Origin of the sequence: Neorhizobium galegae bv. orientalis str. HAMBI 540 (assembly GCF_000731315.1) — a bacterium.
GTDB classification, from domain to species: Bacteria; Pseudomonadota; Alphaproteobacteria; order Rhizobiales; family Rhizobiaceae; genus Neorhizobium; species Neorhizobium galegae.
This window is the reverse complement of sequence record NZ_HG938353.1, coordinates 4,123,786-4,181,456: the sequence shown is the minus strand read 5'-3', so window position 1 is coordinate 4,181,456 and position 57,671 is coordinate 4,123,786. Positions and strand designations below refer to the sequence as shown.

50 protein-coding genes (2 of these 50 only partly in view) are annotated in these 57,671 nt (G+C 61.1%); 23 read left to right on the top strand and 27 right to left on the bottom strand.

All coding sequences use genetic code 11. From position 1 onward, the window contains the following. From tsaE to trxA, 5 genes are all read left to right on the top strand, one after another. On the top strand, positions 1 to 2 hold a 2-nt sliver of the coding sequence (tsaE, locus tag RG540_RS20140; RefSeq protein WP_038594336.1) for a tRNA (adenosine(37)-N6)-threonylcarbamoyltransferase complex ATPase subunit type 1 TsaE. The gene continues 1,510 nt to the left of window position 1, outside the view; just 2 of its 1,512 coding nucleotides fall inside the window; its start codon lies beyond the left edge, outside the window; its stop codon straddles the left edge of the window (only 2 of its three bases are visible, at positions 1 to 2). Positions 3 to 14: 12 nt separating this feature from the next. Further along, positions 15 to 761: a nucleotidyltransferase family protein gene (locus RG540_RS20135; protein WP_038591647.1), complete on the top strand. Its 747-nt coding sequence runs from the start codon at positions 15 to 17 to the stop codon at positions 759 to 761. After that, on the top strand, positions 758 to 3,961 hold the full coding sequence (addB, locus tag RG540_RS20130) for a double-strand break repair protein AddB (protein ID WP_038591644.1): 3,204 nt from the start codon (positions 758 to 760) through the stop codon (positions 3,959 to 3,961). The genes RG540_RS20135 and addB overlap by 4 nt, the downstream gene beginning before the upstream one ends. Beyond that, positions 3,954 to 7,499, top strand: coding sequence for a double-strand break repair helicase AddA (gene addA, locus RG540_RS20125; RefSeq protein WP_038591641.1), 3,546 nt, complete (start codon positions 3,954 to 3,956; stop codon positions 7,497 to 7,499). The genes addB and addA overlap by 8 nt, the downstream gene beginning before the upstream one ends. Positions 7,500 to 7,571: 72 nt before the next feature. Then, on the top strand, positions 7,572 to 7,892 hold the full coding sequence (gene trxA, locus RG540_RS20120) for a thioredoxin (protein WP_038591637.1): 321 nt from the start codon (positions 7,572 to 7,574) through the stop codon (positions 7,890 to 7,892). Between the two features lie 79 nt (positions 7,893 to 7,971). Here the strand turns inward: trxA and RG540_RS20115 are convergent, their stop codons facing one another. From RG540_RS20115 to RG540_RS20075, 9 genes are all read right to left on the bottom strand, one after another. Further along, positions 7,972 to 9,324: a bifunctional folylpolyglutamate synthase/dihydrofolate synthase gene (locus RG540_RS20115; protein ID WP_038591634.1), complete on the bottom strand. Its 1,353-nt coding sequence runs from the start codon at positions 9,322 to 9,324 to the stop codon at positions 7,972 to 7,974. Positions 9,325 to 9,357: 33 nt separating this feature from the next. Beyond that, on the bottom strand, positions 9,358 to 10,254 hold the full coding sequence (gene accD / locus RG540_RS20110) for an acetyl-CoA carboxylase, carboxyltransferase subunit beta (protein WP_038591631.1): 897 nt from the start codon (positions 10,252 to 10,254) through the stop codon (positions 9,358 to 9,360). 39 nt (positions 10,255 to 10,293) lie between these two features. Then, complete coding sequence (gene trpA, locus RG540_RS20105) at positions 10,294 to 11,133, bottom strand: tryptophan synthase subunit alpha (protein ID WP_038591629.1); 840 nt, start codon at positions 11,131 to 11,133, stop codon at positions 10,294 to 10,296. 1 nt (position 11,134) lies between these two features. After that, positions 11,135 to 12,355: a tryptophan synthase subunit beta gene (trpB, locus tag RG540_RS20100; protein ID WP_038591627.1), complete on the bottom strand. Its 1,221-nt coding sequence runs from the start codon at positions 12,353 to 12,355 to the stop codon at positions 11,135 to 11,137. Positions 12,356 to 12,366: 11 nt separating this feature from the next. Then, complete coding sequence (locus tag RG540_RS20095; protein WP_038591625.1) at positions 12,367 to 13,023, bottom strand: phosphoribosylanthranilate isomerase; 657 nt, start codon at positions 13,021 to 13,023, stop codon at positions 12,367 to 12,369. A 798-nt stretch (positions 13,024 to 13,821) separates the two neighbouring features. After that, positions 13,822 to 14,583 carry a M48 family metallopeptidase gene (locus tag RG540_RS20090; RefSeq protein ID WP_038591622.1) on the bottom strand — a complete coding sequence of 254 codons (762 nt, stop codon included), beginning with the start codon at positions 14,581 to 14,583 and terminating at the stop codon, positions 13,822 to 13,824. Positions 14,584 to 14,674: 91 nt separating this feature from the next. Beyond that, on the bottom strand, positions 14,675 to 15,097 hold the full coding sequence (locus RG540_RS20085) for a DUF2852 domain-containing protein (RefSeq protein WP_038547389.1): 423 nt from the start codon (positions 15,095 to 15,097) through the stop codon (positions 14,675 to 14,677). Between the two features lie 148 nt (positions 15,098 to 15,245). Further along, a complete protein-coding gene (locus RG540_RS20080; protein ID WP_038594333.1) occupies positions 15,246 to 16,529 on the bottom strand; it encodes a polyhydroxyalkanoate depolymerase in 1,284 nt (427 codons plus the stop codon). A gap of 260 nt (positions 16,530 to 16,789) precedes the next feature. Beyond that, positions 16,790 to 17,632, bottom strand: a complete 843-nt coding sequence (locus RG540_RS20075) for a fumarylacetoacetate hydrolase family protein (RefSeq protein ID WP_038591620.1) — start codon at positions 17,630 to 17,632, stop codon at positions 16,790 to 16,792. A gap of 155 nt (positions 17,633 to 17,787) precedes the next feature. On the opposite strand from RG540_RS20075, the gene RG540_RS20070 reads away from it, so the two are divergent. Continuing rightward, positions 17,788 to 18,387 (top strand): nitroreductase family protein, encoded by a 600-nt coding sequence (locus tag RG540_RS20070; RefSeq protein WP_038591617.1) that lies wholly within the window; start codon positions 17,788 to 17,790, stop codon positions 18,385 to 18,387. A gap of 135 nt (positions 18,388 to 18,522) precedes the next feature. Here RG540_RS20070 and gyrB read toward each other — a convergent pair whose 3' ends face one another. The 5 genes from gyrB to RG540_RS20045 all read right to left on the bottom strand — a co-directional run bounded on the left by gyrB (position 18,523) and on the right by RG540_RS20045 (position 23,850). Further along, the gene (gene gyrB, locus RG540_RS20065) at positions 18,523 to 20,958 is read right to left on the bottom strand and encodes a DNA topoisomerase (ATP-hydrolyzing) subunit B (RefSeq protein WP_038591614.1); all 2,436 of its coding nucleotides are present in this window, start codon (positions 20,956 to 20,958) and stop codon (positions 18,523 to 18,525) included. 138 nt (positions 20,959 to 21,096) lie between these two features. After that, the gene (locus RG540_RS20060; protein ID WP_038591611.1) at positions 21,097 to 21,462 is read right to left on the bottom strand and encodes a helix-turn-helix domain-containing protein; all 366 of its coding nucleotides are present in this window, start codon (positions 21,460 to 21,462) and stop codon (positions 21,097 to 21,099) included. Beyond that, entirely contained in the window at positions 21,459 to 22,040 is a 582-nt protein-coding gene (locus RG540_RS20055; RefSeq protein ID WP_038591608.1) for a Smr/MutS family protein, read from the bottom strand. The genes RG540_RS20060 and RG540_RS20055 overlap by 4 nt, the downstream gene beginning before the upstream one ends. Then, positions 22,037 to 23,155, bottom strand: a complete 1,119-nt coding sequence (gene mltA / locus RG540_RS20050; RefSeq protein WP_038591605.1) for a murein transglycosylase A — start codon at positions 23,153 to 23,155, stop codon at positions 22,037 to 22,039. Before mltA ends, RG540_RS20055 begins: the two co-directional genes overlap by 4 nt. After that, entirely contained in the window at positions 23,152 to 23,850 is a 699-nt protein-coding gene (locus tag RG540_RS20045) for a Tim44/TimA family putative adaptor protein (protein ID WP_038594330.1), read from the bottom strand. The genes mltA and RG540_RS20045 overlap by 4 nt, the downstream gene beginning before the upstream one ends. A gap of 126 nt (positions 23,851 to 23,976) precedes the next feature. Here RG540_RS20045 and RG540_RS20040 point away from each other — a divergent pair, with 126 nt between their 5' ends. Both RG540_RS20040 and secB read left to right on the top strand, forming a co-directional pair. Then, the gene (locus RG540_RS20040; RefSeq protein ID WP_038591602.1) at positions 23,977 to 24,492 is read left to right on the top strand and encodes an FxsA family protein; all 516 of its coding nucleotides are present in this window, start codon (positions 23,977 to 23,979) and stop codon (positions 24,490 to 24,492) included. Positions 24,493 to 24,577: 85 nt separating this feature from the next. Next, positions 24,578 to 25,054, top strand: a complete 477-nt coding sequence (gene secB / locus RG540_RS20035; RefSeq protein WP_038591599.1) for a protein-export chaperone SecB — start codon at positions 24,578 to 24,580, stop codon at positions 25,052 to 25,054. A gap of 51 nt (positions 25,055 to 25,105) precedes the next feature. Here the strand turns inward: secB and dnaQ are convergent, their stop codons facing one another. Genes dnaQ through RG540_RS20010 form a run of 5 tightly spaced genes read right to left on the bottom strand, consistent with a single transcriptional unit; the run spans position 25,106 to position 28,711 of the window. Continuing rightward, entirely contained in the window at positions 25,106 to 25,810 is a 705-nt protein-coding gene (gene dnaQ, locus RG540_RS20030) for a DNA polymerase III subunit epsilon (RefSeq protein ID WP_038591596.1), read from the bottom strand. After that, entirely contained in the window at positions 25,803 to 26,414 is a 612-nt protein-coding gene (gene coaE, locus RG540_RS20025) for a dephospho-CoA kinase (RefSeq protein ID WP_038591593.1), read from the bottom strand. The genes dnaQ and coaE overlap by 8 nt, the downstream gene beginning before the upstream one ends. Then, positions 26,411 to 27,271 carry a shikimate dehydrogenase gene (locus tag RG540_RS20020; protein WP_038591590.1) on the bottom strand — a complete coding sequence of 287 codons (861 nt, stop codon included), beginning with the start codon at positions 27,269 to 27,271 and terminating at the stop codon, positions 26,411 to 26,413. The genes coaE and RG540_RS20020 overlap by 4 nt, the downstream gene beginning before the upstream one ends. Further along, the gene (locus RG540_RS20015; protein ID WP_038591587.1) at positions 27,264 to 27,857 is read right to left on the bottom strand and encodes a Maf-like protein; all 594 of its coding nucleotides are present in this window, start codon (positions 27,855 to 27,857) and stop codon (positions 27,264 to 27,266) included. Before RG540_RS20015 ends, RG540_RS20020 begins: the two co-directional genes overlap by 8 nt. A gap of 32 nt (positions 27,858 to 27,889) precedes the next feature. Then, complete coding sequence (locus RG540_RS20010; RefSeq protein WP_038591584.1) at positions 27,890 to 28,711, bottom strand: pyruvate, water dikinase regulatory protein; 822 nt, start codon at positions 28,709 to 28,711, stop codon at positions 27,890 to 27,892. Between the two features lie 476 nt (positions 28,712 to 29,187). Between RG540_RS20010 and hemE the strand changes: the two genes are divergently transcribed. The 8 genes from hemE (at position 29,188) to RG540_RS19970 (ending at position 37,798) form a co-directional block, all read left to right on the top strand. Then, a complete protein-coding gene (gene hemE / locus RG540_RS20005) occupies positions 29,188 to 30,150 on the top strand; it encodes a uroporphyrinogen decarboxylase (protein ID WP_407668916.1) in 963 nt (320 codons plus the stop codon). Then, positions 30,147 to 30,692 carry a protoporphyrinogen oxidase HemJ gene (gene hemJ / locus RG540_RS20000; RefSeq protein WP_038591578.1) on the top strand — a complete coding sequence of 182 codons (546 nt, stop codon included), beginning with the start codon at positions 30,147 to 30,149 and terminating at the stop codon, positions 30,690 to 30,692. The genes hemE and hemJ overlap by 4 nt, the downstream gene beginning before the upstream one ends. A gap of 194 nt (positions 30,693 to 30,886) precedes the next feature. Next, positions 30,887 to 32,152: a transcription termination factor Rho gene (gene rho / locus RG540_RS19995; protein ID WP_151045343.1), complete on the top strand. Its 1,266-nt coding sequence runs from the start codon at positions 30,887 to 30,889 to the stop codon at positions 32,150 to 32,152. 86 nt (positions 32,153 to 32,238) lie between these two features. Next, positions 32,239 to 33,543, top strand: coding sequence for a tRNA uridine-5-carboxymethylaminomethyl(34) synthesis GTPase MnmE (gene mnmE, locus RG540_RS19990; protein ID WP_038591575.1), 1,305 nt, complete (start codon positions 32,239 to 32,241; stop codon positions 33,541 to 33,543). A 45-nt stretch (positions 33,544 to 33,588) separates the two neighbouring features. Continuing rightward, positions 33,589 to 35,469: a tRNA uridine-5-carboxymethylaminomethyl(34) synthesis enzyme MnmG gene (gene mnmG / locus RG540_RS19985; RefSeq protein WP_038591572.1), complete on the top strand. Its 1,881-nt coding sequence runs from the start codon at positions 33,589 to 33,591 to the stop codon at positions 35,467 to 35,469. Further along, positions 35,469 to 36,086 carry a 16S rRNA (guanine(527)-N(7))-methyltransferase RsmG gene (rsmG, locus tag RG540_RS19980; RefSeq protein ID WP_038591570.1) on the top strand — a complete coding sequence of 206 codons (618 nt, stop codon included), beginning with the start codon at positions 35,469 to 35,471 and terminating at the stop codon, positions 36,084 to 36,086. The genes mnmG and rsmG overlap by 1 nt, the downstream gene beginning before the upstream one ends. 15 nt (positions 36,087 to 36,101) lie before the next feature. Beyond that, a complete protein-coding gene (locus tag RG540_RS19975; protein WP_038591567.1) occupies positions 36,102 to 36,893 on the top strand; it encodes a ParA family protein in 792 nt (263 codons plus the stop codon). 23 nt (positions 36,894 to 36,916) lie between these two features. Further along, positions 36,917 to 37,798 carry a ParB/RepB/Spo0J family partition protein gene (locus tag RG540_RS19970; RefSeq protein WP_038591563.1) on the top strand — a complete coding sequence of 294 codons (882 nt, stop codon included), beginning with the start codon at positions 36,917 to 36,919 and terminating at the stop codon, positions 37,796 to 37,798. Between the two features lie 10 nt (positions 37,799 to 37,808). On the opposite strand, the gene holA is transcribed toward RG540_RS19970, so the two are convergent. From holA to leuS, 3 genes are read right to left on the bottom strand one after another with little or no spacing between them, the layout of a single operon-like run. Then, on the bottom strand, positions 37,809 to 38,840 hold the full coding sequence (gene holA / locus RG540_RS19965) for a DNA polymerase III subunit delta (RefSeq protein WP_038591561.1): 1,032 nt from the start codon (positions 38,838 to 38,840) through the stop codon (positions 37,809 to 37,811). After that, the gene (locus tag RG540_RS19960; protein WP_038591558.1) at positions 38,828 to 39,388 is read right to left on the bottom strand and encodes a lipoprotein; all 561 of its coding nucleotides are present in this window, start codon (positions 39,386 to 39,388) and stop codon (positions 38,828 to 38,830) included. Before RG540_RS19960 ends, holA begins: the two co-directional genes overlap by 13 nt. Next, positions 39,378 to 42,008 (bottom strand): leucine--tRNA ligase, encoded by a 2,631-nt coding sequence (gene leuS, locus RG540_RS19955; protein ID WP_038591555.1) that lies wholly within the window; start codon positions 42,006 to 42,008, stop codon positions 39,378 to 39,380. Before leuS ends, RG540_RS19960 begins: the two co-directional genes overlap by 11 nt. A 177-nt stretch (positions 42,009 to 42,185) precedes the next feature. On the opposite strand from leuS, the gene RG540_RS19950 reads away from it, so the two are divergent. Together RG540_RS19950 and RG540_RS19945 are read left to right on the top strand one after the other, a co-directional pair. Continuing rightward, entirely contained in the window at positions 42,186 to 42,845 is a 660-nt protein-coding gene (locus tag RG540_RS19950) for a YggS family pyridoxal phosphate-dependent enzyme (RefSeq protein WP_038591552.1), read from the top strand. A 106-nt stretch (positions 42,846 to 42,951) separates the two neighbouring features. Then, a complete protein-coding gene (locus tag RG540_RS19945; RefSeq protein ID WP_051909537.1) occupies positions 42,952 to 44,883 on the top strand; it encodes a propionyl-CoA synthetase in 1,932 nt (643 codons plus the stop codon). 56 nt (positions 44,884 to 44,939) lie between these two features. Here RG540_RS19945 and RG540_RS19940 read toward each other — a convergent pair whose 3' ends face one another. Beyond that, positions 44,940 to 45,656, bottom strand: a complete 717-nt coding sequence (locus RG540_RS19940) for a DUF1013 domain-containing protein (RefSeq protein ID WP_038591549.1) — start codon at positions 45,654 to 45,656, stop codon at positions 44,940 to 44,942. A gap of 239 nt (positions 45,657 to 45,895) precedes the next feature. Here RG540_RS19940 and acs point away from each other — a divergent pair, with 239 nt between their 5' ends. Beyond that, positions 45,896 to 47,848, top strand: coding sequence for an acetate--CoA ligase (gene acs / locus RG540_RS19935; protein WP_038591546.1), 1,953 nt, complete (start codon positions 45,896 to 45,898; stop codon positions 47,846 to 47,848). Positions 47,849 to 47,886: 38 nt separating this feature from the next. On the opposite strand, the gene RG540_RS19930 is transcribed toward acs, so the two are convergent. Both RG540_RS19930 and RG540_RS19925 read right to left on the bottom strand, forming a co-directional pair. Next, a complete protein-coding gene (locus RG540_RS19930) occupies positions 47,887 to 48,333 on the bottom strand; it encodes a thermonuclease family protein (protein WP_038591543.1) in 447 nt (148 codons plus the stop codon). A 49-nt stretch (positions 48,334 to 48,382) separates the two neighbouring features. Beyond that, a complete protein-coding gene (locus RG540_RS19925) occupies positions 48,383 to 48,601 on the bottom strand; it encodes a DUF1674 domain-containing protein (protein ID WP_038591540.1) in 219 nt (72 codons plus the stop codon). Between the two features lie 123 nt (positions 48,602 to 48,724). Here RG540_RS19925 and htpX point away from each other — a divergent pair, with 123 nt between their 5' ends. The 4 genes from htpX to purH all read left to right on the top strand — a co-directional run bounded on the left by htpX (position 48,725) and on the right by purH (position 54,581). Further along, the gene (htpX, locus tag RG540_RS19920) at positions 48,725 to 49,687 is read left to right on the top strand and encodes a zinc metalloprotease HtpX (RefSeq protein WP_038591537.1); all 963 of its coding nucleotides are present in this window, start codon (positions 48,725 to 48,727) and stop codon (positions 49,685 to 49,687) included. Further along, positions 49,678 to 51,096 carry an RsmB/NOP family class I SAM-dependent RNA methyltransferase gene (locus RG540_RS19915; protein ID WP_080724989.1) on the top strand — a complete coding sequence of 473 codons (1,419 nt, stop codon included), beginning with the start codon at positions 49,678 to 49,680 and terminating at the stop codon, positions 51,094 to 51,096. The genes htpX and RG540_RS19915 overlap by 10 nt, the downstream gene beginning before the upstream one ends. Positions 51,097 to 51,195: 99 nt before the next feature. Next, on the top strand, positions 51,196 to 52,878 hold the full coding sequence (locus RG540_RS19910; protein WP_038591531.1) for a heparinase II/III family protein: 1,683 nt from the start codon (positions 51,196 to 51,198) through the stop codon (positions 52,876 to 52,878). Between the two features lie 86 nt (positions 52,879 to 52,964). Further along, the gene (purH, locus tag RG540_RS19905; protein ID WP_038591528.1) at positions 52,965 to 54,581 is read left to right on the top strand and encodes a bifunctional phosphoribosylaminoimidazolecarboxamide formyltransferase/IMP cyclohydrolase; all 1,617 of its coding nucleotides are present in this window, start codon (positions 52,965 to 52,967) and stop codon (positions 54,579 to 54,581) included. 88 nt (positions 54,582 to 54,669) lie between these two features. On the opposite strand, the gene RG540_RS19900 is transcribed toward purH, so the two are convergent. Both RG540_RS19900 and RG540_RS19895 read right to left on the bottom strand, forming a co-directional pair. Next, entirely contained in the window at positions 54,670 to 56,052 is a 1,383-nt protein-coding gene (locus RG540_RS19900) for an MFS transporter (RefSeq protein ID WP_038591525.1), read from the bottom strand. Between the two features lie 34 nt (positions 56,053 to 56,086). Next, a protein-coding gene (locus RG540_RS19895; protein WP_038591522.1) for an NAD-glutamate dehydrogenase crosses the window boundary here: on the bottom strand, positions 56,087 to 57,671 show its 3' portion. 3,182 nt of this gene lie beyond the right edge of the window; only the last 1,585 of its 4,767 coding nucleotides appear in the window; the start codon falls outside the window, past its right edge; the stop codon is at positions 56,087 to 56,089.

Below are 57,671 nucleotides of genomic sequence, written 5' to 3'. Positions count from 1 at the left end.
AATTACGGTTGCCGATGACCATTCAACGAGCCCCCATCAAACAGGCGATGGTGCTTGCCGCAGGGCTCGGCACCCGGATGCGGCCGATCACCAACACGATGCCGAAGCCGCTGGTGCCGGTCGCCGGCAAGCCGATGATCGACTACGTGCTGGATTCGCTGAGAGAAGCCGGCGTCGAGCGGGCCGTCGTCAACGTCCACCACTTCGCCGACCAAATGGCGACGCATCTTGCGGCCTATAAGGGCCTCGAAATCCTCATCTCCGACGAGCGCGACGCGCTGATGAATAATGGCGGCGGTATCGTGAAGGGGCTGAAGCTTCTCGATCGCAGCACGATTTTCGTCATGAATGCCGACCTCTTCTGGATCGGCGAGACCCCGGGCAAGCCCACCAACCTGCAGCACCTGGCGGAATTCTTCGATCCAGAGCGCATGGACATGGCGATGCTCTGCGTCGACATCGACAACACGACCGGGCATAACGGCATCAACGATTTTGGCATGGATGCGGATGGCCGGTTGAGGCGCTACCGGGACGATCCGGCCAACCCGGTCGTTTATGCCGGCGCTTTCGCGATGAGCCCGTCCTTTCTGGATGACGCGCCATCCGATGCCTTCAACATCAATATCTATTTCGACAAGGCGATCGCCCGCGGCCGGCTCTACGGAACCATGCTCGACGGCCACTGGATCACCGTCGGCACGCCGGAAGCGCTGCCCGAAGCCGAAGCGGTGATCGCGCGTTATCCGGTGGAGGCATGACCACGCTATCCGGCAAGAAGCGGGTGTTTTCGATCCCCGCCGGAGCGCCGTTCCTGAAGACTCTGGCAGCCGCACTTTGTGACGGCCGACTCAACGAGACCTTCCGCTACGATCCGGCCGATCCGCTTTCGCTCGCCGACGTGACCATCTACGTGCCGACGCGACGGTCTGCCCGCGTGCTGCGCTCGGAATTCGTCGACCTGCTCGGCGGCCGATCGGCGATCCTGCCGGTCATCCGGCCGCTTGGCGAAACCGATGACGACAGCGGCTATTTCGATCTCGTAGCGCCTGATGAAATGGATCTGGCGCTGCCGATCGGCGGCACCGCGCGCCTGCTCGAACTCGGCCGCCTGATTCTTGCCTGGCGTAACCAGCTCCCAAAGATCGTGCTCGACGTGCATTCGGAATCGCCGCTCGTCGCACCCGCCAGCCCCGCCGATGCCATCTGGCTCGCTCGCGCCTTGGCCGAGCTCATCGACGCGGTCGAGACCGAAGAGCGCGACTGGGCCGATCTCAAAAAACTCGATACCGGCGAACATGCGCTCTGGTGGCAGCTGACCGCCGAGTTTCTGTCGATCGCCAGTGCCTTCTGGCCCATCCGCCTCGAAGAACTGCGCCGTTCTTCACCGGCAAAACACCAGGCAGCTATCCTGCGGGGCGAAGCGCGGCGGATTGCCTCCCGGGATCACAAGGGACCAGTGATCGTTGCGGGTTCGACCGGGTCGGTGCCGGCTGCTGCCGACCTGATCGCGGCGATCTCCAGCCTTCCGAACGGCACTGTCGTGCTGCCGGGGCTCGATCTCTCGATGCCGGCGGATCAATGGGCGATGATTGGCGAAGAGGCCTTTGACGGCAAACCCGAACCCGCCAGCCGCAGCCATTCGCAATTCGGCCTGTCGCGGCTGCTTAAAAAACTCGGCGCGACGCGAGAAGACGTGGCCGTGCTTGGCGAAGTTCCGGGCGATCTCGCCTTCCGCGCCGAAGCCCTCTCCCAGGCGCTGGTGCCCGCCAAGGCGACCGACCGCTGGAGCGCGTGGCGGGACAACGCCGACCCCTCCCTCCTGGCCCAAGCCTTTGCCGACGTCTCGCTGATCGAAGCCTCGAACGAACGCGAAGAGGCCGTCGCGATCGCCATCGCGCTCCGGCTTGCGCTCGAACAGCCCGGCAAAAACGGTGGCGAGAGCCAGGCCGCACTGATCACGCCTGATCGGGCGCTTGCCCGCCGGGTGACCGCCGAGCTTTCCCGTTTCGGCCTGCTCGCCGACGATTCCGCCGGCTCGGCCCTCTCCGGCACGCCGCAGGGCACGCTGACCCAGCTTCTACTCGAAGCGACGCTCCGGCCGGGCGACCCGGTGGCGATCGCCGCGCTGATCAAGCATCCGCTGATGCGCCTCGGCCTGCCGGCCGCGGACCTGCGATCGGCCGTCGAAGCGCTCGAAATCCTGGCGCTACGCGGTGGTCTCGGCGACATGGACATTTCCGCGCTGGAACCCCTGCTCGAAACCCAGCTTGCCGCCCAGCTCGAAGACAGGCATGCGCCGCACTGGCGGCTATCGCTGCCGACCGATGCCGCCGGCAAGGCGCGCGATCTTGCGCAGCGGCTGGCGAAAGCGGTCGAGCCGCTCGCTTCCGCCCTCGTCCGCCGCCGGCCGGATGGGCGCGGCCTTACGGCAAAACTCACGCTATCCGAATGGGCCGATCGCACCGGTCGCGCACTTGAGGCGATCTGCATCGATGAACGGCGAGACCTCGCAGCGCTCTGGTCTGGAGAAGCCGGCGAAAAACTATCGGGGCTGCTCTCCGAAGTCATCGAGACTGACGGACAGATGGAGGCGGATGGTCCGCAATGGATCGACATCGTCATGGCCCTGACGACCGGCGAGGCGGTAAAACCGCGTTCGCTCAGCCATCCGCGCATCTTCATCTTCGGTACTCTCGAAGCCCGGTTGCAGAGCGTCGACACGATGATCCTCGGCGGGCTCAACGAGGGGTCCTGGCCGGGGCAGACGGTCAACAACCCGTTCCTGTCCCGCACCATGAAGACTGACATGGGGCTGGAACCGCCGGAACGGCGGATCGGCCAGCTTGCCCACGATTTCGAGATGGCCTGCGGCACGCGGCATCTGATCCTTTCGCGCTCGATGCGCCAAGGATCCACGCCAACTGTCGCTTCACGCTGGCTGCAGAGGCTGCTTGCGCTGGGTGGACGGCAGTTCGCGGACGAGCTCAAGGCGCGCGGCCACCAATATCGCGATTGGGCTTCCATGATCGACACCGGCGAAAACCAACCGGTCTCCAAGCGCCCGGCCCCCAAGCCGCCGGCGGATCTGCAGCCAGTAAAATATTCCTTCAGCGAGGTCGGGCGCCTGCGCCGCGACCCTTATTCGATCTATGCCCGCCGCATCCTCAAACTCGATCCGCTCGCCCCGTTCAACCGCGATCCAGGCGCCTCCGAGCGCGGCACGCTCTATCACGCGATCATCGACCGTTATACCCGCGAGGGCCACAAGCCGGGCATGCCTGCGGCCAAAGAGGCTATGCGCCGGATCACTCAGGAACTGTTCGACGCCGAACAGCTGCCAACCCATATCGACCGCGTCTGGCGGCCCCGTTTTGTCGAAGTCGCCCGCGCCTTCCTGGATTGGGAAGTCGAGCGCGCGCCGGATATTCGCAGGACGATGACGGAAGTCGGGGCCGGCTGGGAGCTAGAGCCAGCCGGTATCCGCGTCACTGGTATTGCGGACCGGATCGATATCAAGGGATCGGGTCTCGCCGATCTCATCGACTACAAGACCGGTCTCAACCCCTCGGTATCCCAGGCTCGGGCGCTGCTCGATCCGCAGCTCGGCCTTGAGGCGGCGGCGCTCAGAGCCGGAGCGTTCAAGGATGCGGGTCCGTTGACGCCCGACCAGCTGCTCTATGTCCGGCTGCGTCCCGGCGATCGGTTCCGGGAAGACAAAGTCAACAACGAGGGTTCGAGCGCGACGGCCAAGCGGCAACCGAAATCGGCGATCGATCTGGCCGACGAATCGATCGAACAGCTCACCCGCTTCGTGATCACGCTGCGCAATGGCGAAGCCGGCTTCGCATCGCGGCTCGTGCCGATGGCCCAAAATGATTTCGGCGGCGAATACGACCATCTCGCCCGCGTCGCCGAATGGTCGACGGCCGACGACGAGGAGGCGGAAGCCGATGAGTGATCTGGCTCCGGAGGGCGACGACCCGATCAAGTGGATCGATTGGACGACGGTGCAGCAATCGCTCGCCTCCGATCCCATAAGTTCCGCCTGGGTTTCGGCCAATGCCGGTTCCGGCAAGACGCATGTGCTGACCCAGCGGGTCATCCGGCTGCTACTCGCCGGCTGCCGGCCATCGTCGATCCTCTGCCTCACCTACACGAAGGCTGCGGCATCGGAGATGTCGAACCGCGTCTTCCAGCGGCTTTCGGAATGGACGGTGCTTTCGGACGACGAACTGCGCAAAAGGATCGCAAGCATCGAAGGTGCTGAGCCGGATTTCCTCAAGCTCGCCGAAGCGCGAAGACTGTTCGCCAAGGCGCTGGAAACGCCGGGCGGGCTGAAGATCCAGACCATCCACGCCTTCTGCGAAGCGCTGCTGCACCAGTTTCCGCTCGAAGCCAATGTCGCCGGGCATTTTTCGGTGCTCGACGACCGCGCCGCCTCTGCCCTGCTCGCCGATGCGCGCCGCTCGCTGCTGACGGCGACCTCTGCGGAAGAAGACCCGGGGCTCGCGGAAGCCTTTGCGCATGTGCTGGATCTCGGAGACGAATTCGGGCTCGAAACGCTGCTCGGCGACATCATCGCCAACCGCACCGCGATCCGCCGCTTCATTGCCCATGCCGAACGGCACGGCGGCATCGGCGTAGAACTCAAGCACGCCTTGGGGCTCGGCCCGGCCGATACGGAAGACAGTATCGCAGCCGGCTACTGGCCTCTGCCCGGGCTTTCCGGCCTGACGCTCGATCTCTATCTCGCGCTTGCCGACCAGAAGGGCGGCCAGAAGGTCACTGAGGTCGCCTATGGTCTTCGGCTGGTCGCCAAGGAGCCGGATGTCCTGAAGCGGGCCCAGCATCTCGACCAGATCTTTCTCACCCGCGAGGGCAAGCCGAAGGCCGATAGCTCGTTGATCGCCAAGGCGATGACGACAACCGCTCCGGAACTCGCCGAAGCGGTGGCAATCGCCCGCGCCCATGTCGTCGCTTGTCGCGACCGGCTGCGGCTGATCCGGATGTTCCTCGCGACCAAGGCGGCGCTGACGCTGGCGCAACGCCTCAACGACGATTACGAGGACCTGAAGAAACAACGCAGCCTGCTCGATTTCGAGGACCTGATCGCCCGCACCGCCGATCTTCTCACCCGCGATGGCGTCGGCGCCTGGGTGCATTACAAGCTCGACCAGGGCATCGACCACATTCTCGTCGACGAGGCGCAGGATACCAGCCCGATCCAGTGGACGGTGATCAAGTCGCTCGCCGAGGATTTCTATTCCGGTGCCAGCGCCCGCGAGACCCGCCGGACCATCTTTGCCGTCGGCGACGAAAAGCAGTCGATCTATTCCTTCCAGGGCGCCCGGCCAGAGCGGTTTGCGGAAGAACGCAGCGAGACGGAAAAACGGGTGCGGGCCAGCGACCAGGCCTTCCACTCGGTGCGGCTGCCCCTCTCCTTCCGCTCCACGGCCGATGTGCTCGCAGCCGTCGACCAGGTGTTTTCTCTGGAGGAGAACTTTCGGGGCCTCAGCGCGCTGGGCGAACCGGTGCAGCACCGCTCCAACCGGATCGGCCACCCGGGCGCCGTCGATCTCTGGGACGTGGTGGTGCCGGAAGTCGCCGAACAGGAGGAAGACTGGACGGCGCCATTCGATTCGACGCCCGACAAGGCGCCCTCCGCCATTCTCGCCGGCCGGATCGCCAACCGGATCGAGGAGATGATCGGAAAGGAGACGATCATCGAAAAGGGCGTCGAGCGGCCGATCGAGGCCGGCGATATCCTCGTTCTGGTCCGGAAACGCGATGCCTTCGTCAATGCGCTGACGCGGGCGCTGAAACGTCGCGACAATATCCCCGTCGCCGGTGCCGACCGGCTGCGGCTGACCAGCCATATCGCGGTGCAGGATCTCCTGGCGCTCGGTCGCTTCCTGCTTTTGCCGCAGGACGACCTTTCGCTGGCGGCGCTGCTCAAAAGCCCGCTCTTCAATCTCTCGGAAGAGGACGTCTTCGAAGTCGCGGCTTTACGGGCGGAGAATACGAGCGCCTGGACACAGCTCATCCGCCTGGGCGACGAACAGCCGCTCCGGTTCCGCGATGCGGCCGACAGGCTCCAGCATCTTCTCAGCCTCTCGCGGCAGCTCAGCCCGCATGATCTGTTTGCCCGGATTCTCGGGGCGCAGGGCGGGCGGCGGAAATTCCTTGGCCGGCTCGGGACCGAGGCCGGTGACATTCTCGACGAGTTCCTGACCTTTGCGCTCGACCACGAGACCAATGGACTGCCGGGCCTGCAGGCGTTCATTTCGACCCTGGAGATCGAGTCGCCGGAGGTGAAGCGCGAGCAGGACGGCGGCCGCAACGAGGTGCGGATCATGACCGTGCACGCTTCCAAGGGGCTGGAAGCGCCGGTGGTGTTCCTGGTCGACAGCGGCTCGAAGGCGTTCATCTCCTCGCATGTGCCGAAATTCCGGCTGCTCCGGATCGGTGGCGACAGCGTGCCGGCCTGGGTTCCGGGCAAGATGCTGACCAATGCGATGACATCAGCCGATGACGATCGGATCAGGACCTCGACCGAGGAGGAATATCGCCGGCTGCTTTATGTCGGCATGACGCGGGCCGCTGACCGGCTGATCGTCTGCGGTTATCGCGGCAAGATCGACAATCCAGACACCTGGCAGTCGATGATCTCCAAGGCGCTTGCCGCAGACGAACACCATTGCAGCGCGGCGGAGTTTCAGGGTTCCGACGACCAATGGGGCGGTTTCAGGTGGCGCCTCCCGGCCGCTCCCGGCCAGGCACCGAAGATTGCGCACAAGGAGGCCGCGGCAGCTGACAAGCGACCGCTTCCGGCAAGCCTCTCCCGCGCCCTGCCGGCGCAAAAGATCCTGCCGCGACCTCTCAGCCCTTCCGGCGCCGGCACGATGATCGATGACGACGCGGATGATCTGATCGTCACTTCGCCGCTGTTTGCCGACCAAAAGGACCGCGCGGGATTGGCGCTGCAGAAGGGCAAGCTGGTCCATCGCATGCTGCAGATGCTGACGGATTCTCCCAAGGCCGAACGCGCCTCTGCCGCCCGTCGTTATGCGGACCGTGCGGCCCGTTTCTGGCCGGCGGCGGAGCGCGAAAAGCTCGTCGCCAGCGTCATGTCGGTGCTTTCGCATGCCGAACTCGGGCCGGTTTTTTCCGAGCGTAGCCAGTCGGAGGTCTCGATCATGGGCACGCTGACGCTGGAAGGCCGCGACTACGCGATCTCCGGCCGCATCGACCGGCTGGTGGTCACCGAAGACCGGGTGATCGTCCTCGACTACAAGACCAATCGCGTACCCCCGAAAACGTTGGAGGACGTGCCGCTGTCGCATCGGGCGCAGCTCGCCATCTATTGCGAAATCCTGCGGCCGCTTTATCCGGCAAAGAGCTTCGAATGCGTGCTGGTCTATACCGAGTCGGCGCAAGTGGTTACGCTGCCCGCGGAACTGCTGTCACGCTCGCTTGCGGAACTCAAAACAAAGTGAGATAGCGGCCATTGAAAACTTTGAGCGGGAAGCTCACATTTACACCAACAGAGAATCGTGAAGGAGAGCCCTATGGCTACCGTTAAAGTCGATAACAGCAACTTTCAGGCTGAAGTCCTCGACTCCACCCAGCCGGTGATCGTGGATTTCTGGGCTGAATGGTGCGGCCCCTGCAAAATGATCGGTCCGAGCCTCGAAGAAATTTCGAACGAGCTCGCCGGCAAGGTGAAGGTCGTCAAGCTGAATATCGACGAAAATCCTGAACTGGCTGCCCAGTTCGGCGTACGCTCGATCCCGACGCTTGCCATGTTCAAGGGTGGCGAAGTGGCCGACATCAAGGTTGGCGCCGCTCCAAAGACCGCCCTTTCGGCCTGGATTTCCAGCGCCGCCTAACTTCCAGTCGCATGCCCGCATAAAAAGCCCGGCTGATCCCTGCAGCCGGGCTTTTTCTTTGTTATCGCAGTCTTTGGGGTCAGGTCGGCGGGGTGCCGTTGTCGGCAAGGACATTGCCGGCAAAATAAAGCGAGCCGCCGATCAGGATGCGCGGCGGCGGAGCGCCCGGCACCTGGCGGCGAGCTATTTCCTGCAGCGCCTCGGCCGTGGAGCCGGCGGGCTCGGCCACCAGACCGGCATCGAAGGCTGCATGGGCGAGAACGACCGGGTCGAGGCCCGATTCGCTGCCGCGGATGCGCACGGTGAAGACGTGTTCGGCGATATCGGCAAAGGCACGGAAATAGCCGATCGGGTCCTTGGTGTTGATCATGCCGGCAATGATGTAAAGCGGCCGGGCCTGGCGTTCCTCGAAGGATGCCATTGCCTCGGCAATCACCTCGCCGGCGCCGGGATTGTGCCCGCCATCCAGCCAGATTTCAGAACCTTCGGGCGCATATTGCAGCAGTTTGCCTTCGGTCAGCTTCTGGAGGCGGGCCGGCCATTCGACGGTCGCCATCGCCTTTTCCATCATCGCTTCGGTGACGGTGAAGCCGGCAGCCTTGACGGCGCGGATGGCGGCGGCGGCATTGGCGTATTGATGGCGCCCCGGCAGACGCGGCAGGGCTAAATCGGCAAGGCCGAATTCGTCCTGGTAGATCAGCCGGCCGAATTCCTCATGGGCCGAAAATTCCTGGCCGTAGACGGCGGTCGGACAGCCGAGCCGCTCGGCGGTCGAGATCAGCACGTCGCGGGCCGCTTCAAATTCCTGATGGCCGATGACGACGGGACGGCCGCGCTTCATGATCCCCGCCTTCTCGGCGGCAATCAGTTCGACTCGGTCGCCGAGATAGGCCTGGTGGTCGAGCGAGATCGGCATGATGACCGAAACCGCAGGATCTGAAATGACGTTGGTGGCATCGAAGCGACCCCCGAGGCCGACTTCGAGGATCACCGCATCACCGGGCTGTTCGGAGAACAGTAGGAAAGTCGCCGCTGTGAGGATCTCGAAGACGGTGATCATCTGGCCGTTATTGGCCGCCGCGATGCGCCGCAGCGCGTCCGCCAGCATCTCGTCGCCGACGATCCGGCTGCGGCCGCCCTTGACGCCGATCCGATAGCGTTCGTGCCAGTGGACGAGATGCGGGGACGTATGGACATGCGTCGCATAACCGCCTGCCTCGAGCAGGGCACGGCAGAAGGCCGTCACGGAGCCCTTGCCGTTGGTGCCGGCCACATGAATGACACGCGGCAGCTTCCTGTGCGGATTGCCGAGTATTTCGAGCAGGCGGGTGATCCTGTCGAGCGAAAGATCGAAACCCTTCGGATGAAGGGTCATCAGTCGTTCAATTTCCCGCTCGGCCTCGCTCACAACGGGCTCGTTCATGGTGGTCATCCCGCCGCTCCGGCTCTCGATGCTCTCTCTCGGTCAGGCGCTGAGCGCGATGGGCGCCGGAAGCACTTCCTGAACAGGCTGTTTCGTCAGCATCTTCAGGATCTTGGCCAGTGTCGATGGAATCTCGTGGCGCTTCACCACCATATCGACCATGCCATGCTCCAGCAGGTATTCCGACGTCTGGAAGCCTTCAGGCAGCTTTTCGCGCAACGTCTGTTCGATGACGCGTTTGCCGGCAAAGCCGATTTCGGCACCGGGCTCGGCAATATGGACATCACCCAGCATGGCGTAGGAGGCGGTGACACCCCCGGTCGTCGGGTTGGTGAGCACGACGATATAGGGCAGGCCCGCTTCCTTCAGCATGTCGACCGCAACCGTGGTGCGCGGAAGCTGCATTAGCGACAGGATGCCTTCCTGCATGCGGGCGCCGCCGGAGGCCGGGAAGATGACCAGCGGGCATTTTTCGGTGAGAGCCCGTTCGCAGGCCCGAACGATCGCCTCGCCGGCCGCCATGCCGAGCGAACCACCGATGAAGTTGAATTCATGCACGATAGCGACCAGCTTCAGGCCCTGAACCTCGCCCAAGCCGGAAAGAATCGTGTCTTCCTGCTCGGTCTTGACGCGACTATCCTTCAGGCGATCGGCATAACGCTTGGAATCGCGGAATTTCAGCGGATCCTGGGCGACCTTCGGCTGCGGCAGCGCCTCGAAGACACCGCCGTCGAAAAGATCGATGAGGCGGGCCTTGGCCGGCATCTTCATGTGGAAGCCGGAAGCGGGAATGACCCACTTGTTCTCTTCCAGGTCCTTATGAAAGACCATCTCGCCGGTTTCCGGGCACTTGATCCAGAGATTTTCCGGAACGTCCCGGTTGGGACGACCCAGCATGGAGTTGATGCGCGGCCGGACGTAATTGGTGATCCAGTTCACTTGGCGTACTCCCGATTAACTCAAGCCTAATGTGGGAAACTATTCGGCGGCAACAAGGCGGGCAGCGCGCACGCCGGTTGCAAGGCCGCGAACCAGGGTTGCGACCGCCGCAACGGTATCCGGACCGGCCTTGCCATCCTTGGTAAGGCTGCCGGCGATCTGGCTGACAATTGCCGAACCGACAACGACGCCATCCGCCGCAGCACCGATTGCCTTGGCGTGATCCGCTGTCTTGACGCCGAAACCGACGCAGACCGGCAGAGCCGTGTGACCCTTGATGCGCTTGACGGCTCCGCCAATCAGCGACGGATCCGGAAGCGCCGATCCGGTAATGCCGTTCATCGAAACGTAATAAACGAAACCTGACGTGTTCTTGAGAACGGCCGGTAGACGCTTGTCGTCGGTGGTCGGGGTCGCCAGGCGGATGAAGTTGACGCCCTTGGCCAGCGCCGGAATGCAGAGTTCGTCATCCATTTCCGGCGGCAGGTCAACGACGATCAGGCCGTCGATGCCCGACGCAATCACGTCATCGAGGAATCTCTCGACGCCGTAGACGTAGATCGGGTTGTAGTAACCCATCATCACGATCGGCGTTTCGGTATCGGTTTCGCGGAAAGTGGCCGCAAGCTTGAGCGTCTTTGCGAGCGTCTGACCTCCCTTCAGGGCGCGCTGACCGGCCATCTGGACCGCCGGGCCATCGGCCATGGGGTCGGAAAACGGCATGCCGAGCTCGATGAGATCGGCACCGGCGTCGGGCAATGCCTTCATGATGCCGAGCGAGGTCTCGAAATCCGGATCGCCGCCCATGATATAGGTGATCAGCGCGGGGCGACCCTCGGCCTTCAGGGCCGCGAAACGTTTGTCCATACGAGCGGTCATATCAAAGCTCCATGCCGAGAATCTTGCCGACGGTGAAGATGTCCTTGTCTCCACGGCCCGACAGATTCATCAGGATGATTTCGTCCTTGCCCATCTTCGGGGCGCGCTTGATCACTTCGGCGAGCGCATGGCTCGGCTCCAGCGCCGGGATGATACCTTCGAGGCGGGTCAACATCTGGAAAGCGTCGAGCGCTTCGTCGTCCATGATCGGCACGTACTCGGCGCGGCCGATGGAATGCAGCCAGCTATGCTCCGGGCCGATGCCCGGGTAATCGAGGCCGGCCGAAATCGAATGGCCTTCGAGGATCTGGCCGTCGCCATCCTGCAGCAGATAGGTGCGGTTGCCATGCAGGACGCCCGGCGATCCGGCCGTGATCGAGGCGCAATGATCGACGCCCTGGAGGCCACGGCCGCCGGCTTCGACGCCAACGATCTGAACGCTTTTGTCGTCCAGGAACGGATGGAAGATGCCGATCGCGTTCGAACCGCCGCCAACGGCGGCGATGACGACATCCGGCAGCCTGCCTTCAGCTTCCAGCAACTGGGCGCGGGCTTCGGTGCCGATCACCGACTGGAAGTCGCGGACCATTTCCGGATAGGGATGCGGGCCGGCGGCGGTGCCGATCAGGTAATAGGTATCGTCGACATTGGTGACCCAGTCGCGCAGCGCCTCGTTCATGGCGTCCTTCAGTGTGCCGTGACCGGCGGTCACCGGACGGACTTCTGCACCGAGGAGCTTCATGCGGAAAACGTTCGGCGCCTGGCGCTGAACGTCGGTGGCGCCCATGTAGACGACGCAAGGGAAACCGAAGCGGGCGGCAACGGTTGCGGACGCGACGCCATGCTGGCCGGCGCCGGTCTCGGCGATGATGCGGGTCTTGCCCATGCGCTTGGCGAGCAGGATCTGGCCGATGCAGTTGTTGATCTTGTGCGAACCGGTGTGGTTCAGCTCTTCGCGCTTGAAATAGATCTTGGCGCCGCCGAGATGTTCGGTCAGGCGCTCGGCGAAATAAAGCGGGCTCGGGCGACCGATATAATGGGCGCCGAGATCAGCCAGCTCCTTCTGGAAGGAGGGATCGTTCTTCGCCTTTTCCCATTCGCCCTGGAGATCCAGGATCAGCGGCATCAGCGTTTCGGCGACAAAGCGCCCGCCGAAAATACCGAAACGGCCATCCTCATCGGGGCCGGCACGGAACGAATTGGGTTGTGGCGTCTCGTTCACTCTCTACTCCCTCACGCGCCCTTTCGACCCGCCTCTGCGACGGCATCGAAAAAGGCATCGATCATTCCAAGGTCCTTGATGCCCGGCGCGCTTTCCACGCCGGACGATAAGTCGATACCGCTTGCCCGCGTCGATTTGAGGGCAATGACGGCATTATCCTTGTTCAATCCTCCCGAAAGCATGTAATCCACGCCCTCGTCAAGGGAAGCCATCAGGCTCCAGTCGAAGGAAATGCCGTTGCCGCCCGGCAATTCGGATCCGGCGGGCGCTTTGGCATCGAAAAGAAAGCGATCGGCAATGCCGATATAAGGATCGATCCGGTCGAGATCGCCGGCTTCCTTCACCGAGAAAACCTTCATGACCGGCAGACCGAAAAGCGCCTTCACCTGCAGAACCCGTTCCGGGCTCTCATTGCCATGCAGTTGCAGGATGTCCGGCCGCACCATCGAGACGATGTCGTCGAGTTCCTCGTCGTCGGCATTGACGGTCACCGCCACGATCTTCACCCGTCCGCGGGCGCGATCGGCGAGGTCTCCGGCAAGGTCGGGTTCGACGTTGCGCGGGCTCTTGGCGAAAAAGATGAAGCCGATATGCGAAGCGCCCCGCGCCACGGCGCGATCGACAGCCTCGGGGGTCTTCAACCCGCAAATCTTGATATCAGGTTTCATGACGTGCGGAGTGGCATGAAATTCCGCCGGAGTCGAGGCAAATCATAGCAGACGGAGTGCGGCCTTGTCCTCGGGTCAAGCCCGAGGATAACGAAGGACACATTACGCCCTTGGCGATCATGATTATTTTCATTCCCGGGCTAAGCCCGATGATCGGCCGGGACACGTCAGGTGCCTCGTATAGATTTAGTTTAGGTGACACGCGACGTGCCCCGTTCGGTGTGTTTTTCCGCGCAACTCCGGTCCCTCTGCGGCGGTATGGTCTTACGTCCTTGCGGAATGCCATACCGGGTTGTGTGCGACACACGCACGCCCCGCCTTGAGGCGAGAGGGAGACCATTTTCTGCGCAGCCCCTGACGATCCGCTTGCATAACGGCGGTTCGTCAGATCACCGGTCCCATCTCGCCGGTTATGCCGACCGGTGTAGCCGAAACGGGACGGGGGGATTGTAGGCATAGGTTTGATGGGCGGGGATGAAAAGAGACCGATTTGAGAGTAACTTTGCCTCAAGTGACTGATTTGCCTAAGCAAGCCCCCCTCTGCCCTGCCGGGCATCTCCCCCACAGGTGGGGAGATCACAAGCGGCATGATCCCCGCTTCCAAGCTACCGCCGCGAAACGTGGTACTCTCAATCGAGGGCTGTGAGCAGGCTCCAGCCAATCTCCCCCCTTGTGGGGGAGATGCCCGACAGGGCAGAGGGTGGTACCACGCCCGCCGCTGCTGACCGTTCCCTGCACTTACTATGGCTTCTTCTCCGTCATCCTCGGGCTCGACCCGAGGATCCACGCCCCACCTCGTCACTCGAAATCAATCGCATGTAGCTGGGACCCATGCTGTTTCAGCCATTTTCGGGCCTCTTCCATGCGCGGGCAGAGCTCTCGGCACAGCGCCCAGAATTTCGGGCCGTGGTTCATCTCCTTCAGGTGCGCCACTTCATGGGCGGCGAGATAATCGATGACGAGAGGCGGAGCCATGACGATGCGCCAGGAAAAACTGAGGTTTCCATCCCAGGAGCAGGAACCCCAGCGGCTGCGGGTGTCCTTCATGGAGACCGACTTGATCGGTTTGCGGATGGCGGCGGCGTGGCGGGCAACCAGCACTTCGAGATCCTTGCGCGCTTCCTTCTTGAAGAAGGCGGAGAGCCGGCGACCCATGTGATCCTCGAGGCCGCTGACCCTCAGCACCGGTTCGCCATCGACCAGGACGGCTTCGGTGAGGCCGCGCAGCGTGCCGGTATGTTCGATCCGATGGGGCACGCCGCGAAAGGCGATGCGGCCGCCCGATCGGATCGGGTTATCGGCCGAAAACTTGGCGAGCTTGGTGAGGAGCCAGCCCTGGTGCCGATCGAGGAAATCGTCGATCTCGCGCTTCAGCAGACCTGCCGGCACGGTGAGATTGAGCGCGCGGCCGCCGGGTTCGATCCTGAGCGTGATGCGGGTGGCGCGGCGGTTTTCCCTGATTGTCAGCGGCATCGCCCGATCACCGACATCAAGCGTCCGCTTCACCGTTTCGAGCGGTTTCGGCTTGGAGCGGACTGGCTTTTTCAGAAGCGCGAACATGGACCCTTTCTAGCCGATTCCTTTCCATAAGAAAGCCGGCGTCTAAACGACGCCGGCTCCCCATCACGTTTCACGTGAATCCTTGGGAGGATCAGAGATCGACAACCGGGTTCTGACCGGAGGAACGGTTCTGCCGCTCACGCATGAAGCGGTCGAATTCTTCCTGGTCTTTGGCGCGGCGAAGCTCGCGGACATAGTTGTCGAATTCTTCGCGCATCTCATCCAGCTTGCGGCGCTCTTCCTCGATCCGGTCGATCTCGGTCTTGCGCCAATCGTCAAAGGCGACGTTGCCCGTGGTGAAATGCGTGTTGTAGCGGGACTTCGCCCGACGGCAGCCGGCGAACATCCGGTCGGCGCGGTGGTTGGCATCACGCTTGAAGCCGCGGAGCCTCTCCCCGAACAGAATATAGGCGAGCATGGCAAGGCCGAGCGGCCAGAAAACGACGAAACCGAGCACCATGAGCGCGATGGTAGCCGGCGTCCACTCCGGACGAATCAATGCTGACTGGTTCATTGGTCACACCCTGATGTTTCAGCGGGTGGCCACATGCCAGCCCGACTGAATTCGATTTGGTGAGCCCATGATCCGCCTTCAAGAAGAGAGATCATTAAATTCAAGAAGATGCTGAAATATAAACCAGAATTCGAAGACGCGACCGGACCTAGCCGGCCTTGCCGCCCTTGATGACCCGCTTGACCGGAGCCTTCTTGGCCACAGACCTGGCATGTTTCTGGGTGAAGGCAACAATGCGAGGCGCGATCTCGCGGCGGAAACGCGAGCCGTTGAACACGCCGTAATGGCCGACATCCGGCTGCATGTAATGCAGGCGCATGTCATCGGGGATATTGGGGCAGATGGTCTGCGCCGCATTGGTCTGGCCGAGACCGGAAATATCGTCGTTCTCGCCCTCGACGGTCAGAAGCGCCACCTGACGGATGAGCTTGGTATCGACCGGTACATTCCGGTGCATCATCTCGCCCTTCGGCAGCGAATGCTTGATGAAGACCGTGTCGACCGTCTGGAGGTAGAATTCCTCGGTCAGGTCCATAACCGCCAGATATTCATCGTAGAACTCGCGATGCTTCTCGGCAGACTCGCCGTCGTTCTTGACGAGGTGCTGGAAAAATTCCTTGTGGGCGCTGACATGTCGGTCAAGGTTCATCGACATGAAGCCGGACAATTGCAGGAAGCCCGGATAGACGCGGCGCATGAAACCTGTATGCGGCCACGGCACGTTCATGATGACGTTATCGCGGAACCATTCGATCGGATGTTCTTCCGCAAGCTTGTTGACGGCGGTCGGGTTGATGCGGGTGTCGATCGGACCGCCCATCAGGATCATCGAGGCGGGAATCATCGAATCTCGCTGCGATTCCATCACCGCCACGGCAGCCAGCACCGGGACGGAAGGCTGACAGACCCCGATGACATGGGCGCCGGGGCCGATCGCATGCAGCATCTCGATAATGTAGTCGATATAGTCGTCGAGATCGAAGCGGCCGTCGGTGATCGGCACCATGCGGGCATCGATCCAATCCGTGATGTAGACGTCCGCGCTCGGCAGCAGCGCTTCCACGGTGCCGCGCAGCAGCGTCGCATAGTGGCCGGACATCGGCGCGACGATCAGGATCTTCTGGTCCGGGGCCCGGCCGGCGGGCAGATCGCGGCGGAAATGCAGGAGATTGCAGAAAGGCTTGGTCCAGACGATCTCTTCCGTTACCGCTACGGTCTCACCATCGACAGTCGTGAAGGGGAGATCGAAGGCCGGCTTGCCGTAACGGCGCGTGATGCGCTCGAAGACTTCGAGGCTGGCGGACAGCGTGCGGCCCATCGTGGTGTGGGAAAACGGATTGAGCGGATTGGAATAGAAGAAGTGCATGGCATCCGCGGCGGCGCGGACGGGGGCCATTGCGGCGTGGTTCATCTCGTAGAACTGATAGAACATCGACGTGCTACCTTTCGTGATTTCCGACAGCGCATTCGACAGGGACATCGAACCGATCGGTTCAGGAGCAGTGTGAGGATAGGCAAGCACTTTTCTATTGCGATGCAACATTATGGGGAATACCGGCTGATTTGGCCAAGAGGAAGGCGGGGCCGCAGATCATTCTGCTGTCTTGAGAATGACATGTAAGCTTTAAAGTTCCACCTTCCAAGCCTGGTTAAGGACTCATGCCCGCCGGCGGGCATGAGTCCTCCTATTATTTAGACGTCAGCGACGAAGGTCTGGCGCTGGGTGCCGAGGCCGTCGATGCCGAGTTCGACGACTTCGCCGGGTTTCAGGAAACGCTGCGGCTTCATACCGAGGCCGACGCCCGGAGGCGTGCCGGTCGAGATGATGTCGCCCGGATGCAGCGACATGAACTGGCTGAGGTAGGAGACGAGATAACGAACGCCGTAGACCATCGTCTTCGTGGATCCGTTCTGCATCTTCTCGCCATTGACCGTGAGCCACATGCCGAGGTTCTGCGGGTCGGCGATTTCGTCCTTGGTGACCAGCCATGGGCCGATCGGTCCGAAGGTGTCGCAGGACTTGCCCTTGGTCCACTGGCCCGAACGCTCGCTCTGGAAGGCGCGTTCGGAGACGTCGTTGGTCAGGCAGTAGCCGGCGACATAATCCATCGCGTCGGCTTCGGAGACGTATTTCGCCGTCTTGCCAATAACGACGCCGAGTTCGACTTCCCAGTCGGTCTTTTCAGAACCGCGCGGGATGACCACGTCGTCATTCGGGCCGACGATGGCGGAGGTCGCCTTCATGAAGATGATCGGCTCAGGCGGTACGGTCGCCCCAGTTTCGGCGGCGTGGTCGGAATAGTTGAGGCCGATGCAGATGAACTTTCCGGTGCCGGCGACGCAGGCACCGATGCGGGTCGGCTGCAATTCGGGCAGGCTTTCCGGATCGAGAGCGGCGATCTTGGCAAGGCCTTCCGGGGAAATAGCAGGCCCGGCAATGTCGGCTACATGGCCGGACAGATCGCGGATCTTGCCCTTGTTGTCAAAAAGTGCCGGCTTTTCATGGCCCGACTCACCAATGCGCATCAGTTTCAAAACATGGTCCTCCATTTATCGAGGAGGTTTATGAAACATGCGCCCCAGCTTGTCACCCCCGTTTTCAGCCAACCAGAAGTCTGTTGCCAAGCAGGTCGGCAAGCCTATTGTTAATCTTAGATCTACTCCCGGCCTGCAATTTCGGAGAACGCCCAATGACCAGCAGCAACACCCGCGACTCGGAATTTCCGATCGATACCTTTTTCCTCGACCGCTGGTCGCCGCGGGCGTTTACCGAAGAGACGATCGATCAGGCGACCATGCTGACGATCCTCGATGCCGCTCACTGGGCGCCCTCCTCCGGCAACAACCAACCCTGGCGTTTCATCTATGCGCTGCGCGGCACGCCATCTTTTCCGGTGCTCGTCGACATTCTTTCGCCGGGTAACCAGCGCTGGGCGCAGAACGCGGCAGCGCTGATGATCGTCGTCTCGAAGACCTATCGCGTGGCAAGCAATGGCGAGCGCCGGCTCGCCTACACCCATTCCTACGATACGGGTGCCGCCTGGTTCTCGGTGATCTGCCAGGCGATGAAACTCGGTTATCACGCGCATGGCATGGAGGGTTTCGACAAGGAAAAGGCCGTCGAAGTGCTTGGCATTCCGGAAGGTTACCGGGCCGAGGCGGCGGCTGCGATCGGCCGCATCGCGGACCGGAGCACGCTTCCCGACGACCTTGCCGAGCGGGAGGTTCCGAGCAAGCGCAAGCCGGTTTCGGAGATCGCCTTCGAGGGAAAATTCACCGGAGAGCCCTGAACGCCGGCGATATGTCTCGAATTGTTTCACGTGAATCCCTATCCACAGGAAAGATTCACGTGAAACATTTTTGAACTGGACAAACAAAAAGCGGCGGCCCGAGGACCGCCGCTTTCTTGTTGTGAAGCTTCAACGTTAGATGTCGAGGTTGGCGACGCTCAGCGCGTTTTCCTGAATGAACTCGCGGCGCGGTTCGACTTCGTCACCCATCAGGCGTGAGAAGAGACCGTCAGCGTCGGTGGCATCGTTGACCCTGACCTGCAGCAGCGAGCGGACGTTCGGATCGAGCGTCGTTTCCCAGAGCTGCTCCGCGTTCATCTCGCCGAGGCCTTTGTAACGCTGCATGGAGAGACCCTTGCGGCCCGTCGCGAAAATCGATTCCAGGAGGGCGCGGGGGCCGGACATTTCCTGCTGGCCGTCCTTGCGGGTAAGGACCGGCGGCGTGCGGTAGATTTCCTGCAGGCGCGCGGTCATCTGGTCGATATGGCGGGCATCGGCCGAGCCGATCAGCGCCACGTCGACGGCCGCGACTTCCTTGACGCCACGCACCATGCGCTCGAAACGCAGGCCGCCCTCGTCCGTCACATGGCCGGCCCAGCCGCGTTCGGTCTCTTCGGCGATCATGTCCAGGCGACGAGCGACTTCGTCGGCGGTTTGCTGGGCCCGTTCGCGATTGTCGGTAAGCTCCGGATTGAGCGCACCGGCGATAGCAGCCTGTTCGATGATCGAGCGGCTATAGCGGGAATGCAGGCCTTCGACCAGAGCGCGCAGGCGCAGTGCATCCTGGATGACTTCGCGCATGTCCTGGCCGGCACGCACTTCACCGGAACCGAGCGTTAACGTCGCTTCCTCGAGGCCCATGGTGATCAGGTACTCTTCCAGCGCGCTTTCGTTCTTCAGGTACTGGATCGACTTGCCGCGGCTGACCTTATAGAGCGGCGGCTGAGCGATATAGATATGCCCGCGTTCGATCAGGTCAGGCATCTGACGGAAGAAGAAGGTCAGAAGCAGGGTACGGATATGGGCGCCGTCAACGTCGGCGTCCGTCATGATGATGATCTTGTGGTAACGCAGCTTGTCAGCGTTGAACTCGTCCTTGCCGATCGACGTGCCGAGCGCGGTGATCAGCGTGCCGATTTCCTGGCTTCCGAGCATCTTGTCGAAACGAGCACGCTCGACGTTGAGGATCTTGCCGCGGAGCGGGAGGATCGCCTGGTTCTCACGCGAACGACCCTGCTTGGCGGAACCGCCGGCGGAATCGCCCTCGACGAGGAACAGTTCGGACTTGGCCGGATCGCGCTCGGAGCAATCGGCAAGCTTGCCGGGCAGCGAGGCGATGTCGAGCACGCCCTTGCGTCGGGTCAATTCGCGGGCCTTGCGGGCGGCTTCGCGGGCGACCGCTGCTTCGACCACCTTGCCGACGAGGATCTTCGCTTCCGTCGGATGTTCTTCAAACCAGGTGCTCAGCGCTTCGTTCATCAGGCTTTCGACCACCGGCCGAACTTCCGACGAAACGAGCTTATCCTTGGTCTGCGATGAAAACTTGGGGTCTGGCACCTTGACGGAGAGCACGGCGGTCAGGCCCTCGCGGCAGTCTTCTCCCTGCAGCGTTACCTTTTCCTTTTTGGTGATACCGGAACTATCCGCATAGGACGTCACTTGGCGCGTCAGCGCGCCTCGGAAGCCGGCCATATGGGTGCCGCCGTCGCGTTGGGGGATGTTGTTGGTGAAGCAGAGCATGTTTTCGTGGTAGCTGTCGTTCCACCACATGGCCACTTCGACGGTCATGCCGTCTTTCTCGCCCTTGATGGCGACGGGCTTGTCGACCAACGGTTTCTTGGAGCGATCGAGATAACGGACGAAGGCTTCGAGACCTCCGTCATACAGCATCTCTTCTTCCTTGATGTCCGGCTTGCGCTTGTCGGTTAGCCGGATTCTGACGCCCGAATTCAGGAAGGCCAGTTCGCGCAGGCGATGCTCGAGCGTGCCGTAGTCGTATTCGGTCATCGTGAACGTTTCGGAGCTGGCGAGGAAGGTGACCTCGGTTCCGGAACGGCCTTCGTATTCGCCGATGACCTTGAGCGGACCGTCGGCGACGCCATGAGTGAAGGAAATCTCGTGGAGCTTGCCGTTGCGGCGGATGCGCAGTTTCAGCCAGACGGACAATGCGTTGACGACCGAGACGCCGACGCCGTGCAGACCGCCGGACACCTTGTAGGAGTTCTGGTCGAACTTACCGCCCGCGTGGAGTTGGGTCATGATCACTTCGGCAGCGGAGACGCCTTCGCCGGTGTGAATGTCGGTCGGGATGCCGCGTCCGTTGTCCGTGACGGTGATCGAACCGTCGGCATTAAGGGTCACGGTAACCAGGTCGGCATGACCGGCAAGCGCTTCGTCGATCGCGTTGTCGACGACTTCGTAGACCATGTGGTGCAGGCCAGAGCCGTCGTCAGTATCGCCGATATACATGCCGGGGCGCTTACGCACTGCATCAAGGCCCTTCAGAACCTTGATCGAGTCGGCACCGTATTCGGCACTCGCGCCATTATCGCTGACGGGTGTATCGGTCATCAGTATCTTCCAATTCGTTTGAGATGCCGGTGAAGCGAATCACCGGCTATTCCACCCTCAGAATATAGGGAAATCGGGGCGGTTTCTAAAGGTTGAGCCTCGCCAATACGGCATGAAAGCCGTGGATGCGTGGCGAATTCAGCCTCGCATCTCGGCTTTTTTGAGGAGCGTGTCCATTTCCTCTATCACGTCGGGTGGTAAAGAGCGAATCCGCTGCGCCAGACGGTTGGCAAAGCCGGTGTATGATGGCGGCAGACCCGCGGTATCGAGCACGACTTTCGGATGGGACGCTTCGGCAAGGCGGAAAAGCTCTTCCGCCTCATCCCAGATGACGTTGAAATAGCCGGCGATCCGCTGCAGCAGTTCGAACGTCGGACGACCGCGCTTTCCATGCTCCAGGGCGGAGAGGTAGGCAGGCGTGACGCCGATCGCCTTCGCAAGCTCGCGCTGGGTGATGCCCTTGCGGCGGCGCAACTCTCTCAGTGCATGACCGAAAGGCGTCATTCCCGATCCCCTCGGCCGCGTGAAAGCCGCACATACATGGCGCCCTCCCCGCCGTGATGGCGCGCCGCCCATTCGTAGGAGGAGATCAGGAAGCGGAATTCGGCCTTCGAAAACCATAGGGGCACGGCGCGTCGGAGCGCGCCTTCGCTGCCCATCGAACTGCCCTTGCCGGTGATCACCAGAACGTGGCGGAGCCCGCGTTCATGGGCCCGCAGCAGAAAGTCGAGAAGCAGGTCGTGGGCCTCGCCCTGGAATAGTCCGTGCAGATCGAGCCGAGCATCGATCGGCAGCCGGCCCTTGGCGAGCTTTTTCTTAACGGGCTTTTCGAGTGGCTGATGAGAGCCTACGGGACGCCTGGAGGGGACGGCAACCGGAAGTTCGACCGCATAACTTTCTTGCCGCGGCGCGGGTTTCGGTTTTGCTGCTTCGACGGCGGCTTCTTCCGCGACAATCTTCGCTGCTTCGGCTTCCTCGAATTGCAGGATTTCCTTCATGCGGCCAGGTAGGGCGCGGGCGGACTTGGCAACCCTGCCCCACAATATCCGCTCTTCCGGATCGAGTTTGCGACCGCCCTTCATCCGCCGTACCTGACAGCCGCTGCCTTGGGGATGAGGATATAGAAATCCGCGTCGTTGCGCACGGTTCCAGCGAGCTCACCCGCCTCGAAACCGGAGCCGGTAAAAATGTCGCCCCGCGCCGGACCGACGATTGCCGAGCCGGTATCGAGCGCCAGCATCAGCCGTGCGAAGGGTTTGCCCCCATCCATATGGATCAGCGTCTCGGACCGGATGAAAAAGGGAAAACCGAAAGTGTGGATCTGGCGATCGACCGCCAGCGAGCGTCCCGAGATCAGCGGCACCTTGGCAGCAGCCACTGGCCCGAGTGACGGATCGGAGACATCCGCTTCCCGGAAGAAGATGTAGGAACGATTGTGCCAGAGCAGTTCGTCAACCTTAGCCGGATTCTCCGCAAGCCAGGCGCGGATGCTCTGCATGGAAATCTTGGCGGGATCGATCTCGCCGCGGTCGATCAGCAGCTTGCCGATCGGCGAGAACGGATGACCCGCCTTGGCCGCATAGGTAATCCGCCGGATGTTTCCATCCGGATATCTCAGTCTTGCGGCGCCCTGAACGTGGATGAAGAAGACATCGACCTTGGATTTCGCGTAAGCGATCTCCAGGCCGCGGCCTTCGAGCAAACCACGATCGATCTCGCCGCGATCCGGGTAGGGCTCGATTCCATCAGGTGTCTGCCGGCCAAACATGTAGCCGGAGTCCAATCCTGCCGGACGGTTACTGTCGTCGAGATCAATAAGATCGTCCGGACGATAGTAGAAAGGATGCGCCCAGACATCGTCCCGCGTTTCCGAGACCTCTATTTCCGGCTCATAGAAAGCGGTGACGAAACCGCGCCGGCCGTCGTTGCGCGCGATCAGGAAGGGTGTGCAATGGGTTTCGAAAAAGGCCCTGGCGGAAACGGGATCGCCCGGGAGGTCCCGGGCGGCTTCGATGAGGGTGCCGAGTTCTTCGGCGGTCAGGCCGAGGGAACCGGTGCGGTATGGCTTGACCTTGCGGATATGCTCGAGCGACGCGCGCATGCCGGCAAACAGTGCCGTCGGATCGTCATCGCCCCACCCCGCAAGATCGGAGAAGGATACCGGCCGTAGAGTATAATCCGCAGAGCTCAAGGTCATTGTTCGGATTCGGTAGCGACCAATCTCCAGTTCGGATCGCGGGAGTGGATGTCGCGGGCGAAGGTCCAGATGTCGGTGACTTCGGCCACGGTTTCCTGGTCGCCGTCGATCAGTGCGCCGGCCTTGTCATAGGTCGCGGAAATCAGCTGACTGACGATGCGGACGGTGATCTGTTCCTCGGCATCCTTGACCGCGGCATGGGTGATATCCGCCTTGTCAATGCCGACGAATGTGGACTTCACCACTTCGCCGCGGGATTCCCGGTCGGTGATCGCCGTATCGAACCCGTCGAACACCTCTTTGGAGAGAAGGCCCTTCAGCGTCTTCCGGTCGCCGTCAGCAAAAGCCATGACGATCATTTCGTACGCCATGCGGGCGCCGTTCAGAAACTCGCGGGGACGGAAAGCGGGATCGGACTTGACCAATTCGCGCAGCGCGGCGTTAAGCGGCGTAGCCGGCTTGGCGAGAGCGTCGACATCCGCATAACGCTGCTCGTCCTCCGTGGCATCCCGGCGCGGCAGGGTCACGACCTTGCTGTCGTCGCCGCCCGGGTTTTTTGCGACGTCGCGGGGGCTGTAAGGATCGAACGGCGGCTTCTCACTTCCCGTCCGGCGTCCGAGCACACTGCGCAGTTGCAGGAAGATCAGAACCGCTGCGACGAGGAAAAAGAGTGTTATAAAGTCGTTAGAGCCCATCTTAACCCGCATTTGGCGTTTAAAAGTTCGGTGCAGTTTCTCATATAGTCTGCATACGCCTATCATTCAAATGGCGAAGACGTTAGCGCTTTGCGCACTTCTGGATATCACGACACAGGGAATACCATGCGCTTCTTTCTCGTGCCGCTTCTTCTTATCGGCTGGCCCCTCGCCGAAATCGCGGGCTTCGTGCTGGTCGGCAAAGCACTCGGCCTCTGGGCGACGCTCGGCCTGGTGATCGGTACGGCGGTGCTCGGAGCCATCCTGCTGCGCAACCAGGGCACCCAGATCCTGAGACAGATTTCCACCGAGAGCCGCGACGGCCGCGCACCCGGCCGCGCCCTGATCGACGGAGCGATGATCGTCGTTGCCGGCATCATGCTGTTGCTGCCCGGTTTCATCACCGACATCATCGGGCTTGCGCTGTTCATTCCCTTCGTGCGCAGCCTGATCTGGTCTGTGATCGGCCGGCGTATCGTGGTCGTCCGTTCGCCTCGCAGCAAGAGCTATCAATACGAAAGCCCGAGGCCTTCGCCGGAGGCCAACAAAACCGGGCCGGTGGTCGATCTCGACGAGCAGGACTACCATCGCGATCCCGATCCCTCCTCGCCCTGGACCGGACCGAAAAGCAGGGAACCTTGAGGGGTTCAGCCCGTTGGCCAGGGTTGTAAGCCCACAAGCGAAATGTTAGAGGGCCTCAACGCTCCAAAGCCTCGAGGAAATCCCAATGGCAGATGATAACAACCAGGCCGAAACGCCGTCCCTCAACATCCTGGCGCAATACACCAAGGATCTCTCCTTCGAGAACCCGGGCGCTCCGCGCTCGCTGCAGGCGCGCGACAAGGCGCCGGCGATCAACATCAATGTCAACGTCAACGCCAATCCGCTTTCGGACGCCGATTTCGATGTTATCCTGACGCTGAACGCCGAAGCCAAGGAAGGCGACAAGATCGTCTTCGCGGCCGAGCTGGTTTACGGCGGCGTTTTCCGCATCACTGGTTTCCCCCAGGAGCACATGCTGCCGCTCCTCTTCATCGAGTGCCCGCGTCTCCTGTTCCCGTTCGCCCGCCAGATCATCGCCGACGTGACGCGCAACGGCGGTTTCCCGCCGCTGATGATCGATCCGATCGATTTCGCGCAGATGTTCACGCAGCGTATGGCCGAAGAACAGGCCCGCTCCAAGGTCCAGGCTCTCGACAGCTGAGATCGGATTTTTTGATTTGACGAAAGAGCCCGGGTTTCGACCTGGGCTTTTTTATTCGGCCTGCTTGTAGTTCAGCCAGACCGCCTTGTCCTTCAGCGACGTGACCATGGCCGCATGCGCTTCGAGTTCGGCTTCGGTCAGCCGGCGGCTAAGCGGCCGCGGACGGCCGGTCACCGCCACCACGACTTCATCGACTTCGACCACCGTCGCAGACCGTTCGTTGCCCATCAGGCCGAGCGCCGTCTGACGACCGCCGGTCATCTCGATATAGACTTCGGCGAGCAGTTCGGAGTCGAGCAGCGCGCCGTGCTTGGTGCGGTGGGCATTGTCGATGCCGTAACGGCGGCAGAGCGCATCGAGCGAATTCGGACCCATCGGGTGTTTGCGGCGGGCCATGGCCAGGGTATCGATGACCTGGTCCGACATTACGGGCGGCAGGCCGAGACGGCCGAATTCCGCATTCATGAAGCCCATGTCGAAGGTCGCATTGTGGGCGATCCACTTGGCGCCATCGAAGAACTCGATGATCTGCTGCGCGACATCCCCGAAGCTTGGCTTGTCCTTCAGGAATTCGTCGGTAATGCCGTGCACGGCAAGTGCGTCCGGATGAACCTTGCGGTCGCCCGGATTGATATAGAGATGAAGCGTCCTGCCGGTCGGGAAATTGTTGATCAACTCGATGCCGCCGATTTCGATCACCCGATCGACCTTCGATTCGAGACCCGTGGTTTCCGTATCGAAGATGATCTCACGCATTTGGCTTTTTCTCGCTCGTCTTTCCGGCCTTCAGAGACGCGATGATCTCGCGAACCCGTTCTCTCGCCGCGTCCAGTCCAAAGCCCGTGTCGACGAGAAAATCGGCTCTTTTGCGTTTTTCCGCGTCGGGCATCTGGCGGGAGAGAATCATCGCCAATTTTTCCTCCGTCATGGCCGGGCGCGCAAGCACCCTGTCACGCTGTATCTGTGGATCGCAGGTAACGACGACGATGACATCGACCCGATCCTCACCCTTCACCTCGAAAAGAAGCGGGATATCGAGGAGTACAAGATCGGTGCCGGCCTCTTTGTGGTGGGTCAGGAAATCGACCTCGCGCCGGCGGACCAGCGGATGGACGATTGCTTCGAGGACGGGAAATTTTTCAGGCGATGTGGAAAGCTGGCGGGAAAGTTCCTGGCGGTCGATGACGCCATCCTTGACCGTGCCGGGAAACGCGTCACCGACAGGAGCCACTGCGTCGGTGCGGTAGAGATCGTGGACGACGGCATCGGCGTCATTCACCGGGACGCCCTCCTCGGCGAACATTTTTGCGGTCGTGGATTTTCCCATTCCGATGGAGCCGGTGAGGCCGATGACGATCATCCGTGTTTTTCCATATCGCCGATGACGAGATCCCGGAGTGCCTTGTCGACCACCGGGCGGCGGCCGAACCATTTTTCGAAACCTGGCACGGCCTGGTGCAGCAGCATGCCGAGGCCATCCACGATTGCAAAACCTTGCGCCTCGGCCTGGGCAAGCAGCGGGGTTTTCAAGGGTACGTAGACGATATCGGTGACGACTGCGCCGGAGGCCAGGGGCGAGTAGTCAATCTCCGGCGCTTCGCTGCCGTCCATCCCGAGAGATGTCGTGTTCACGAAAAGGCCTGTGCCGGACATGACTTCCTTCAGCGCTTCGGTCGGATGGGCGTGAACTTTCGAACCAAAGCGATCGGCGAGTTCCTCGGCGCGTGAAACTGTCCGATTGACCACATGGATCTCACTGACGCCCCGATCCCGTATCGCCTGGATGACGGCGCGGCTTGCGCCGCCGGCGCCGAAGATCACCGCACGACCGGTCCTGTCCCAGCCTGGATGACGGTCGTCGAGATTGGCGGTAAAACCGTGGCCGTCAGTATTGGTGGCATGCAGTAGTCCGTCTTCCATCCAGAGCGTGTTCGATGCCCCGAGTTCTTCGGCAAGATCATCCGGCCGGTCAGCCAGCTTGAAGGCGAGCTCCTTGTGAGGGATGGTGACATTGCCGCCGCGAAAACCGGAGCTGCCCTCTTTCAGGGATTTGATGAAGGCGGGGAAATCTGCTTCGGTGACAGCCTCGGCCCTGTAGGACCCGGCAATTCCGAACTGCTTCAGCCAATGGCCATGGATCAGAGGCGAGCGGGAATGCTTCACCGGCCAGCCGGTTACGAAAGCATTAACCAAAAATGTTTCACGTGAATCAGCCATCGATCGCTTTCAGTTCGCGCAGCTTCTCAAGGAGGGGCAGCATCGGCAGACCAAGAATGGTGAAATAGTCGCCCTCGATCTTCGAAAACAACTGGATGCCCTCGCCTTCCAGCTGGTAGGCCCCGACACTGCCGTAGACCTTTTCGCCGACCCGCGACAGATAGCGATCGACGAAGGTTTCGTTCAGCTCGCGGACGGTCAGGTCCGCATGGGCGACATGCTCCCAGACGATTTGGCTGTCACGTGCAAAAGCGATCGCGCTGTTCAGCCTGTGGGTCTTGCCTGAAAGGGAAAGCAGATTCTCCTTCGCTTCGGCAAGAGTCTTCGGTTTGTGATAGACGCGGCTTCCGAGCGACATGGTCTGGTCCGAGCCGACGACCAGCGCGCCCGGGAAATGGCGGCTCACATCCACCGCCTTTGCCTTGGCAAGCGTCAGCGCCACCTGGTCGGGGCTTGCGCCTTCCAACCCGGCTTCAATCTTTCGCTCGTCGATCTCGGCCGCACGGCTCTCAAACGTCAGGCCGGCATTTTCCATCAGCATCCGGCGGAAGGGGCTGGAGGAGGCGAGTACGAGGGCCACTGTCACGAAAATCTCCCAAAGGCTGCAGGCGGATTCGCTTAACGCAGCTTCGGGCGTAGCGCAACGATTGCGGCTGCCGTCTCCTCGATCGACCGGCGCGTCACATCGATGACCGGCCAGTTCTGGCGGGCGCAGAGCGCGCGGGCATATTTCAGCTCCTCGTTGATCGTCGCGCGGTCCGTATAGTGGCGCCGGTCGAAACCCTGGGTGACGCCGAGCTCGCGGTTTTCGCGCACCTGGCTGATCCGGTCGGTGGTCGCAATGAGACCGACGATCAACGGATGGGTCGCACGGTATAGGCTATCTGGCAGTTCCACACCCGGCAGGATCGGGATGTTGGCGGTCTTGATGCCACGATTGGCGAGATAGATGCTGGTCGGGGTTTTCGAAGTGCGGCTGATGCCGATCAGCACGACATCCGCCTCGTCATAATCCTCCGGCATCTGGCCATCGTCGTGATCCATGGTGAAATTGAGCGCTTCGATGCGCTTGAAATAATCCGCATTGAGCGCGTGCTGGGCCCCGACCCGACGGCGAGATGGGGCGCCGAGATAGGCCTGGAAGGTCGCCATGACCGGTTCGAGAACATTGACGCAAGGAAGGCCCATTTCCCGGCATCGCTGATCGATGAGTTCGGCCAGTTCCTGATCGACGATGGTATAAAGGACGATGCCCGGCTCGCGATCGAGCGCTTCGAGCACGGCCAGCAGCTGTTTGCGATTGCGGATCAGCGGATAAACATGCTCCACCGCCAGCGACGATTGGAACTGCGCCGAGGCCGCCCTGCCGGCAGAGATGAGAGTCTCGCCTGTCGAGTCAGATATGAGATGAAGATGGAAGAAGTTTTTTCTGTTCTCCACGCTAAACTTAACCCTTTGTTGATAACTCGGGAGAGACCATCGGGTTCTCCCAGGCCGGAACCAGGCCTCGGGAAAACCGCCCGGTTTTCCACATTCGCAGTTCCTGCGGATGCGGATCAGGCCTGCTTGTGCGTTCTGGGGATAGGCTCTTCGTCGCTCTTTTTCCTCCCCAGCTTATCCACAGATAGCGCCGAATTTCATTTCCCACCATCCTCCTGAAATAACTAGCGAAATTCAAGCTATCCCAAGATCGGCCAACCACTGGCGATTTTCCGTCCTGCAAACAGCTGCAAAGCGGCGGATCGTCGCGTCGGCTGTGATTTGACTTTAATCCTTGCTACTCACCGACTCTAAGAAATAGAAATCTAGAAAGATTCATTTCTTATATTTTTAGGGAGAACCCATTGACCGGCGCATACCGGAAGATCATCCAAGTGCTGGAAGGCAAGACGGTCAGTCCACCACCAATCTGGCTCATGAGACAGGCAGGGCGTTATCTGCCGGAATATCGGGAGACGCGGGCGGCGGCCGGAAGTTTTCTCGATCTCTGTTACACGCCGGATCTGGCCGTCGAGGTGTCCTTGCAGCCGATCCGGCGCTACGGCTTCGATGCGGCGATCCTGTTTTCCGATATTCTGGTCATCCCGGATGCTCTGCACCGGAACGTGCGGTTCGTGCAGGGCGAGGGCCCGCAGATGAATCCGATCGATGTCGCTGGTATTCAGGCGTTGAAGGGCGAAGGGGTTCTTGCTCATCTCGCTCCGGTCATGGAAACGGTTCGCCGGCTGAGGCGTGAACTGCCCCAGGAAACTACGCTGCTCGGTTTCTGCGGGGCGCCTTGGACTGTTGCGACATACATGATCGCCGGCCACGGGACGCCTGACCAGGCCCCTGCCCGGCTGTTCGCCTACCGGCATCCTGAAGCCTTCGAGAGGCTGCTGTCGCTGCTTGCGGAAATTTCCGCCGAATACCTGATCGCGCAGATCGATGCTGGGGCCGACGCCGTGCAAATCTTCGATTCCTGGGCGGGCGTGCTTGGCGAAAAGGAATTCGAAGCCTATGCCGTGAAGCCCGTGACCCGGATGATCGAGATCGTCCGTAGCGCGCGACCACAGGCGAAGATCATCGCCTTCGCCAAGGGCGCGGGCCTGAACCTGAAATTCTATCGGCAGAAGACCAAAGCCGATGCGATCGGCCTCGACTGGTCGGTGCCGCTTTCGTTTGCGGTCGAGTTGCAGAAGGATGGCCCGGTGCAGGGCAATCTGGATCCGATGCGGGTCGTCGCCGGCGGCAGGTCGCTGGAGGAGGGTATCGACGCCATTCTCGACATACTCGGGCAAGGGCCGCTGATCTTCAACCTCGGCCACGGCATTACCCCGGAGGCCAATCCGGATCATGTGCGCCAGTTGATCGAACGTGTGCGGGGAGCGAGCACGTGAGCGGAGAGGAGCTGCAGACCGGAAAGCCGGCGGGGAGGAGATCGGCACTGCGCGCCTTCGTCGCGCTTGCGGTCTTCATCGCCATCCTGGTTGCTGTCTATCTCGCTCAACCGAACGATTTCATCCTCTACATCAAGGCTTTCCATGTGATCGCAGTGATGTCCTGGATGGCGGGCCTGCTCTACATGCCGCGGCTGTTCATCTATCACAGCGATGCCGAGCGCGGTTCAGCGCAGTCCGAAACCTTCAAGATGATGGAACAGCGGCTGCTGAAGATCATCATGAACCCGGCGATGATGATCACCTGGGTTCTCGGTCTTTTCCTCGCCTGGGAGGTCTACGAATTTCGCGGCGGATGGCTGCATGCGAAGATCGGGCTTGTCGTACTGCTCACAATGGTGCATGTGCTGTTCAGCCGCGCGGTGCGTAACTTCGCGGTCGATGGTCCGCGAAGAACGCCGCGTTACTGGCGTTTGATGAATGAACTCCCGACCGTTCTGATGATCGGGATCGTCATTCTGGTGATCGTGAAACCGTTCTGATGCCGAGGATATTCTTTCTTTCGCAAGATTTCCGTCTTGCCCCTTGCGGCGTTCCACGTGAATCGCTATTTTCGTTGCCATCTCATCTCGTGGCATGCGTGTAATTTCCCGTCGTCCCCGGTTCATCTTCCGCGGTAGCGAATTTCACCGACACGCCTACATCCCCCGAAATTCTCAATATGGTCCCCCCCTTCATGGCTGAAATGAAGCTTCAAGAACTCAAAAGCAAATCCCCCACCGATTTGCTGACCTTCGCCGAATCACTGGAGGTCGAGAACGCCAGCACCATGCGCAAGCAGGAGCTGATGTTTGCGATCCTCAAGGTTCTGGCGAGCCAGGACGTCGAAATCATCGGCGAAGGCGTGGTCGAGGTCTTGCAGGACGGGTTTGGTTTCCTGCGTTCCGCGAACGCAAACTATCTGCCCGGTCCCGATGATATCTATATCTCACCCTCCCAGATCCGCCGCTTCTCGCTGAAGACCGGCGACACGGTCGAGGGCCCGATCCGCGGTCCGAAAGAAGGCGAGCGTTATTTCGCCCTTCTCAAGGTCAACACGATCAATTTCGACGACCCGGAAAAGATCCGTCACAAGGTTCACTTTGACAACCTGACGCCGCTCTATCCGAACGACCGGTTCAAGATGGAACTGGAAGTTCCGACCTCCAAGGATCTCTCCGCCCGCGTCATCGACCTTGTGGCGCCGCTCGGCAAAGGCCAGCGTGGCCTGATCGTCGCGCCGCCGCGCACCGGTAAAACTGTTCTCCTGCAGAACATTGCCCACTCGATCACCGCCAATCATCCGGAATGTTATCTGATCGTCCTCTTGATCGACGAACGGCCGGAAGAAGTCACGGACATGCAACGATCGGTGAAGGGCGAGGTCGTCTCCTCGACCTTCGACGAACCGGCCGTACGCCACGTGCAGGTCGCCGAAATGGTCATCGAGAAGGCCAAGCGCCTCGTTGAGCACGGTCGCGACGTCGTCATCCTGCTCGACTCGATCACCCGCCTCGGCCGTGCCTACAACACCGTTGTGCCCTCCTCCGGCAAGGTCCTGACAGGCGGCGTCGACGCCAATGCCCTGCAGCGCCCGAAGCGTTTCTTTGGTGCCGCGCGTAATATCGAGGAAGGCGGCTCGCTGACGATCATTGCGACGGCGCTGATCGATACCGGCAGCCGCATGGACGAAGTCATCTTCGAAGAGTTCAAGGGCACCGGCAACTCGGAAATCGTGCTCGACCGCAAGGTCGCCGACAAGCGCATCTTCCCGTCGATGGACATCCTCAAGTCCGGTACACGTAAGGAAGACCTGCTGGTGCCGCGCCAGGATCTCCAGAAGATCTTCGTGCTTCGCCGTATCCTTGCCCCGATGGGCACCACGGATGCGATCGAGTTCCTGATCGACAAGCTGAAGCAGACGAAGACCAATGGCGATTTCTTCGACTCGATGAACACCTGATCCTTAGCCGGATTCAAATTAGATCTGGAGCGCTCGGTTTTGCCGGGCGCTTTTCAGTTTAGTGCCGCCTCTGGTAAGTTGAACCCATGGTCCAGGCAGACAACGATACGATCTTCGCGCTCTCCAGCGGCACTCTGCCAGCGGGTGTCGCTGTTATCCGCTTGAGCGGACCGCAGGCTTTCGACGCCGCGTTGGCTTTGGCTGGTGAACTGTCGGCCGATCGGAAGGCCGGACTCAGAACGATTCGGAGCCGCAACGGTCTAGTGATCGACCAGGCTCTGGTTCTGGCATTTGCTGGTCCGAATTCATTTACCGGCGAGGATTGCGTTGAAATGCATCTGCATGGCAGCCGCGCCGTCGTTTCCGCCGTCCATCAGGAACTGGAGACGATCGGACTTCGGTTGGCGGAAGCAGGCGAGTTTTCGCGCCGCGCGTTCGAGAACGGTAAGTTGGATCTGGTCGAGGTCGAAGGTCTGGCGGATCTCATCGCCGCCGAGACCGAGATGCAACGCCGCTTGGCGGTCGAACAGGGCTTTGGTGGGCAGTCGGCGCTTTATATGAGTTGGGCCGAGAGATTGACCCGAGCTCGCGCGCTGATCGAGGCTGAACTTGATTTTGCCGATGAGGATGACGTCCCGGGGTCGGTGTCGGACAGGGTCTGGACAGAGGTCGGTGATCTTTATTTCGAGATCGAAGGACACATCGCTTCCGCAAAGGCCGGCGAGATTATCCGAGACGGGTACAAGGTGGTTATCGCCGGGCCTCCAAATGCCGGTAAGTCGAGCCTGCTCAATGCCTTGGCAAAACGGGACGTTGCAATCGTCACCGAGATTGCTGGGACAACAAGGGATCTCCTGCATGTCGATATCGATATGGAGGGTTACCTCGTTCGTTTCTTCGATACGGCCGGGCTGCGCGAAAGCGAGGATCGCGTCGAGCAGGAAGGCGTTCGCAGGGCTAGGATAGCCATCGAGCAGGCCGATCTCGTTCTGCAGCTCGAAGAGATCGATTCGGACTCGAAACATACTTACGACAGCGTGAAGGCTGAGGTTCTGCGGATCGGCACCAAGGTCGATATGCACCGAACATCGACTGGCTATGACCTTACCATTTCCAGTGAGACGGGAGATGGGCTGGAGGAATTGCGTTCGCGGATACTCTTAAAGCTCAAGGGGACCTGGTCCGGATCGCTGGTTCCCAACCGGCAGCGGCATCTTCAATATCTTAAAGAGGCTTCCCATTTTATCGCAGAAGCGCTAAACGGCCAGGAACTTGATCTTCGAGCCGAGAGCCTTCGGGCCGCTGCGTCGTCACTGGGCCGCATTACCGGCCGGGTCGATGTGGAACAGCTCCTGGATGTGATTTTTTCGCAGTTCTGCATCGGCAAGTGATTCACGTGAAACAAGGCGCTTTGCGCGGTTTCATAAGGTGACCAAATGGAAAACACATTCGACGTAATCGTCATTGGTGGCGGACATGCTGGCTGCGAGGCTGCGAGTGCCGCCGCGCGCATGGGCGCGCAAACCGCACTTATAACCCATAACCGGCAGACGGTCGGGGTGATGTCCTGCAATCCCGCAATCGGCGGACTTGGCAAGGGTCACCTTGTGCGTGAAGTCGATGCGTTCGATGGGCTGATGGGACGGGTTGCGGATGCTGCGGGCATCCAGTTCCGCCTTCTCAACCGAAAGAAGGGGCCGGCGGTGCGCGGCCCGCGGACGCAAGCCGATCGCAAGCTTTACCGCCAGGCGATGCAGCGCGAGATTTTCAGCCACCCCAATCTGACTGTCATCGAGGGGGACGCGTTTGACCTGGAAATCCAGGCTGCCCGTGTGGCGGCCGTGGAATTGAAGGATGGCCGTCGATTCGGATGCGGAACGGTTGTCCTAACGACCGGCACGTTCCTTCGGGGTTTGATCCATATCGGTGACCAAAAGGTCCCCGCAGGTCGCGTCGGGGAAGCTCCCTCCCTGGGGCTATCGGAGACTCTTATACGGTTCGGCCTGCGGCTCGGCAGGCTGAAGACCGGTACGCCGGCTCGGCTGAACGGAAATACGATCGACTGGGCACGGGTTGGCCGGCAGGAAGCCGACGAAGATCCGGTGCCCTTCTCCTTTATGACCGACCGGATTACCACGAAGCAGATTGCCTGCGGCGTCACCCGCACGACGGAGGCGACGCATAGGATCATTTCGGACAATATCCATCGGTCTGCGATGTATTCCGGACAGATCGAGGGTGTTGGTCCGCGTTATTGTCCATCGATCGAGGACAAGATCGTCCGCTTTGGCGAACGCGACGGGCATCAGATCTTTCTGGAGCCGGAAGGCCTGGACGATTCGACTGTCTATCCAAACGGCATTTCGACCTCCCTTCCCGCCGAGGTTCAGGAAGCGTTCATTCGCACCATTCCAGGCTTGGAGGCGGTGTCGATCATCCAGCCGGGCTACGCAATCGAATATGATCACGTGGACCCGCGGGAGTTGACCGCCACGCTCGAAGTCAAGAAAATTCCTGGGCTCTTTCTTGCGGGCCAGATCAACGGAACGACGGGTTATGAGGAGGCTGCGGCTCAGGGCTTGGTTGCCGGGCTGAATGCCGCGCGTAAAGCTTCCGGCGGCGACGCCTATCACTTCAGCCGTGCCGATTCCTATATAGGAGTCATGGTTGATGATTTGACATCCCGTGGGGTGACCGAACCTTACCGGATGTTTACGTCGCGCGCTGAATATCGCCTTTCGCTTCGAGCTGATAATGCGGATGTTCGATTGACTGAAAAAGCCATCGAACTTGGTTGCGTGGGAGCAGAACGGATGTCGAAGTTTCGAGACTACACCCAGGCACTAGAAGCTGGCAGGGACCTTCTGCAGTCTCGTAACCTGACGCCTAATGAGGCACATCGCTTTGGGCTGAAGTTGAACAAGGACGGTCAACGACGGACGGCATATGAGTTATTGGCGTATCCCGACCAATCGCTGAACGCGCTTACAGCCATATGGCCGGAATTGGTACAACTTCCGCCAAAGGTTGCTGAAGCATTGGAGATCGAGGCGTGCTACGCGGTCTATATGAATCGGCAAGCGGCCGATATCCATGCCACCCACCGGGACGAGGCGCGAACTATCCCGCAAGCCTTTGATTTCTCAGCGCTTTCGGGACTTTCCAATGAACTCAAACTGAAGCTAACGGCGGCAAACCCCGGCAATCTGGCACAGGCGGCCAAGGTCGACGGAATGACGCCCGCTGCCCTTGCGCTCATCCTCGCACTACTCCGCAAAGAAGAAGCTGCACCGCAGCGCGTCAAGCGAGTCCTGTAATGCTTCTGAACGGCAAGAGTGTTTCACGTGAAACGCGGGAGAAGCTTGAGCATTTTGCAGCGCTTTTCCAGAAGTGGGCAAAGGCCATCAATCTGGTTGCTCCCTCCACACTGGACGAATTGTGGCGGCGTCATATTGCTGACAGCGCCCAAATCTTCCAACTCTCCCCCCATCCATATAGATGGCTCGATCTTGGTTCCGGGGGTGGCTTCCCTGGCGTGATAACGGCAGTCTTTCTGGCCGAGACGCAACAGGGATGGGTTCATCTGGTTGAGAGCAACCAGAAAAAGGCAGCGTTTCTTCGGGTGGCGCTCAATGAAACAGGTGCCAGGGGTTCGGTCCATCCTTTGCGAATCGAATCAGCCTTTACCGCCCTTCCCGATTGCGAACGCATCTCCGCGAGAGCCCTTGCCGAGCTTGATCCGCTTCTTTCTTACACATCGCCTTGGATGATTGGCAAAGATACAAGAGCTTTTTTCCATAAAGGCAGGGATTACGCCGCGGAAGTCGAGAAAGCCCGTGGCCGTTGGTCGTTCGATCTGATAAAACATCAGAGTGCCGTCGAGCCGGATTCAATTATCCTCGAGATTAGCAATTTAAGGCACAAAGAACCCTAGATTTTCAGGTGCTGAATGTTTGAAAGAAATCGGGTTATCACGATTGCCAACCAAAAAGGCGGCGTGGGCAAGACAACGACGGCAATCAATCTGGCGACGGCCCTTGCGGCAATCGGCGAACGCGTTCTGATCATCGACCTTGATCCGCAGGGCAATGCCAGCACCGGGCTGGGTATCGACCGCCGAGACCGCAAGCTCTCTTCCTATGATCTGTTGATGGGATACAACTCCATAGCGGAGACGGCGCTGGAGACCGCGGTTCCAAACCTGCACATCGTCCCCTCGACGATGGACCTGCTTGGCTTCGAAATGGAAATTTCCCAAGCTTCTGATCGGGCATTCAAGCTTCGAAGCGCGTTGAGTGGCGATGACGCCTTTGTCTATTCCTATATTCTTTTGGACTGCCCACCATCGTTCAACCTGTTAACGATGAATGCCATGGCCGCGGCTCATTCCATCCTGGTGCCGTTGCAATGCGAGTTCTTTGCACTGGAAGGGTTGAGCCAGTTGCTCGAAACGGTCGATCAGGTGCGTCGCAGCATCAATCCGTCGCTCGATATCCAGGGAATCGTCCTCACCATGTTCGATGCCCGAAACAACCTGGCTCAACAGGTTGTCAATGATGTGCGGACGCATCTTGGCGAAAAAGTCTATCATACGTTGATTCCGCGCAATGTCCGTGTATCTGAGGCGCCTTCTTACGGTAAGCCGGCGATCCTTTACGATCTGAAATGCGCGGGCAGCCAAGCTTATTTGCAACTGGCTTCCGAAGTCATCCAGCGAGAACGCAGGCGTAAAGCCGCCTGATTCAGACCAAGTGAGTGATAAGAATGAACGACGACCTATCGAAACGGCGCCTGGGGCGCGGTCTTGCAGCGCTCATAGGCGAAATGGATCAGCAGGCGCCAGCCGATAACGGTGCCCGGAGTGTTAATCCGGATCGCATGGTCCCGATTGAGCATGTATCCCGCAATCCGAAGAATCCGCGCCGGAGTTTCGATGAGGGCGAGCTGCAGGATTTGGCCAGCTCCATTCGCCAGCATGGGATCGTTCAGCCGGTCGTTGTTCGGCCGCGAGGCCCTGCGCAATATGAAATCATAGCCGGCGAACGTCGTTGGCGTGCCGCCCAATTGGCTGGCTTGATCGAAATTCCTGTCATTGTCCGCGACGTGGACGATCGGACCGCGCTCGAGATTGCAATTGTCGAAAACGTCCAGCGTTCGGACCTTAATCCCCTGGAAGAGGCTCTTGGCTACGACCAGCTGATCGCCGAGCACGGCTATACTCAGAACGATCTGGGAGAGATCATCGGCAAGAGCCGAAGCCATGTCGCCAACAGTCTTCGCCTGTTGAAGCTGCCCGAGCCGGTGCGGGATATGCTGGCAGCGGGGAGCCTTTCCGCCGGGCACGCGCGCGCGTTGATCACGACGTCGGATCCGGCTTCATTGGCGCGTACCATCATTGCCAAGGGCATGTCGGTGCGGGATGCCGAAAAGCTGGCTCAGAACGATATCAAGGCCCAAGCCGAACCAACAACCGTTTCGAAAGCGGAACAAAAAGATTCCGATACGCTGGCGCTTGAGCGGACCCTTTCCGATTCCCTCGGGTTGGAGGTGAAGATCAACCACAAGAATGGTGGGGGCCAGATCAAGATTGGTTACCGGACGCTGGAGCAGCTCGAGGAGATCTGCCGTCTTCTGGAACGGAGATAATCTAGTAAATTCAACGGCTTGATTGAATAGCCGTGGCCATCAGTGTGTGAAAGGCAATGTTGGGTTCCAAGCTCTGCCTCTGCCGCGACATCAGGATCGCGGCCTGCAACCTTTCCGTTTCACGCGCGAGCGCTGGCGAACTCCATGTTCTCAGCGCTTTTTCTATGAGCGGTTTGCGCTTGAAGTGAATATGCCGGCCGAGTGTCATCATGACCTGGGCGGTCTGGAGCTTCTTTTCCTCCATTTCCGCCTTCATCAAATCCAGCAGCTGGAATTGTTTCAGGCAGGATTGCAGGACGAGAAAAACCGGGGTCTTCGATGAGACGACCTTCTGGATGGCACGGTGCAGGCCCGGCAAGTCGCCGCTGAGGATCGCATCGACGGCTTCGTCGGCCGAAACGGCACTCGCGTCGCCGATAATCCCATCGATATGCTCTTCCTCGACCATGCCCATACCACGGCAGTAGAGGGCGAGCTTGCGGATCTCGTTACGGGAGGCTACGCGATCCCCGCCGAGCAGCTCCAGGAGCCTCTGGCGCGCGCCTTGGCTGATTCTGAGACCTTCGCTCCCCAGTTCCGAATCGATCAGCCCGTTCAGGGTCTTCACGTCGTCCGCATAACAGGGAATGACAGCGATCGACCGCGAAGGCTCCGCGATCTTGCGCAATCCGCTCCCCTTCTTGAGGTCTCCCGCTTCGACAATCAGGATGTTGGCCGGAGGCGGGCCATCCACGAGCGCCTGCATAGCGTCGAGAAGGGGTTTTTCGTTGGCGGCACCACGCAGCCATACGAGTTTGGAGCCGCCGAAGAGGCCGAGCGAGTTCACCTCGTCGAGAAGCCGTCCGGGGTCGCCCTGCAGATCCGAGACGTCGAGCTTGAGCATGGCGAACGGATCGTCCTGGGAGACGCCTGTCTTGCCTGCAATGAGTGCTGCCCGTTCGGAGACAAGGCCGCGATCCGGTCCGTAGATCACGAAGATCTTGTAAAGATCCGAGCTCTTTTCGACAAACCGATCGAATTCGTGGGACTTTACTTCTGCCATACCGTCTGCGGCTGAGGTTCGCGGGCGAGCGCGATGGCGATCTCGGCGCGGATGAATTCAGCGAGCTCTCTTGCAGCGCGGTTTTCGGCATCGCGAACGGCGCGGAGCGAGGCATAACCCTGACCCGACACATCGATGAGCGATACGACTTCACGCTTGCTGGACTTCAAGATCTTTCCGTCGCTGATGCGGGTGATCGTGTAGATCCCTTCCACCCGGACGCGGCCAGGGACAGGCACGCCGGTCGGAGAGACGCTATCGTTATCCTCGTCTTCGCTGATGTTCGAGGAGGTACTTCTTGTCGATAGCTTCACTTCGTAAACCGGATGAGCCGACTCGCCGGCACCCCCGGAGGTTAGGAAAACCAGTTGATTGCGGACAACCTGGTCGAGGCGGGTGCGGGGTTGCCCAAAGCCGACCGAGGCCAGGCGTTCGCCCGTGCCCGAAGCCTCGGAATAGAGCGGGCGGACCTGGCAGCCAGCCAAGAGTGTCAGCGTTACCAGGCCGGATACGAACCCGAAACGACGAAGAGAGCGGTCAAACGACAATGTTTACGATCCTCTGTGGGACGACGATGACTTTCTTCGGCGCCCGGCCTTCCAGTGCCGTCTTGACCGCATCCAGCGCCAGAACCGCAGCTTCGACCGCACTTTGATCCGCGTCGCGCGCGATTGTCAATTCGCCGCGCTTCTTGCCGTTGATTTGGATCGGCAGTGTGATCTCGTTCTCGATGACGAGAGCTTCGTCATACTGCGGCCAGGGAGCTACGGAAAGCAGTTCCTTGTTGCCGAGAACCGCCCAGCATTCTTCCGCCAGATGCGGTGTCATCGGGGCAACGAGCTGGATCAGAATTTCCGAGGCGTTGCGGACGGCGGCGCGAAAGACAGCATCGCCCTCCCCGACAGCAACTCGGCCGAGCGGCGCCGCAAGCGCATTCACCAGTTCATAGATGCGCGCTACGGCTTTGTTGAACGAGAGCCTGTCGTAATCGCCCTGAACCGCCTTTAGCGTCTTGTGGGCGAGCTGCGAGATTGCCAGCGCTTCGCCATCGTTAGCCGGCACCGGATCGATACCAGCCAAGTTCTCCGAGGCTTCGGAAATCAGACGCCACAGGCGCTGGGTGAAGCGGTGAGCACCTTCGACACCGGCTTCGGACCAGATCACGTCTCGGTCCGGCGGAGAGTCCGAAAGTACGAAGAAGCGGGCGGTATCGGCGCCGTAGGAGGCGATGATATCGTCCGGATCGACGACGTTCTTTTTCGACTTCGACATTTTCTCGATCGAGCCGATCGTCACTTCCTCGCCGCCCTTCAGCATGGTGGCACGGCGCTTGCCATCGACTTCCTCGATGCGGATATCGGCCGGAGCCACCCATTCACCGTTCGGGCCGGAGCCGCGGCGATAGGTTTCGTGCACGACCATGCCTTGCGTGAACAAGCCCTTGAAGGGCTCCTTGACCTCGACATGGCCGGTCTCGCGCATGGCGCGGGTGAAGAAGCGGGAATAGAGCAGGTGGAGGATCGCGTGCTCGATGCCGCCGATATACTGGTCAACCGGCAGCCAGCGGTTGGCCACAGTCGGATCGGTCGGATCCTTCTCCCAGGGCGCCGTGAAGCGGGTGAAATACCAGCTCGAATCGACGAACGTATCCATCGTGTCGGTCTCGCGGCGAGCATCCTTGCCACATTGCGGGCAGGCGACATGGCGCCAGGTCGGATGTCGGTCGAGCGGATTGCCCGGCCGGTCGAAAGTCACGTCGTCCGGCAGCTTGACCGGCAGGTCCGCTTTCGGCACCGGCACGACGCCGCAATCATCGCAATGGATGACGGGGATCGGGCAGCCCCAGTAGCGCTGGCGGGAAATGCCCCAGTCGCGCAGGCGGAAATTCACCTTGCGCTCGCCCTGCGGCATGTTGCCGACAATCGTTTCCGACAGCCGGTTTGCAACGATCTCGAAGGCTTCGTCGGTCGTCTTGCCGTCGAGGAAGCGCGAATTAATCATGACGCCATCATCGACGTAAGCGGTGTCGCCGACCTCGAAGGTCGCGGCATCGGCGTCCTTCGGCATGACGACCGGTACGACGGGCAGACCATATTTGCGGGCGAAATCCAGGTCTCGCTGGTCACCGGACGGGCAGCCGAAGATGGCGCCGGTGCCGTAATCCATCAGCACGAAGTTGGCGACATAGACCGGTAATTCCCAGGAGGGATCGAGCGGGTGCCTGACGCGGACGCCGGTATCGATGCCCTTCTTCTCGGCTGTTTCCAGCGCTGCGAGCGAGGTCCCGTGATGCCGGCATTCCTCGGCGAAAGCTTCGATAGCCGGATTCTGCGCAGCTGCGGCCTTGGCCAGCGGATGGTCGGCGGCGATGGCCAGGAACGAAGCACCGAACAGCGTGTCGGGACGGGTCGTGTAGACCACTACTTCGCTTTCGCCGGCGGGTGCCGTCGAACTGACGATTTCCCAGCGAACCGTCAGGCCCTCGGATCGGCCGATCCAGTTCTTCTGCATCAGCCGGACCTTTTCAGGCCACTGGTCGAGCGTATCGAGCGAGTCGAGGAGATCCTGGCTGAAATCGGTGATCTTGAAGAACCACTGCACCAGATCGCGCTGCTCCACCAGCGCACCCGAGCGCCAGCCGCGACCGTCGATGACCTGTTCGTTGGCGAGAACCGTCTGGTCTACAGGATCCCAATTGACCTTGGACTGCTTGCGATAAACCAGTCCCTTTTCCATCATGTCGAGGAAGAGGTGCTGCTGCTGCTGGTAATATTCGACGTCGCAGGTGGCGAACTCGCGCGACCAGTCGAGCGACAGGCCCATGGCCTTCAGCTGCGCCTTCATGGATTCGATGTTCTGATAGGTCCAGGTCTTCGGATGCACCTTGTTGTCGCGGGCGGCATTTTCGGCCGGCATGCCGAAAGCGTCCCAGCCCATCGGATGCAGGACGTTGAAACCGCGGGCGCGCTTGTAGCGGGCTACCACGTCGCCCATGGCATAGTTGCGCACGTGGCCCATGTGGATGCGGCCCGACGGATAGGGAAACATCTCCAGAACGTAGTATTTTTCGCGCGGATCGCTGTTGTCGGTTTCGAAAACCTTGGCATCGTTCCAGGTCTGCTGCCAACGGGGCTCGGCATCGCGCGGATTATAACGTTCAGTCGCCATTTCAATGATATTCCGGGAAAATAAGATCAAGAGTCGGGCGAGACCTTCACCATGAAACCCTGCAAGCGTCAAGTTTTACAGGGCCGGGAAAGGCGAAGTTCAGGGCGAAACACCCTTGGCAGAGCCTTATATGAGGACTAAGCGCTGAGCTTGCAAGAAAAGCGGAAGGCATGGGTCATGAGCGTCGAAGAACGGCTGCAGGATGTGAAGGCACGGATCGGGAAGGTGGAGCGCCTGTCGAAGCGACCTGCAGGGTCGGTGACGCTCGTGGCGGTTTCGAAGACGTTCGACGTGCAGGACATTCGACCGGTGATATCAGCCGGGCAACGGATATTCGGCGAAAACCGCGTGCAGGAAAGCCAGGGCAAGTGGCCGGAACTGAAGGCCGAGACGCCTGATATCGAACTGCATCTGATCGGGCCGCTGCAATCCAACAAGGCCGCCGACGCGGTGGCGCTGTTCGATGTCATCGAGACGGTGGACCGGGAAAAGATCGCCCGCGCGCTTGCCGACGAGATCAACAAGCAGGGCAAGGCGCCAAAGCTCTATGTGCAGGTCAATACCGGGCTGGAGCCGCAGAAGGCTGGTATCGAGCCGAAAGAGACCGTTGCCTTCGTGGAGCTCTGCCGCAAGGAACTCGGGCTTTCGATCGAGGGGCTGATGTGCATTCCGCCAGCTGAGGAAAATCCGGGGCCGCATTTTGCGCTGCTTGCCAAGCTCGCCAGGGAATGTGGCGTCGAAAAGCTCTCGATGGGCATGTCCGGGGATTTCGAGACGGCGGTCGAATTCGGGGCGACCAGCGTACGCGTCGGCTCGGCCATCTTCGGCTCGCGCTGAAAACAGGCTTTCGCCAAGCACCTAGCGCTTTCGTCGGGCTTTCCCGCACCTCGCCCGCACCCTAGATTGACCATTCCGGGCTGTGCTCATGTGACGGGAGGTGCAGATGCAAAGCCGCTATTTCGACGTTTATGAAGGCTGGCAAAAGGATCCGGAAGGGTTCTGGAGAAGCGCGTCCGCCGCCATCGACTGGTTCAAGGAACCGGAGAAGATCTTCGACGGGGACCAAGGCGTTTACGGGCGCTGGTTTACCGGCGGGGAGACCAACACCTGCCACAACTGCCTTGACCGGCACGTGGCCGCCGGCCGTGGCGGACAGCGCGCCTTCATCCACGACAGCGCCATGACGGGCAGGCAGAAGAGCTTCACCTATGCCGAAGTGCTGGAGGAGGTGAAGGCAATCGCTGCAGTGATGCGGGATCTCGGCATTGAGAAAGGCGATCGCGTCGTCATCTACATGCCGATGGTGCCGGAGGCGATCTTTTCGATGCTGGCCTGCGCTCGGCTCGGGGCGGTGCATTCGGTCGTGTTCGGTGGGTTTGCGGCGCAGGAGCTGGCCGCGCGGCTGAACGATTCGGAAGCGAAACTGGTGATCGGCGCGAGCTGCGGCCTTGAGCCCGGCCGCACCGTTGCCTACAAGCCGCTGCTCGACCAGGCGATCGAGCTTGCCCGCGTGAAACCGGAACATTGCCTCATACTCCAGCGTGAACAGCTCCAGGCAGAGCTGCGGCCGGAGCGGGGAGAGCTGGATTTCTCGGAGGTGGTGGAGAAGGCGCGGGGCAGGGACGTACCATGCGTGCCGGTCAAGGCGACCGATCCGCTCTACATCCTTTACACGTCTGGGACGACCGGCCAGCCCAAGGGCGTCGTGCGCGACAATGGCGGGCACATGGTGGCGCTGCATTGGAGCATGGAGAACATTTTTGGCGTCAAGCCGGGAGAGGTGTTCTGGACGGCATCCGATATCGGCTGGGTCGTCGGCCATTCCTACATCGTCTATGGACCGCTGCTGGCCGGCAATACCAGCGTGATCTTTGAAGGCAAGCCGGTGGGTACGCCGGATGCAGGCACGTTCTGGCGGGTCGTCAGCGATCATGACGTGAAAGTGCTGTTCACCGCGCCGACGGCTTTTCGGGCGATCCGTCGTGACGATCCGGAGGGCGAACTGGTCGAAAAATACGACCTGACCGGGATGCGGGCCTTGTTCCTCGCCGGCGAGCGGGCCGATTCTGAAACGCTGAAATGGGCCGAGCAGAAACTGAAGGTCCCGGTGATCGATCACTGGTGGCAGACGGAGACGGGCTGGCCTGTCGCCGCCAACACCGTCGGGCTCGGTCTGATGCCGGTCAAGCACGGTTCGCCGACGCGACCGATGCCGGGTTATTCGCTCGACGTGCTCGACGATGCCGGTCATCCGGTGCCGCGCGGCACGCTCGGTAATATCGTCATCAAACTGCCACTGCCGCCTGGCTGCCTCGTCAGCTTCTGGAATGCCGATCAGCGGTTCCGCGAGGCATGCCTCGATGAGTTCCCGGGGTATTACAAGACGGCCGATGCCGGGGTGATGGACGAGGACGGTTATATCTTCGTGATGGCGCGCACCGATGACATCATCAACTGCGCCGGCCACCGTCTTTCGACCGGGGCTATGGAAGAGGTCTGCGCCAAACATCCCGATGTCGCCGAATGCGCCGTGATAGGCGTCCATGACGCGACGAAGGGGCAGATCCCCTGCGGCTTCATGGTGTTGAAGAACCATGTTTCACGGGAAATCACTGATATCGCGAGAGAAGTGGCCGAACTGGTGCGCAACGAGATCGGCCCGGTCGCGGCCTTCAAGACGGTGATGGTGGTTCACAAGTTGCCGAAGACCCGATCGGGCAAGATCCTGCGCGGCACGATGCAGAAGATTGCCGACGACATGCCGTGGAAAATGCCGGCAACGATCGAGGATGCAGCGGTGCTGGACGAGATCACCGCGATCCTGAAGGCGAACGGTTATGCCCGGGAGGGCAGTGGCCTGAAACAGAGCGCCTGAACGAAAAAAGCCCCGAATCGTCTCCGGGGCTTTTTCATTCAATCGAAAGGGTTCGATCAGAAGCGCTCGTCTTCCTCGTCGTCGTCGCGACGGGTCGACTTGAGCGACGAGAGCTTGGCGAAAACCGCGTCCGCGTCGATCTCCTTTTCCTTCTCTTCCTCGCGCTCGTTGCGATAATTGAAACCGAGGTTTTCGGTTTCGCTCGCCGGCTGCAGGGAAGCGCCGAGTTCGGCGGCGGTCGGCAGCGGACGGCCCTTGGAAGCGCGTTCCACTTCGAGGTCGAGGTCGATCTGGCTGCAGAGGCCGAGCGTCACCGGATCCATCGGCGTTAGGTTGGTCGAGTTCCAGTGGGTGCGTTCGCGGATCTGCTCGATCGTCGACTTGGTGGTGCCGACGAGCCGGGAAATCTGTGCGTCTTTCAGTTCCGGATGGTTGCGGACCAGCCAGAGAATGGCGTTCGGGCGATCCTGGCGCTTGGAGACCGGCGTATAGCGCGGGCCGCGGCGCTTCGATTCGGGCACGCGAACCTTCGGCTCGGAAAGCTTCAGCTTGTGATTGATATCTTTTTCGCCGCGCTCGATTTCATCGCGCGAAAGCTGGCCGGTGGCAATCGGGTCCAGGCCCTTGATGCCCTGCGCCGCTTCGCCATCCGCAATGGCTTTCACCTCGAGCGGGTGGAGCTTGCAGAAGTTGGCGATCTGTTCGAAGGAAAGTGCGGTATTGTCGACCAGCCATACAGCGGTCGCCTTCGGCATGAGCAATTGTTGAGCCATGGGTATAGGTCCTCTGTCCGTCCGCGCCGGTGTCGCGGGCCGTGGGTATCAACCACAATTTCCGGGAATTTACCGCCCTATAATCGAATTGGGACAGAATTGCAAATCTTTGAAGCGAGATCGTCATCGCCGGATGAACCGTTTGTCTAATTGCCGCACTTGCCTCACCTGTTATGAATGCGGCACATATCGCTGACGGCTCGATGCGTCGTTATGCGTGCCAATTCAGGGAGGTGTTCATGTCGGAAAAAGTCTACCCGGTTCTCAAGTCCGCCAAAGCGAAAGCGCTCATCGACAAGGATAGATATGAGAAGTGGTACGAGGAGAGTGTCGAGGACCCGGACAAGTTCTGGGGCAAGCACGGCAAGCGCATCGACTGGTTCAAGCCCTATACCAAAGTCAAGAACACCTCCCTCAAGGGCAAGGTCTCGATCAAGTGGTTCGAGGACGGTGTGACCAACGTTTCCTACAACTGCATCGACCGTCACCTGAAGACCCATGGAGAGCGCACGGCGCTGATCTGGGAAGGCGACAATCCCTATATCGACAAGAAGATCACCTATAACCAGCTTTACGATCAGGTTTGCCGGCTGGCCAACGTCTTGAAGAAGCACGGCGTCAAGAAGGGCGACCGCGTCACCATTTACATGCCGATGATCCCTGAAGCGGCCTATGCGATGCTCGCCTGCGCCCGCATCGGCGCGGTGCATTCGGTCGTGTTCGGCGGGTTCTCGCCGGAAGCGCTGGCCGGCCGCATCATCGACTGCCAGTCTACCTTTGTGATCACCTGCGACGAGGGCGTGCGCGGTGGCAAGCCGGTGCCGCTCAAGGACAATACCGATACGGCGATCCATATCGCCGCCCGCCAGCACGTGATCGTCAACAAGGTCGTGGTGGTGCGCCGCACTGGCGGCAAGACCGGCTGGGCGCCTGGCCGCGACCTCTGGTACCACCAGGAAATCGCCACCGTGAAGGAGCATTGCGAGCCGGCGAAGATGAAGGCGGAAGATCCGCTGTTCATCCTCTACACTTCGGGCTCGACCGGCAAGCCGAAGGGCGTGCTGCACACGACCGGCGGTTACCTCGTCTTCGCGGCGATGACCCACGAATATACGTTCGACTACCATGACGGCGACATCTACTGGTGCACGGCGGATGTGGGCTGGGTGACCGGCCATTCCTACATCGTCTATGGCCCGCTGGCGAACTGCGCCACCTCGCTGATGTTCGAAGGCGTGCCGAACTTCCCCGATCAGGGCCGGTTCTGGGAAATCATCGACAAACACAAGGTCAACATCTTCTACACCGCGCCGACGGCGATCCGTTCGCTGATGGGTGCCGGCGACGAGTTCGTGAAACGCTCCTCGCGGGAAAGCCTGCGCCTGCTCGGCACGGTCGGCGAGCCGATCAATCCGGAAGCCTGGGAATGGTATTACAACGTGGTCGGCGACAAGCGCTGCCCGGTCGTCGATACCTGGTGGCAGACGGAAACCGGCGGTCACATGATCACGCCGCTTCCGGGCGCCACCGACCTGAAGCCGGGTTCGGCCACCAAACCGTTCTTCGGCGTGAAGCCCGAACTGGTGGATAACGAGGGCAAGGTGCTGGAAGGCGCGGCCGACGGCAATCTTTGCATCGCGGACAGCTGGCCGGGCATGATGCGCACGCTCTACGGCGACCACGACCGCTTCATCCAGGCCTATTTCTCCACCTACAAGGGAAAATATTTCACCGGCGATGGCTGCCGCCGGGACGAGGACGGTTATTACTGGATCACCGGCCGCGTCGACGACGTGCTGAACGTCTCCGGGCACCGGCTCGGCACGGCGGAAGTGGAATCGGCGCTCGTCTCCCACAATCTCGTGTCCGAGGCCGCTGTCGTCGGGTATCCGCACAACATCAAGGGCCAGGGCATCTATTGCTACGTGACCCTGATGTCCGGTCACGAAGGCAATGACGCGCTGCGCCAGGAACTGGTGAAGCATGTCCGCCAGGAGATCGGCCCGATCGCGCAACCGGACAAGATCCAGTTCGCGCCTGGCCTGCCAAAAACCCGCTCCGGCAAGATCATGCGCCGCATCCTGCGCAAGATCGCCGAGGACGACTTTGGTTCGCTGGGGGATATCTCGACGCTCGCCGATCCGGGCGTGGTGGACGACCTGATCGCCAACCGCCAGAACAAAGCGGGCTGATTGAACCTAAAAGCCGCCCGGGAAACCGGGCGGCCTTTTCAGTCTGTGTCGCAGACCTCGCGCGGCTTGCGTCCGCCGTCATAGGTCCGCACGAGGCCCGCGAGCAGCAGGTCGCCGCCAGCGCTGCGGCCATCGGAGAGCACGACGTCGGCGACGATGCGGCCGAAATATTTATCGCCGGAAATATGGGTGAGCTGAATTTTACGTGATTGGGCAATCAGCGCTTCGAGTGCACGTTGGGCATCAAGGCCCGCTTCGCGGAGCCGCTCGCATTTCGATTTCAGCTCCGGCGCGTCAATGCCCCGAATACGCACATAAACTTCCATCTTCTGCTGCGGCCAGGGCTGTGCTTCGACCAGCAGTGTATCGCCGTCGATGACTCGCAGGATTTCAGCCGTCACCGGTCCCGGGATTTCGTCACGCGCTTCAACTCCGGTGGCGAACACCGCGGCAGTGCCAGCGAGAATCAGAAGCGACTTGAACATGGAAAGGAATAAATTCCGATGTCAGATCTAAGTCAATAGGAATATTTACTTAGAAATCGATTGCCCGGCCGTTGATTTCCCAGTCGCCGAAGCGGGCGGGGTCGGCGCCGCCGCGGCCGCCGTATTCTTCGGGCATTTCGGCCTTGGCTGCCGCCTGGCGGCGTTCCTCGGCTTCCTTCAGGGCGCGTTCGGCGGCTGGGGAGAGGGGCTTCCTGGGAGCCGCTTCTTCCGGTGCGGTTTCCGAATTGTCGTTATCTGCGTTTTGCATCTTGGGCTTCGCCGGGTGGATTATTGAAAATTCTGGTTGAATTGACCACATCATAGGACGTTCGCGCCCGAGGGAAAACCCTTTGGCCGCTTCGAGGCGATATCGGCAACGGGAGAGATGACGATGAATGTGATGCGCACCGCCATGCTTCTGGCCTTCATGACGGCCCTGTTCATGGGGATCGGCTTTCTGATCGGCGGTACGGGCGGCATGATGATCGCGCTGGTGATCGCTGCCGGCATGAACCTGTTTTCCTACTGGAATTCCGACAAGATGGTGCTTTCGGCCTATCATGCGCAGGAAGTGGATGCGCGCAGTGCGCCGGAATTCTACAACATGATCCGCGATCTTTCGGCCAATGCCGGCCTGCCGATGCCGAAGGTCTATGTCTATGACAATCCGCAGCCGAATGCCTTTGCGACCGGCCGTAACCCGCAGAACGCGGCCGTTGCCGCGTCGACCGGCCTTATGCAGCGGCTGACGCATGAGGAAGTGGCGGGCGTGATGGCGCACGAACTCGCGCATATCCAGAACCGCGATACGCTGACCATGACGATTACCGCGACGCTTGCCGGCGCGATCTCGATGCTCGGCAATTTCGCCTTCTTCTTCGGCGGCAATCGCGAGAACAACAATCCGCTCGGCTTCATCGGCGTGATCGTGGCGATGATCGTCGCCCCGTTCGCGGCGATGCTGGTGCAGATGGCGATCAGCCGGACGCGCGAATATTCCGCCGACCGTCGCGGCGCCGAGATCTGCGGCAATCCGCTGTGGCTTGCCTCCGCACTCGGCAAGATCGCCGGTGCGGCGCATCAGATCCCGAACTACGAGGCCGAGCGCAATCCGGCAACGGCGCATATGTTCATCATCAACCCGCTGTCGGGCGAGCGCATGGACAACCTGTTCTCGACCCATCCGGACACCGGGAACCGTATCGCCGCGCTGCAGCAGATGGCCGGGGAGTTCCGCAGCGGTGCCTCGACGGCCGGGTTCCAGGCTGATAGACCGCAGCGCACCGCGCGCTCCGTTCCGAATACCGGTTGGGGCCGCGGCTCGGATGAACCGCGCAAAGGTCCCTGGTCTTGAACGAAGACAAGAAGAACAAGAAGCCATACAAGCCATCGGGCAAACCAGCCGAACAGCGCAGGAGACCGGCTCACTCGGAGCGGGAAAGCGGCCCCTTCAAGGCGGGCCTCGAAGTTCGTGTCACGGCCGCCAAGTTGCTGGCGGCTGTCATCGATCGCAAGATCTCGCTCGACGGCATGCTCGACCTCGTCCACGGCAATCCGGCCTATCGGGCGCTCAGCGACGCTGACCGGGCGCTGACGCGCGCCATCCTCAATACCGCACTCCGGCATCTGCCGCGCATCGAGGCGGCGATCACATCGCTGATCGATACGCCGCTGCCGGAAGGCGCGCGCGCGCTTCACCACGTGCTGGTGATTGCTGCGGCCCAGATCCTGCATCTCGACGTACCGCCGCATGCTGCCGTCGACCTTGCGGTCGAACAGGCCAATCGCGATCCGCGCAACCGCCGTTTCGCCAAGCTGGTGAATGCGGTCCTGCGCCGGATGGACCGGGAAAAGGACGAGATCCTTGCCGCGACCGCAACGATTTCCCCGGTACCGGCATGGTTCCGCAAGCGCTTGGTCGCCCTCTATGGCGAGGCGGAGGCGGATCGTATCGCCGAGGCCCAGCTTGTTCCGGCAGCTATCGACCTGACGGTCAAATCCGATCCAGCCGCCTGGGCGGAAAAGCTCGGCGGTACGGTTCTGCCGACCGGAAGCATTCGCCTGACGGCCTTCGATGGCGCGGTTTCCGCGCTCGAAGGGTTCGATGAGGGTGTCTGGTGGGTGCAGGATGTCGCGGCCAGCATTCCGGCAAAGCTGTTCGGCGATCTCAAGGGCAAGAAGGTCGCAGATCTCTGCGCGGCCCCCGGCGGCAAGACGGCGCAGCTGATTGCGGCCGGTGCCGAGGTGATCGCGGTCGAGCAATCCGTCAACCGGTTGGCACGGCTCAAGGAAAATCTCGGCCGGCTCGGTTATGAGGCGGAGCTGGTCGGCGGGGATCTTTTCGAGTTCAAGCCGGCTGAGCAGCTGGATGGCGTGCTGCTCGACGCACCCTGCTCCTCGACCGGCACGACACGCCGGCATCCGGACGTGCTCTGGACCAAGGGCCCGGAGGATGTGGCGAAGCTTGCAGCCCTTCAGGAAAAGATGCTGCGCCATGCCGTCACGCTGGTGAAACCGGGCGGCATTATCGTTTTCTCCAACTGCTCGCTTGATTCGTTGGAGGGGGAGGAACTGGTCGTGCGCGTGCTGAAGGACCATCCGGAATTGAGACGCCTGGCCGTCGATCCCAAAGACTGGCCGGGGCTGGAAGGGGCGATCTCACCGCTTGGCGAATTCCGCACTACGCCGGCGATGCTGCCCGCCAGCGAAAATTTTGTGGGCGGCATGGACGGCTTCTTCGCAAGCGTGCTCCAGGTCCGGTAAGGCTTTCTTCACCATACCGACCGATACTTTCGAACAATCTAATAGTTGATTCCCGCCGGCGGGGCGGAGGCTGATTCCTGCGGAGTGTCCAGATTGAAGATGCGGCTCGCGGATCGCCGGAGGCTTTTGTCCTTCGGCTTGCGGGAAATCTGGCGGCGCCTTTGCCGGCGTTCCGCCGGATTCCGCCTGGCCGTGACCTCGTTTTCCATGCAGGTGCCGGACCGGTTGATCGTCGCGCCGACGGATTTGCGCGCACTCGACCCGTTCGTGGCAGAGGAAATCCTGGAAGGCCGGTTCCCGCTCGCGGGGCGGATTCTCGAAACCTACGGTCAATCGCCGTTTTCGGTCGAGCTGCCGTCTCGGGCGGCGGCCGAGCGGCTGCATTCGTTTGCCTGGTTGCGCCATATCCGTACGAACAAGACGGAAGCCGCCTGTGCCAGCGCACGGCATGTGGTCGCCGACTGGATCGCGCTTTATGGCCGACGCCCGCAGGGCATTGCCTGGGAAGCGCATGTCGCGGCGGAACGGGTGATCGCCTGGCTTTCGCATTCGACGGTGGTGCTGCAGGGCGCCGAAGCCGGCTTCTATCGCCGTTTCATGAAAAGCCTCGCCTATCAGGTCCGGTATCTGAGGAAGATAGCCGGCTGCACGCCGGAGGGCGATACGCGGTTGAGGCTTCGGATCGCGCTTGCCATGGCCTCGATCTCGATGCCGACGCGGGCCGCCTATATTAGGCGCGAGGGCGGGCGGCTGGATCGGGAGCTCGAACGCCAGATCCTTGCCGATGGCGGGCATGTGTCGCGCAATCCGCGGGCGGTGCTCGACCTGCTGATCGATCTCCTGCCGCTTCGCCAGACCTATATCAATCTCGGCCACGACCTGCCGCAGAAGCTCATCCCGACGATCGATCGTATGTATCCGGCGCTCCGCTTCTTTCGCCATCAGGATGGCGATCTGGCGCTGTTCAACGGTGCGAGCTCGACGCCCGCGAGCGAGCTGATGTCGGTGTTGCGCTATGACGAAACGGCGGGCAAGCCGTTCAAGGCGCTGCCGCACATGCATTATCATCGCCTGTCGGCGGACGGCACGACGCTGATCGTCGATACCGGCCGTCCACTCTCTCCGGGGCTTTCCCGCGGCGCGCATGCGGGTTGTCTTTCCTTTGAGATGTCGGCCGGCCGGCATCGTTTCATCGTCAATTGCGGCTCGCCGAAATATGCCGGACGAAACTACCGGCATATGGCCCGCTCGACGCCCGCCCATTCGACGGTAACGCTCAACGAGACATCGTCCAGCCGCATCATCCGGTCCCGCTTCGCGGGCTCCATGCTGCTCGGCGGCGTTTCGGAGGTGGAGGTGGAGCGCTGGGACGACATGCATGGCAATGACTGGCTGCGCGCCAGCCATGACGGCTACGTCCATCAGTTCGGTTATTTCCACGAGCGTGAAATCGGGCTCAATGCGAAGGGCAACAAGATCAAGGGACATGACCGGCTTTACCTGTCCGAGGGCGCGGCGCCCGATAACGAGGCTCTCCTGGCGGTGGCGCGTTTCCACATCCATCCCGTGATCACGCTGTCGCGGCGGGATGAGGAAAGCGTGGCCATGCGCGCGCCGGATGGCGAGACCTGGATCTTTGCGGCACCGGGGCTTCAGGTGATGATCGATGAGGATATCTTCTTTGCGGACGTCTCCGGGGTGCGGCCGAGCCAGCAGCTGGTCATCGAGTTTTCTCCGCCGGAGACCTCGGAAATACGCTGGATGCTGAGACGCGGCGAATAGGCCGTTTCTTCTTCTGCCAAGCTGTGCTAACGGGCGGCGATCTTACCTTTGCGCCGGGTTCCGCGGCGCGTTTCCAGGAGAGACCGATGGCCGTCGTTTCCAAGAAAATCCCCGCTCCCGATCGCATCAGGATCCGCACCGCACTGCTCTCGGTCTCCGACAAGACCGGTATCACCGAGCTTGCCCAGGCGCTCATCGAGCAGGGCGTGAAGTTGCTGTCGACGGGCGGTACGCACAAGGCGATCGCTGCCGCCGGTCTCGCTGTTACCGACGTATCCGAAGTCACGGGTTTTCCGGAAATCATGGACGGGCGGGTGAAGACGCTGCATCCGACGGTACATGGTGGCCTGCTGGCGATCCGCGACGATGCGGAACACGTCGCGGCGATGAAGGAACACGGCATCGAGGGCATCGATCTTGCCGTCATCAACCTCTACCCGTTCGAGGAAGTGCGCGCCGCTGGCGGCGACTACCCGACGACGGTCGAAAATATCGATATCGGCGGTCCGGCGATGATCCGCGCATCCGCCAAGAACCATGCCTACGTGACCACCGTCACCGATCCTTCCGATTATCCTGCCCTCATCGAGGCACTGCGTTCGAATGACGGGCAGACGGTCTATGCCTTCCGCCAGAAGCTCGCCGCCAAGGCCTATGCCCGCACGGCGGCCTATGACACGGCGATCTCGAACTGGTTTGCGGAAGCGCTCGACATCGAGATCCCGCGCTACCGCACAATCGGCGGCGTGCTGAAGGAAGAGATGCGTTATGGCGAGAACCCGCACCAGAGCGCCGGCTTCTATGTGACCGGTGAAAACCGCCCGGGCGTGGCGACCGCAAAACTGCTTCAGGGCAAGCAGCTTTCCTACAACAATATCAACGACACCGACGGCGCCTTCGAGCTGATCGCCGAATTCTCGCCGGAAAAGGCGCCGGCCTGCGCGATCATCAAGCACGCCAACCCCTGCGGTGTGGCAACGGGTCCGAGCCTCAAGGATGCTTATCTGCGGGCGCTCGCCTGCGATTCGACCTCAGCCTTTGGCGGCATCATCGCGGTCAACCAGCTTCTGGATGCAGAGACGGCCGAAGAGATCGTCAAGCTGTTCACGGAAGTGATCATCGCGCCGGAGGTTTCCGACGAAGCGCAGGCGATCATCGCCGCCAAGAAGAACCTGCGCCTGCTGGTGACCGGCGGCCTGCCGGATCCGCGCTCGCGCGGGCTGACCGCGAAGACCGTTTCAGGCGGCCTGCTGGTCCAGACCCGCGACAACGGCATGGTCGAGGATATCGACCTGCGCGTCGTCACCAAGCGCGCGCCGACGCCGACCGAACTCGAAGACATGAAATTCGCCTTCAAGGTCGCCAAGCACGTGAAGTCGAATGCGGTCGTCTACGCCAAGAACGGCCAGACGGCCGGCATCGGTGCTGGCCAGATGAGCCGCATCGATTCCGCCCGCATCGCCGGCATCAAGGCGGAAGAAGCGGCCAAGGCCATGGGTTGGGCCGAGCCGATGACCAAGGGTTCCGCCGTTGCCTCGGAAGCGTTCTTCCCGTTTGCGGACGGCCTACTTTCCGCCATTGCTGCCGGCGCCACCGCCGTCATCCAGCCGGGCGGCTCGATGCGCGACGACGAGGTGATCGCCGCTGCCGACGAGCATGGTGTGGCGATGGTGTTCACCGGAATGCGGCATTTCCGGCATTGATTTTGCTGGATGTTATGCTCTGAGCGTGTGGCGTGGATCCTCGGGCTCGACCCGAGGATCCACGCCGCAGCCGGATCACTATCCGTCTCTACTTCCTGTTCGCCGGATACGGTGTCGCAAACAGCAACAGCAACCCCGCCACGAGGAAGATCAGCAGCGTTGCCATGCCGAGCCGGGCTGAGCCGCTGGCATAGGTCATGAGTGAGAAGAACAGCGTGGCGAGGAAGCTGGTCGCCCGGCCGGACAGCGCGTAGATGCCGAAATAGCGGCCGGTCTCCGAGAGGCTGACGCTGCGGGCGAGATACGATCTGGACGAAGCCTGGACCGGCCCGAAGGCGATGCCGATCAGCAATCCGAACAGGATATAGGCCTTTTCCGCAGCGGTGCCGAACAGGCCGCCGCTATCTTCTGCCGAAAGAGGCATAAGGCCGAAGAACACGAAGCCGGGGCCGGTGGAAATGATGCCGAGGGTCGCGATGACCAGCAGCACCAGGCTGATGATCACGACCACTTTCGAGCCGAGCAGGCGGTCGAGCCAGCCGGCGACGATGCAGCCGAAGATCGCCACGACGTTCAGGATGATGCCGTAGATGCCGATCTCGATCGTCGCCCAGCCGAACATGCCGGCTGCGAACGTGCCGCCGAGAATCAGCAGGCCGTTGACGCCGTCCTGATAGAGCATGCGGGCGACCAGGAATTTCGTGATGCCGGTGCGCTGCCTCAGGTCCCGCAGCGTGCCGCCAAGCTCCCTTATGCCGGAGCGAACCGCCGCGGCGAGCGGCAGACCTTTCTTGGCGTCGGGCGTGAAAAAGAACATCGGCAGGATAAAGAGGAAATACCAGAAGGCCGAGATCGGTCCGGTGATGCGCGCGTCTTCGCCGAGATGCGGGTCTAGGCCGAAGAGCGGGGGAATACCGATCAGGGTTTTGCCGCTTTCGGGATTGGCGGCGAGCAGTGCCACGACGGCGATCAGCACGATCATGCCGCCGAGATAACCGAGCCCCCAGGCGACGTTGGAAATGCGACCGACATCGTCCTTGGAGACCAGCCGCGGCATCATCGAATCATTGAAGACTGTCGAAAATTCCGCGGCGATCGACGCGAAGATCATGAAGATCATCGGCCAGATGATCGGCGAGCCGGGTGCCGCGAACCAGAGAGCCGAAACGCAGGCGATCTTGATCACCGCAAAAAAGGCGATCCAGGGTTTTCGCGGGCCGGCCTGATCGGCGATCGAGCCGAGGATCGGGGAGAAGACGGCGATCACCAGCGACGAGATCGTCGCCATATTGCTCCAGGCCGCCTGTGCGGAAACCGGATCCTCGGTCAGCCGTGCGACGAAATAGGGACCGAAGATGAAGGTGGTGACGACGGTAAAAAACGGCTGAGCCGCCCAATCGAAGAACATCCAGCCCCAGATGCCGCGCCGGCTGGTTTTCACCGGCGCTTCGTCCACATCAGTAACGGCCATTTTTCCCCCGGATCAGCCAGTTCGGTCCGTTGTCTTACATCGCTCGACCATGCGCAAGATCGCTGAGGAGACCGGCCGCGACGGTGATCTTCGGAAGCGTCAGTTCGCCGCTTTCGCTCAAGGTCACCAGTTCGGCGCCGATACGGTTCACTCGCACCCGATCGCCGCCGACCCAAGCTTCCAGCGGCTTCTTCTCCTTCGGATGGGCAGTCATCGCGGCGATGACGATGTCGCGGCGCGCCGAGGCAAGCTGCTGCAGGCTACGGGAGAGCGCCAGGCTCTCATAGTGTTCCGAGGTGCTGATGCGTTCACCTGCGCCGATCAGCCGGTTGATGCGGAAGGTTTCGGTAACAGTGAAATAGCTCTCGGTGGCGCGCGCCATGGTCTCGCCGGTGCGGTCGGCGATCAGCATGATCTCCGGCACCAGGACCAGCGTCGACAGCAACAGGATTTCACGGGCAAGCGATGCCGGTATGCCCTGCGCTTCAAGTTCTGCGGCGCGGGCTGCGGTTTCCACGAAATCTTCGCCCGCGAGCGACGAGCGCAGCCCCTTGATCGCGGCCCTGAGCCGGCTCATAGCACCGTCCATGTCGCCGCTTCCGACCTGCGTCTGCAGGATGAGGCGGGTCGCTTCCGCGAAGGTCTCGGTGGTGCGGGCGTAGAGATCGTTTTGCAGCTGGCCGGGGATTTTTCCATCCAGCGCATCGATCTCGGCCCAGAGCTTGGGAAGTTCGAAGCCGTCGCGGGCAAGGAAGGCGGCCTTGACGACATTTGCCGCCGTAGCGCCGGTCATGTCGCTCATCTGCTGTATGAAACCCGGGCCGCCGCGGTTGATCGCCTCGTTGGCGAGCGCGGTGGCGACGATTTCGCGGTGCAGGCGGTGAGACTGGATGTCCGCGGCATAAGCCTTCTGCATCTTGGCCGGGAAATAGGCTTTCAGGACAGCCGAGAAATAGGGGTCGTCCGGCAGGCTGCTCTCGATCAGGGCGTCGAACAGGACGATCTTCGAATAGGAGACCAATACGCCGATTTCTGGCCGGCTCAGCGGCCTGCCGGAGGCATAACGCTCGGCAAGCTCCGCGTCGTCGGGCAGGGTTTCGACCTTGCGGTTGAGCTGGCCTTGCGATTCCAGCACCGACATCAGCCGCGACAGTTCCTCCCGGTTGCCGGCGCCCTTGCGTTCGGTCAGAGAGATTGACAACGGCTGCAGGTAGTTGTTGCGCAGCACGAGATGGCCGACTTCCTCGGTCATCGAGGCGAGAAGCTGGTCGCGCTTGTCACGGGCAAGCCGCCCATCCTGCATGGCCGAATTGAGAGCGATCTTGATGTTGACCTCGACGTCGGAGCAGTTGACGCCGGCGGAATTGTCGATCGCATCCGAATTGCAGCGCCCGCCATTCAGGGAATAGGCGATACGGCCCTTCTGGGTCATGCCGAGATTGGCACCTTCGCCGATGACGCTGGCGCGCACTTCGGCCGCGGTGATGCGGATCGGGTCGTTGGCGCGATCGCCGACTTCCGTATCGGTCTCGGAGGCCGCCTTGACATAGGTGCCGATGCCGCCGAACCAGAGAAGGTCGACGGGGCTTTTCAGGATCGCGGTCATGATCTCGAAAGGC

Excerpts from the sequence above, each read along its gene's own strand:
- RG540_RS20135 (WP_038591647.1), top strand. The coding sequence starts at position 15 with ATGACCATTCAACGAGCCCCCATCAAACAGGCGATGGTGCTTGCCGCA.
- addB (WP_038591644.1), top strand. The coding sequence starts at position 758 with ATGACCACGCTATCCGGCAAGAAGCGGGTGTTTTCGATCCCCGCCGGA.
- addA (WP_038591641.1), top strand. The coding sequence starts at position 3,954 with ATGAGTGATCTGGCTCCGGAGGGCGACGACCCGATCAAGTGGATCGAT.
- trxA (WP_038591637.1), top strand. The coding sequence starts at position 7,572 with ATGGCTACCGTTAAAGTCGATAACAGCAACTTTCAGGCTGAAGTCCTC.
- RG540_RS20115 (WP_038591634.1), bottom strand. The coding sequence starts at position 9,324 with ATGACCACCATGAACGAGCCCGTTGTGAGCGAGGCCGAGCGGGAAATT.
- trpA (WP_038591629.1), bottom strand. The coding sequence starts at position 11,133 with ATGACCGCTCGTATGGACAAACGTTTCGCGGCCCTGAAGGCCGAGGGT.
- RG540_RS20095 (WP_038591625.1), bottom strand. The coding sequence starts at position 13,023 with ATGAAACCTGATATCAAGATTTGCGGGTTGAAGACCCCCGAGGCTGTC.
- RG540_RS20090 (WP_038591622.1), bottom strand. The coding sequence starts at position 14,583 with ATGTTCGCGCTTCTGAAAAAGCCAGTCCGCTCCAAGCCGAAACCGCTC.
- RG540_RS20085 (WP_038547389.1), bottom strand. The coding sequence starts at position 15,097 with ATGAACCAGTCAGCATTGATTCGTCCGGAGTGGACGCCGGCTACCATC.
- RG540_RS20080 (WP_038594333.1), bottom strand. The coding sequence starts at position 16,529 with ATGTTCTATCAGTTCTACGAGATGAACCACGCCGCAATGGCCCCCGTC.
- RG540_RS20070 (WP_038591617.1), top strand. The coding sequence starts at position 17,788 with ATGACCAGCAGCAACACCCGCGACTCGGAATTTCCGATCGATACCTTT.
- gyrB (WP_038591614.1), bottom strand. The coding sequence starts at position 20,958 with ATGACCGATACACCCGTCAGCGATAATGGCGCGAGTGCCGAATACGGT.
- RG540_RS20060 (WP_038591611.1), bottom strand. The coding sequence starts at position 21,462 with ATGACGCCTTTCGGTCATGCACTGAGAGAGTTGCGCCGCCGCAAGGGC.
- RG540_RS20055 (WP_038591608.1), bottom strand. The coding sequence starts at position 22,040 with ATGAAGGGCGGTCGCAAACTCGATCCGGAAGAGCGGATATTGTGGGGC.
- mltA (WP_038591605.1), bottom strand. The coding sequence starts at position 23,155 with ATGACCTTGAGCTCTGCGGATTATACTCTACGGCCGGTATCCTTCTCC.
- RG540_RS20045 (WP_038594330.1), bottom strand. The coding sequence starts at position 23,850 with ATGGGCTCTAACGACTTTATAACACTCTTTTTCCTCGTCGCAGCGGTT.
- RG540_RS20040 (WP_038591602.1), top strand. The coding sequence starts at position 23,977 with ATGCGCTTCTTTCTCGTGCCGCTTCTTCTTATCGGCTGGCCCCTCGCC.
- secB (WP_038591599.1), top strand. The coding sequence starts at position 24,578 with ATGGCAGATGATAACAACCAGGCCGAAACGCCGTCCCTCAACATCCTG.
- dnaQ (WP_038591596.1), bottom strand. The coding sequence starts at position 25,810 with ATGCGTGAGATCATCTTCGATACGGAAACCACGGGTCTCGAATCGAAG.
- coaE (WP_038591593.1), bottom strand. The coding sequence starts at position 26,414 with ATGATCGTCATCGGCCTCACCGGCTCCATCGGAATGGGAAAATCCACG.
- RG540_RS20020 (WP_038591590.1), bottom strand. The coding sequence starts at position 27,271 with ATGGCTGATTCACGTGAAACATTTTTGGTTAATGCTTTCGTAACCGGC.
- hemE (WP_407668916.1), top strand. The coding sequence starts at position 29,188 with ATGAGACAGGCAGGGCGTTATCTGCCGGAATATCGGGAGACGCGGGCG.
- rho (WP_151045343.1), top strand. The coding sequence starts at position 30,887 with ATGGCTGAAATGAAGCTTCAAGAACTCAAAAGCAAATCCCCCACCGAT.
- mnmE (WP_038591575.1), top strand. The coding sequence starts at position 32,239 with ATGGTCCAGGCAGACAACGATACGATCTTCGCGCTCTCCAGCGGCACT.
- mnmG (WP_038591572.1), top strand. The coding sequence starts at position 33,589 with ATGGAAAACACATTCGACGTAATCGTCATTGGTGGCGGACATGCTGGC.
- rsmG (WP_038591570.1), top strand. The coding sequence starts at position 35,469 with ATGCTTCTGAACGGCAAGAGTGTTTCACGTGAAACGCGGGAGAAGCTT.
- RG540_RS19975 (WP_038591567.1), top strand. The coding sequence starts at position 36,102 with ATGTTTGAAAGAAATCGGGTTATCACGATTGCCAACCAAAAAGGCGGC.
- RG540_RS19970 (WP_038591563.1), top strand. The coding sequence starts at position 36,917 with ATGAACGACGACCTATCGAAACGGCGCCTGGGGCGCGGTCTTGCAGCG.
- holA (WP_038591561.1), bottom strand. The coding sequence starts at position 38,840 with ATGGCAGAAGTAAAGTCCCACGAATTCGATCGGTTTGTCGAAAAGAGC.
- leuS (WP_038591555.1), bottom strand. The coding sequence starts at position 42,008 with ATGGCGACTGAACGTTATAATCCGCGCGATGCCGAGCCCCGTTGGCAG.
- RG540_RS19950 (WP_038591552.1), top strand. The coding sequence starts at position 42,186 with ATGAGCGTCGAAGAACGGCTGCAGGATGTGAAGGCACGGATCGGGAAG.
- RG540_RS19945 (WP_051909537.1), top strand. The coding sequence starts at position 42,952 with ATGCAAAGCCGCTATTTCGACGTTTATGAAGGCTGGCAAAAGGATCCG.
- RG540_RS19940 (WP_038591549.1), bottom strand. The coding sequence starts at position 45,656 with ATGGCTCAACAATTGCTCATGCCGAAGGCGACCGCTGTATGGCTGGTC.
- acs (WP_038591546.1), top strand. The coding sequence starts at position 45,896 with ATGTCGGAAAAAGTCTACCCGGTTCTCAAGTCCGCCAAAGCGAAAGCG.
- RG540_RS19930 (WP_038591543.1), bottom strand. The coding sequence starts at position 48,333 with ATGTTCAAGTCGCTTCTGATTCTCGCTGGCACTGCCGCGGTGTTCGCC.
- RG540_RS19925 (WP_038591540.1), bottom strand. The coding sequence starts at position 48,601 with ATGCAAAACGCAGATAACGACAATTCGGAAACCGCACCGGAAGAAGCG.
- htpX (WP_038591537.1), top strand. The coding sequence starts at position 48,725 with ATGAATGTGATGCGCACCGCCATGCTTCTGGCCTTCATGACGGCCCTG.
- RG540_RS19910 (WP_038591531.1), top strand. The coding sequence starts at position 51,196 with ATGCGGCTCGCGGATCGCCGGAGGCTTTTGTCCTTCGGCTTGCGGGAA.
- purH (WP_038591528.1), top strand. The coding sequence starts at position 52,965 with ATGGCCGTCGTTTCCAAGAAAATCCCCGCTCCCGATCGCATCAGGATC.
- RG540_RS19900 (WP_038591525.1), bottom strand. The coding sequence starts at position 56,052 with ATGGCCGTTACTGATGTGGACGAAGCGCCGGTGAAAACCAGCCGGCGC.